Source organism: Pseudoalteromonas sp. S2721 (genome assembly GCF_005887425.1).
In the GTDB taxonomy this organism is placed as follows: Bacteria; Pseudomonadota; Gammaproteobacteria; order Enterobacterales; family Alteromonadaceae; genus Pseudoalteromonas; species Pseudoalteromonas simplex.
The window spans coordinates 57,672-115,342 of sequence record NZ_PNCZ01000004.1 but is presented as its reverse complement, the minus strand read 5'-3'; the positions used below and the strand labels follow the sequence as shown (position 1 = coordinate 115,342).

Genomic DNA, 57,671 nt, shown 5'->3' with positions numbered 1-57,671 from the left:
TAAGTCAGTAGCAGATCAAGATGAACTATTGAGCTTTGGCGAGCGTTTGTCATCGTATTTATTTACTCAAGTATTACGCGGTCAAGGTCTTGATGCGGTGCGTTTTGATGTACGTAAAGTGCTAAAAACAGATAGCCAATTTGCTAAAGCTACCCCAAATGTTGCAGCAACCGCTGCGGCTGCTAAAGAGCATTTAGTGCCGCTACTTGATGACCATGTTGTGGTAACCCAAGGTTTTATTGGTAGCAATGAACATAATCAAACGACCACTTTAGGCCGTGGTGGTTCAGATTACAGTGCTGCATTACTCGCTGAAGCAATTAACGCAAAAAGCGTGCATATTTGGACCGATGTTGTGGGTATTTTCAGTACTGATCCGCGTTTATGCGCTAAAGCAAGCCCAATTGCACGCTTAAGCTTTGATGAAGCGGCAGAAATGGCAACGTTTGGTGCGAAAGTACTGCACCCTGCAACCATTTTACCTGCAAGCCGTAGCCATATTAGTGTGTTTGTTGGTTCAAGCCGTGAACCACAGTTAGGTGGTACATGGATTGAAAAAGAAAAATCTCAGCAACCAGGTATTCGTGCCGTAACACAGCGTAAAAATCAAATTCTGTTAACGGTTAAAAGCCCAGAAATGCTCCTTGCGAGTGGTTTCTTAGCTCGTGTATTCACCATTTTAAGTGAGTTTAATATTTCGGTTGATTTGGTTACTACCTCAGAGATCAGTGTTGCAATCACTTTAGATAACGCACCAAATGCATCACGCCCTGAGCTTGATCAAGCTTGTTTAGATAAGCTTTCTGAGTTTTGTCATGTGTCGGTTGAGAATAACTTAACGCTGGTGGCTTTAATTGGTTCTGAAATTCAATTACGTCAGCAAGAAATGAACTTAATGCAGGTATTGAGTGATTTTAATATTCGTTTAATTTGCCACGGTGCAAGTAAACATAATCTGTGTTTCTTAGTTGAGCAAAGTGAGTCAGATGAAGTCGTGCAGGCTATTCACAGCCGACTATTAGAAAGCCAAGTCGCGGCGTAAGTCGTTAAAATTAATAAAAGAGCACTGCCAGTCAGTGCTTTTTTGTGCCACAACACTTATATCAAACCCTTCAATAGAGTTACTGCTCGCGCTGAAATTATGTTTGCTCAATTCTTCGAATACATTAGGAGCAAGTAGTTTCGCAATCGGCTGAGCACTTGCTTTTGCAAGCGCTTCTTTTAATGTCCAAATTCTAAAAAAGCACTGTGCCTGTTCATCGGGAGCGTCAAAACGGCTAATTAAGTCAACTTCATCTTGATGATAAAAATGCTTTGCGAGTTTGATAAAAGGGCGAGGTTTACTGCTTTGTTCAATATCAAAACCAAATAGCTGCTGTTCGGGGTTAAGGGCTGCGCCAATCAAGCCATTTGAATGTGATAAACAGGTCCACACAGGTTCTCTAACCGGGGTATGTAATTTTAGCTTGCTGTCTTTGTCATCAAACTGGCTCGATATTTCACTGAGCGCTAAATCATCATGAGGGTAAGCATGTTGATACAAATACTTTAACGTTAGGCGAGTCGCTAAGTACTCTTGCTTTGCACTAGGCACTTTGCGTTTTTCAAGCACACTTAACTCAAACTCACTAAGTAATTTATCAAGGGGTAAACTTGCAACATCAATACGTGCTGCATGCATTAGCATAATTTTTTTGGCCGTTGTTTGGCTTTGCTGCTCGATGATAAGAGTATTCGAAAAGTAGTGACTGCTCATGGTTTAACGTTTACACGAAGGCTCGTATTTAGTTTTGTTTATTTTTACAGCAGATGCACATTTATAGGCACGAACAAACGCAAATAGTTTACGCAGTTGACTGTAATTATGGTTTAATGAGGAAAAATAATAACAGATTTGTAGATGTATGGCACAAGTTCGTGACGGCTTTCAAAGCCGATTAGGTTTCGTTTTAGCAGCTTCTGGTGCGGCGGTAGGTTTAGGTAATATTTGGGGCTTTCCAACACAAGCGGCAAACCATGGCGGCGGTGCATTTTTACTAGTTTACTTCATTGTTATCTTCTTATTAGCGCTTCCAGCTCTTTATACTGAGCTGTATTTAGGCCACCAAGCGCAAGCGAATCCAGTAAAAGCATTATCTAATGCATGGCAAGACACAGCGCCTAAAGTGGGCGCTGCAGCAGGCTATATTGGCCTCTTTGGTGCGGTTGTGATGCTTAGCTTTTATTCGATAGTTGCAGGGTGGATGCTCGCTTATGCGCTTGAGCCAGTCGCAAGCTTCTTTGGTTTTACTGAGTTAAGTAACTTTTTACACAGTGACTCTATGGCACGTAATTTTGTGTTTACGCCACTGATGCTTATTCTTACAGCGAGTATTATTTTAAAAGGCGTTAAATCAGGTATCGAGACTTGGTCACGTCGCTTAATGCCATTATTGCTAGTGTTATTAGTGGCATTAATTGCTTATATCGCGACCCTAGATGGTGCGATGGATGGTTTTGCAGCCTATTTAGTGCCAGATTTTACTCAAATTCTTGATGCAAACTTAATTATTGCGGCAATGGGACAAGCGTTCTTTTCATTGTCTTTAGGTGTTGGTTGTATGATGGTTTACGGCTCTTATTTAAAACCAGATGCCAACCTACCTAAATTAACTGGCACTGTGGCATTGCTTGATACTGGTGTAGCCTTTTTAGCGGGTTTATTGATTATTCCGGCTATTTTTGTTGCTCAACATAACGGTGTAGAGGTATTTAGCGGTGGTAAATTGGTGGGTGAAGGGCAGTTAATTTTTGCGATTTTACCTGAACTGTTTAGCACAATGGGCCAAGTGGGTTTACTCGTTGGTTTATTATTTTTTGTATTAATGTCGATTGCCTCAGTGACGTCAACTATTTCATCGACCGAAATTCCAGTTGCATTTTTAGTTGAGAATCACAGTATTGAGCGCAAAAAAGCGACCTTATTTGTAACCCTAATCGTGTTTATTGCCTCATCACTGATTATCTTAAACTTTGACTGGTTATTTGGCTTAGTTATTATGGTGCTTACACAGTACCAATTACCTTTAATGGGGCTGTTCTATTTCATTACTGTTGGTTGGTTATGGCAGCGTGGTAATAAATTGCATCAAGTATCGAGCGGCCCTCATTATTGGTTTGCCCAGTACATTCGCTTTATCTGCCCGTTATTAATGACGGCGGTATTCGTGAACGTGGCGTTGTTGAAATAGAGGTTTGAGTTGCGAGTTACAAGTTTCTAGTTTCAAGGTGAAAGAAAAAAGTAAAAGGCGTGAGGTTTAAACTCACGCCTTTTTTAATTTAAGGTGCATTTGCCTTATATAACTTCGTTAGTTAATGGTAAGCCTTGGCTTATTTCATTGGCACTTTGTAATGTGGTACAGGCTATTTCGCTAAGTGCTTCTTGGGTGAAGAAGCCTTGGTGGCCTGTCACTAACACATTCGGAAAACTAATAAGGCGTGAAAAAATATCGTCTTGCATGATTTCTTCACGGTGATCTTTAAAGAATAACTCTGACTCTTGTTCGTACACATCTAGGCCTAGGTGTCCAAGCTTTTTAGACTTAAGCGCCTGAATACATGCTTGGCTATCAAGAAGTGCACCACGAGAGGTGTTAATCAGCATGACACCGTCTTTCATTTTCTCAAATGCGCTAGCATCAATTAAATGATGGGTGTGCTCGTTGAGCGGGCAGTGCAATGAGATGACATCACTTTGGGTGAGCAATGTGTCTAAATCGCACAGGGTATAAGGGCCTTCACCAGCCATTGGGTCGCAAACGAGTACCTTAGCTCCAAAGCCATTTAAAATATTAACCAGTGCTAAACCGATTTTGCCACAGCCAATGATCCCAATCGTTTTTTTAAACAGATTAAAACCAAGTAAACCGTTTAAATCAAAGTTACCTTCACGTACACGGTTAAAGGCTTTGTGGGTTTTTCGGTTGAGCGTTAGCATAAGGGCAATACAATGCTCTGCTACTGCTTCTGGGCTATATGCAGGGACGCGGCAAACCTTGATGTTATGCTCTTTGGCAGCATCAAGGTCTACATTATTGAAGCCTGCACAGCGTAATAAGATTGCTTTAATGCCAACAGCCGCCATATCTGCAATGACGTGTTTGTCGACCGTATCGTTAACAAACACGCACACTGCATCGAAACCTTGGCAGAGGGGGGTGGTATTTCTGTTTAAGGATTGCTCAAAATAACTGAGCGAAACAGACTCAGCGTATTCAGTTAGATTCCTTTCAAAAAACGGTTGCTCATACTTTTGCGCACTGAATAAGGCCAGTTTCATCATTTAAATTACTCTCTATCACCATTTTGAGGGTTTCGGGTTTGGTGCGCGGGGCATATCGCGCAACGAGTTGACCTTCTGAGTTTATAAGAAATTTGGTGAAATTCCATTTAATTGCGCGGTTTTGTGCAATTCCACGGGTATGGCACTTTAAATAATTAAATAAAGGGTGAGCGTCAGGCCCGTTGACTAACACCTTGTTAAAAATAGGAAAGCTGACATCAAAGTGTTGCTGATAAAAGGCTTTAAGTTCATTGCCTTCAAGTGGCTCATTATGGCCAAATTGATTACAGGCAAAACCGAGTACGGTAAATCCTTGCTGTTTATATTCTTGATAGAGTTTTTCAAGGCTTGCCATTTGCACTGAAAAATTACATTTGCTGGCAATATTGACAATAAGTGCTGTTTTTCCTTGTAGCGATTCAAGGCTGAAGTTTTCACCAGATGCAAGCTGGGCATTGAAACGATATATACTATCCATGTTTTACCTGTGTGTTTTTTAACGGTTTAAATGAACTTTTTTTCATTCGCTTTTTAGTTATTCGGTTGAGATAATGAAATTGTTACTAATTTATCACTCAAATAGGTCAGTTTTATGTCAATGAAAGTCGCCTTCATCGGATTAGGTGTAATGGGTTACCCAATGGCGGGTCACCTTGCCAACGCAGGTCACAACGTGACAGTTTACAACCGCACAACGGCTAAAGCGCAAAAGTGGGTTTCTGAGTATCAAGGTGAATACGCTGAAACACCAAGTGAAGCAGCAAAAGGGGCTGATATCGTTTTCATGTGCGTAGGTAATGATGATGATTTACGTTCAGTTGTTTACGGCGAACAGGGTGTGCTGGCAAGCATGCATGAGGGCAGCTATTTAGTTGACCACACTACAACGTCAGCTGAAGTGGCACGTGAAGTGGCTGCTCAAGCGAAACTACAAGGCATCGCATTTTTAGATGCGCCGGTTTCTGGCGGTCAAGCAGGGGCAGAAAATGGTGTATTAACCGTGATGGTTGGTGGCGACGAAGCTGATTTTAATGTTGTTCAACCTGTTATGGCTGCTTTTAGCCGTTTTAGCAAATTACTAGGTGAAGTAGGCTCTGGTCAACTTTGTAAAATGGTAAATCAAATTTGTATTGCGGGTGTGGTACAAGGCTTGGCTGAGGGGTTACACTTTGCAAAACAAGCTGGCCTTGATGGTGAAAAAGTAATTGAAACCATCTCTAAAGGCGCTGCAGGTTCATGGCAGATGGAAAACCGCTACAAAACAATGTGGGCTGGCGAATACGAATTTGGTTTTGCTGTTGATTGGATGCGTAAAGATTTAGGCATCGCTTTGGATGAGGCAAAGGCAAACGGTGCAACTTTGCCGATGACGGCAATGGTTGATCAATATTACGCCGATGTACAAGCGTTAGGTGGCGGTCGCTATGACACTTCTAGTTTATTAGCGCGCATCGAAGCGTTACATAAAAAGTAATATCCCCAAAAAACGCGACAATGATTGTCGCGTTTTTATTACATGCTTTGTGCGTAATTGTACAACGCTTTTAATATATGCAGATTTTTCTCGTTATCATCATTTTCATGAGCCAGATTTTCAAGAGTGATCATGAAATCTTGGCCACTGATCGACGGGCTATCTTCACCGTGCATTAGTTTGTTTTGACAATACTGGCGCCATTTTGCCAGTTCATCTTGGCTTAGTGTGTGTGGCCAATTTCGAGCGCGATATCTAAATAACAAGGTAGCAAACTTTTTATCATCAAAATCTAGCTGCATTGTGGCTAATTGCTCAGGGCTTGCATCTCGAATAATGGCAAATTTAGCTTTATCTGCATGGCTGGTAAAACCATCATAAAGTTGATAGTCAGGGTTGGTGGTTTCGCCGTAATCACGCTGCTCGTTAAACACTTCGGTCACTTTGTCGCGAAGTTCTGTGTTGGCTTTTAAAATAGCGAGATTTTGTAGGCACTTTTCGCGGTCAATACCTAAACGGGCTGCGTTCTCTGGTAACAAGGTTTTTGCTGGAGCAAGAATAGGGCACTTGTTTAAATGCACGAGTTTTAAGCCTACCGGTGCTTCGTCTTCGCCAAGGTCGCTGTGTTTTGTGTAAAGACGCGTGCGTAGCTCTTCAACAGGTAAATCTAATAGCACTTGCGGATCTTCAGTTAAATTAAAGCAAATAATGGCGTTTTTATTGACTGGGTGAAAGCTCATTGGTGCAATCCAGCTGGTGCAGCCTTGGCTTGCTGGAATTCGTGATGAGGTGTGCACCAATGGTGTCATGTTAAACACATCAACTAAATCAGCCAGTGCTTTTTTAGAACGTAAGCTAAAGAAAAACTGATACAACTTAGGTTGTTTTTCTTTTATTAGTTTTGCCAACGCTATGGTTGCCGTTACATCACTTAATGCATCGTGAGCGGCTGCATGTTCAATGTCATTGGCAACGGTTAAATGCTCTAGTTTAAAGCTCGGCGTACCGTCTTCTTTGAGCGGCCATTCAATACCTTCTGGACGCAGTGCATAACAGGCACGCACTAAATCAATAATATCCCAGCGGCTATTATTGTTTTTATATTCACGCTCGTAAGGGTCATAAAAATTACGGTATAAGCTGTAACGTGTGACTTCATCATCAAAACGGATACTGTTATAGCCCGCAACACAGGTGTTAGGTTGGCTAAATTCAGCATGGATCTTTGCCATAAACTCAGCTTCAACTAAGCCTTTTTGCATTGCAACTTGCGGGGTAATACCCGTTATTAAACACGCTTCAGGGTGGGGCAAGTAATCGGCTGCAGGCTTGCAATACTCAATTAACGGCTCACCAATAATATTTAAATCGAGATCGGTACGAATACCTGCAAATTGACTCGGGCGGTCCTTTTGCGGGCTTGCGCCAAATGTTTCGTAGTCGTGCCAATAAATTGTTGGTTGCTGTTGTTCTGGATATGCCATGCATTAAACCTTGCTAAGCGTTGGGCCGCTTTGACTTATTTTTGAATTGACAGAATTATGGCATAGAGGCTTGTTAGTTTATAGAGTTAAAGGTGCTGATGCTGTTTAGTGGTCGTTTTATATACCTGCGTGGTATAAAAAATAGCCTAACGGCTAGGTTTTATGCTTATATAGGGTCTAGTCGTTAGTTTTTACCTAAATTTTTATTGTAGTGGCTCGGTATTTGCTAACGAAAGCTATCTTTAACAATGAAGGAACAAAAAAATGACTTTATCAGCTTTATTACTATCTACTTTAGCATTCGACGCAGCACCAGCTTCAACTAACTCTGTTGAGCAACTTAAAAATTCTGGTGGTATCATTATTCTTAACCCTAAGAAAAAACAAGAAAATTTAAACAACTCAGGTGGAATAATCATTTTAAACCCTAAAAAGAAAGAAAATTAATACATAAAACCAGCCAAGTGCTGGTTTTTTTACGTCTAACATTCTAATATAAAAGAAAAAAGAGTTTCCGCCTGTGGAGTTTCTGCAAGAGCTTTATGACAAGTGGCTCGTTATTAAGCCTTATACTGATACATTTTCCTTCCAAGCTGTAATAGCAACTAGTTATTTGATCGCTTTAATTAATTCGTTGCGAAAAGCTTTAAAAGAAAAAGAGTTTTTTAGCAACTTCATTACTATTGCCAATGTTTGCACTAACTATTTGTTTACAGCTTTAATGATGGAATATGCTTTGGAGTATGTGAAGAGTCACAATTCAGCAGCAAGTGCACAAAATGTCTATTTGGGATTTGTAATTGCAAATTCAGTCATGCTTTTTATGATGTATAAACTTCATACAACGTTTAGTTATAAATTTAATAATTTATTTTTCAAAGTTTCAAAACTTTTCATTATTCTTACTCTTTCTCACTTTATTATTTGGGTAAAGTTTGTTGTACTGGATTTACAGCAAGAATTTGCTCAGATACATTATGTTTACAGCTTTATTGTGTTGTATATCAGCCTTGTACTATCATTTATAATGCTTTTTCCTGATGTATTACGGACCAAGTTTGGGTGTATAGTAACATTTAGTTTACCGAGGGATCGTAATGCTTGAACTAATTTACATAGCCATTGTCGTTTTAGCCATCTTGCTTGTTGCAAGTACATGGTTGATTGCGCGCAAAAATATCTTTGAAGATCAAATCAGATCTAAATCAGTTGAGGTAGTTTGGTGCACGTTACAAGCTGAGCATGAAACAGATATCAGCAAAGCAATTAAACTATTTAATAAAGCTGAACAGTTAAAGAGTGAAATTGCCACCTTAATGGGTAATTCACCGCAAGCTGCAGACTTTAAGTTAGCAGAGCCTGTTGGGCTTGATAGTAATGAAATAAAAGAGTTATCGCTTGGGGAGCTGCAGCGCTACTACGATAAACAAAATAATATATCCGATATCTACGATAAAATGTACAAAGGTAAGAATTAGTAAAAAGCCAGGTTATTTAACCTGGCTTTGTATTTTGAGCTCATTTTTTATTTGTTTTAGCTGAATATCTGCAAGCTGACTAAGGGCTTCATGAGTGTGGTTATCACCTTTAATTAGCCCTGCCATAGAAAGCTTTTTTATACTCTTAATAATACCGTTACTTACTGCTTGTAGTAACGCCCCATCAAGTGTCACTATGGTTTGTTCGCTACCATTAAGTAGTGAATCAAAGCTAACTTCAGAAGCTTTAGCCACGTTATCAATTAGTTCATAAGGCACTGCAGCAACTTCAATACTTTGCTCGCAAAAACCTGATGTTAACGATAAGTGCCTTTCTAATTCAGCATAGTTTTGCACCTTACAAAGCGTACATATGCGCTTAAAAATATCACTCACATGCTGTTGCTCGGTGCTGAGCGTTTGATTAAACATAGCATGTCCTTGCGCTGCTTTTTTGTTTATATTAAACGACTTTTCAGAAGATCTCATTAATAAAGTTAAGGTGTGACCGTTTTTTAGCCCATAAATAAGGCTATTTGATGATATAAGCCAATTCCTACTAATACATTGAAAGGAAAGGTAATGCCCAAAGAACATAACATGGCTAAACCAATGTCTGCATCGGGTATGGCTGCTTTAATCGCGGCAGGGGCTGCTATGTAAGAGGCACTTGCAACTAGGCTTGCTAGTATTACCACAGAGCCTAACTCTAGTTGTAATGCAGTACCAACGCAGACCCCGATTGCACCTAATAAATTTGGTGTTATAAGAGCAAATAATGCTAATCGCCATTGATGCCATGGAATAGGGCGCAGAGTTTGTGCAGCCATTAAACCCATTTCAAGAAGGAATAGTGCCAGCACAACTTTAAAGCTGTTCGTTAATAGACTCGTTACTTGGCTCCCTTGTTGTGTGCCGTACATCATGCCAATAATTACACCACCAACTAGCAGAATGACACTTTTGTTAGTGAGTGTTTCATGCCAAAGTGCTTTTAGAGAAAGGTTTTGTCCAGAACCATTACCAAGGCGGCGATACAGTAACAATCCAACAATAATCGCAGGTAACTCAAGCATTACTAAATAAAGTGTGACTTCAGCACCTACATTAAGTGAATTCGATTCAGCATAGGCTAAAGCAACTGCAAATGTACCTGCGCTTACTGAGCCGTAATGGGCAGCAATACTTGCGCTATTTGCGACAGAGAGGTTTAGTAGTTTGTTTAAAATAGGAAACAGCATCAATGGTATTAAGCCACCAAGTAGTAATACAGCGCCCATTTCTGGTAGAAGTTGCCAATGCAAATTGCCATGCAGCACCATACCTCCTTTTAAGCCAATGGTGAGCATTAACAATAGGCTAAGAGTTTCATAGGTCGCTTGCGGAATTTTTAGGTCAGAGCGAAATAATCCGGCTGTGAGTCCTAAAACAAAAAACATTACAACAATATCAGGCACTTTGTTCTCCTCTTGATTAAAAAGCGCCGCTATTCTAGATAAAAAATCACATAGTAAATAATAAAATAAATGATAATATCCTATAGGTTTTTATCTATGGGTTTGATTTTATGGATTTAAGGCATATTTCTTTTCGTTTACTCGAGGTATTCATGTGCGTTGTAAAAACACGCTCAATTAGTGAAACAGCAAGGCAATTACATTTAACGCAACCAACGGTATCGCAGCAAATTAAGCGCCTGCAAGAAACAGTCAATGAGCCATTAGTGATGGTTAATCAGCAGCGAATTCATGTTACTGAAGCGGGTTTTGCCTTATTTCAAACTTGTCAGCAGGTGTTTGGTCACTTTGATGACTATCAAGATTATCTTGCTGAGCTTAGAGGTGGTGAGAGAGGGCGCTGTAAAATAGCCATGGTTAACACCGCGCAATATATCTTGCCTAAGTTACTTGGTCCGTATAGTAATTTACACCCTCATGTTGAGTTGCCCCTTGAAATAGGTAATCGGGCTGAAGTGCTAGCCCGTTTTGAAAGAGGCGAAGACGATATTTATGTCTTTAGTCATCCACCTTCATTAGAACATGCAAAAGCAGGACGGTTTTTACAAAACCCATTAGTGTTTATTGCACCAACCAACCATGCGCTCGCGAGTCAGACTCAGGTCACATTACAAGACTTAGTATCAGAACGTTTTTTGCTTCGAGAGCCTGGTTCTGCCACACGAATGCTGTTTGAAAGTGAACTGCAAAGCAGAGGCTTTGTATTAAGCAACACAGTACAAATGGCAAGTAACGAAGCTATTCGGGTTGCGGTTGGTTCAGGAATGGGGCTAGGTGTTGTTTCTCGCCATGTATTGCCACCCCATGATACAAGTTTTTGTATGCTAGATGTAAAAGATGTCAATTTAGCTAGTCATTGGTATTTTGTGGTACGCACCGATCGCCATTTATCGCATGCGGCGCGTAGCTTTTTAAAATTTGCTCAGTTGAATTTAGAACAATGTTTAAATAAACAGTGGGTCACTAATGAGCTAAACCTACTCAATGAAAGCTTAAATTAAAGATTCTAACTACCGCATTTAAAATGCCATAGTTACAACTTGATTTCGGCCATTTGACTTGGCTTTGTACAAACCTTTATCGGCTTCTGCGAGCAATTCATTGACATTATTGGTGCCCGATTTATGTGTAATAATACCGACACTGATCGTAAGCTTTAGAGCTTGGTTTTGATAAAAGAAACGATCGTTGTGTATCGCTAAACGAATTCGTTCAGATAGGCTTTCGCCTTGAGTTTGAGTGGTGCTAGGTAGTATGACTGCAAATTCTTCACCACCGATTCTGGCCACCAAATCGTGTTCACGTAGTTGGCTTTTAATCTTTTTTGCAACCCATTTGAGTGCTTCATCTCCTGTTTCGTGTCCATATTGGTCATTTACTTTTTTAAAGAAATCGATATCAATCATCAAAGCGCAGAGTTCAGTCAGGTTATGATTAGCTTTTTCTAAGTAGCTGTTACTAATCGTTATAAATGATCTACGGTTTAATAATCCAGTGAGTGGATCTCGATTTGCTAGATCGTTTAGTACTTGCTCTGATTCTAAAAACATCATTAATGGCCAGATCATGGCGGTTAGAGTGGTAATTATAATATGGCTTATCAGAATGACCGCGAGAATGTGAGTTAAATCAGTATCAATAATGTCTTGATAATCTGAAACTAAAAGCGAAAACTGTAAAAGCATAATTAAAGCATGAATTACAAAGCATAGTTTTAGTAAAGCAAGATGCATGATGCGCTCAACCTGTAGTTTTCTGAGGGCAAAAGCAGCGTAGCTAAAGCATATGGCGATAATGGCCGTGGTGATTATTTGGTTTAACGGGGAGTCATGCACTGGCAGCAATATCAGCATGGATAGAATCACTACAAATGCACAGGCTTTATGATATTTTTTATCTGACTGACTGAAAGCATGGATCCCTAAAATTGCAGCTAAAGGCGCTGAAATAATGAGTAAATCAGCCAAGTAATGGGTAATTAAGGGGAAGTCGATAAAAGCACGCAGAGGTGCGGTGATCTGCGCAAATACGAAAAGTAAACACGAACTACCCCAATATAAATAGCTTGCTTGTTGTCTCAAGAAATATAAAGACAGTAGAAACGCCCCAATAATCACATTCAATAAAATTGAAATGCTGATTATGGTGGGTAAATGCATCATGATTTTCCCTGGATAATCACTCGACTAAAATCAAGTTAATTATTATGTATTAGTTGAATCTTATCAACCAGTACATTGTAACTATAATTTCAGACTTTCTAATGCGGGCTTCAATGTTGGGTAATGGAAGCGGAAATTGTGATTAAGTAATTTATTGGGAAGCACAAATTGACCATGAAGTAGAAGATCTGACATCTCTCCCATCATCAATTTGAGAACCCAACTAGGCATACGCAACATGGCAGGACGCGAAATTACATTCGCAAGTGTTTGACTAAATTCATTATTATCAACGGGGTTTGGCGCGGTGGCATTAATTGGTCCTTGAATCTCTTGATGTGAAAGCACAAAAAGAATGAGTTGGATCATGTCGTCAATATGGATCCACGACATCCCTTGACGACCATGACCTAAAGGGCCACCAAAACCAAACTTGAAAGCTGGCAACATTTTACCTAAAGCTCCCCCTTGTTTTGCTAAAACGATGCCTGTACGCAGCAAGCAAACGCGAGTTTGATCACCGTGCGCTTTCGTTGCGGCATGCTCCCAATCACGACAAAGGACATGGCTAAATTCAGGGTAAATATCATTAAAGCTTTCATCGATTGGCTGGTTTTCTTGACGGCCATAAAAACCAATGGCACTGCCAGAAATGAATGTGTGAGGAGGGGACTCACTGCGGCTAATCGCTTTTGAGATTTGTTGGGTAAGATTAATCCGGCTATTAAGTAAAGTGCGCTTTTGCGATTCACTCCAACGTTTATTGACGATTGGCTCTCCTGCAAGATTAATGACAGCATCAATCTCTTCAAAATTGACTTCATCTAACGACTTAACTGTGTGTACCTGATGAGTTAGTATCACAGCAGCTTGTATCGGATTGCGTGTTAGCACAGTAACCTTGTGGTGATTAAGTAAGAAAGGGCACAAATGTCTACCAATGAGGCCTGTTCCACCTGTTAATAAAATATGCATAGTGCTACCTTAATTAAAATCTGTGTGTATTTTTTATACATAGTGATGGGGCTTTTTGCAAATTTATACGTATAAAGCAGTAATTTAGATTAGTCTTCTAGCCGCGATTGTTGTGTATGTGATAACTATTCTTTGACTCATGCTTAGCGTGATACATTGCTTGGTCAGCGAGTTTAAGTAGATGTTGATGATTTAGGCTGTGATCAGGAGCGAGGGCTACTCCAATACTTAATGAAATATTTAATGTCAGCTGTTCGAGTACAAAAGGATTGTCAAAACGTGCTAATAAATGAGTGATCATCGCATTAACGTATCTGTATTTGGCAATATTATGTGTAATTATGACAAACTCATCTCCTCCATAACGATATACATCATCATCAGCTCTAACAGATGACGTAATTCGTTTTGCGGTTTCAATGAGAATTTGGTCACCAATTAAATGACCATACTCATCATTCAGTTTTTTGAATTTATTGATATCTATAAATATAACGGCCAGCTTACTGTCTTTAGAGCAAGTAGAAATGGCTTGCTTTAATGCAGGCTTTAGTTCTGTTCTATTCAAAACACCTGTAAGGTGATCATGACTAGCTTGAAAATTTAACTTGCTCGTTCGTTTATAAACAATGTCACTCATGCGTGCAAAACGTTTTAACACAAAGCCAATTTCATCGTTGTAATTAATCGTCAACATTTTAGGTCTTTCGCCTTTTTCTAGTTGTTCAGTGTTTTGAATTAACAACTTAAGAGGTTTAAAAAGCCTTGAATTAATGTAAAAAGCACAAAAAACTAACAAGGTCACTATTAGTGGTATTTGCAAAGTAACAAACCGAGTTATAAATAGTCTGTTTCTTTGGTAGTCAGCATTTTGCTGTTCTAGCTTGGCACGTTCAATATTTTGAAACAGTAAAATATGCTTGCGGATTTGGTCCATATACTGTTTCCCCTCATTCGTCAAAACAATCGCTTTTGCTTCTTCGATTGCATATGGCGTGTTTTGCATTACAAGTGTGACAGTTAACGCTAACTCCGCTAACTTTTTGTCGACTAGCTCATCTATTACTGCAAGTGTATTTTGTTGTTCGGGGTTACTTAGCGTTAGTCTATTGATGGCTAAAAAATGTTGTTTAACTTGTTCAAGTGCCGCGTAGTAGGGTTCTAAATAGTTCAGATCTTGCGTTAATAAATAACCACGTTGCCCGGTTTCTGCGTTCGTTATTTGATTGTAGAGCTTTTCTGATTCATCGAGCACATCATGAGTATGGATCACTGCCTCAAGCTTAGCCTGACCTTGTTTATCTAATACATAGATAATGAAGGTATTGGCTACCACCACTAAAAAAATGGTAGACAGCAAAAAGATGATTTTAATTCTCAGTGACATTGATATAGCGACAGCCTAAAATTACTAACCTGTAATGATAAAGTATTGACTGAGGTTGAGTATTTTACCAGTTTAAGTTTTGATATATGGATTCGAAATTTTAGCTAATTCATTAATGTGAGCTTAACAAGTTGGTGCAAATTGTGTTTATTTTTGGTATTTTGGTCCCGATAATAAGTAAAAAATGTATTTAAGGAACTATTATGCATAAGGGATTAATTGCAGGTGCTGCAGTTTTTAGTATGTTCAGTGCATACTCTCTTCAAGCTGCAACAGTCGAAAGGGTAAGTCCATCTAACAAGCCTCAACTTCAAAACCTGTTGTTAATGAATCAGACTCTTCAAAAAAACCAAATAAAAGGCTCTTATTTTGAAGAAATTACTTCTACTCACCAACACTCTAATAGTGTGTTAAGAAAAAGCTCATCAAATAAAATTCTGCAGCAGTATTACTCTGGTATTCCTATTTGGGGTCAGCAAATTCGTGTTCAAGAGAAGTCACAGCACATGAGTGGCTTTTTTGCGACCGGCATCAATGATGCGCAATTACAATTAAGAGCGAACAATCAATTTGATTTAGATACTGCTGTTAACGCAGTACTTGAAGCTGCTAAATTGTCATTAGACTTGCCATATAAGCTTATAAAATCAGAACGTTATATTTATGTTAAGGATGATAAAGCTCATTACGCATATTTAATTGAACTTGAAATTTTAAATGCCGAACATGAGTCAAAGCCTTCAGCTATCATCAATGAAAATACTTATGAAGTGTATAAAGCGTGGAATAATATTAAGCACACACAGGCGATGGGTCCTGGGGGGAATGAGAAAGTTGGCCGTTATGAATATGGTGAAGATTATCCTGCCTTTGCAGTTTCTAAAGTAGGAGAAACATGCTTTTTAGAGAATGATAAAGTGAAAACTGTTTCGATGGAGTCAGGCAGTGAGCCATCATCTGCGTTTTCATTCCCGTGTGATCGAAATACTCACAAAGAGGTCAATGGTGCCTATTCGCCTTTAAACGATGCGCATGCATTTGGTACCTCAGTGTTTGATATGTATGAGCAATGGTACAACATGGCGCCCCTGACCTTTAAATTATTACTGCGTGTTCACCAAGGAGATGGATGGGAAAACGCCACCTGGAATGGCTCTGCGATGAGTTTTGGTGATGGTGCTGATAGCTTTTACCCACTAGTATCTTTGGATATTGTATCTCACGAGGTAAGTCATGGTGTAACAGAACAAAATTCTAATTTATTTTATTTTGACCAATCAGGCGGGATAAATGAATCTTTTTCAGACATGGCTGGTGAAACTGCTGAATACTTTGTCAGAGGCACTACAGATTGGTTGTCGGGTGCCGACATCACAAAAAATAGAACTGCATTGCGTTATTTTGAAACACCGTCAAATGATGGTATTTCAATAGACCATGCATCAGAGTTTTATTCTGGTATTGATGTCCATTACAGTAGTGGTGTATTTAACAGAGCATTTTATTTACTTGCAAATAAGCCTGAGTGGGATCCGCGAAAAGCTTTTCAAATTATGCTTTACGCAAACCAAAATTATTGGGTTAATTCAACTGACTTTATCGATGGAGCATGTGGTGCAATAAACAGCGCCATAGATTTAGGTTATGCAGCAAATGATGTTGTTGATGCATTCAATACGGTAGGCGTTGTATGTAATAACATCCAATTCATTGATAATGATAACGATGAAATGGATGACAACTGGGAGCTGTTATATTCACTCGACTCATCAGACCCTACAGATGCAGCAGGTGATCTTGATGAAGATGGATTGAGCAACCTAGAAGAATACAGATTAAATTCGTTGCCAAATAATTCTGATACAGATGACGATGGCCTAACAGACTATCAAGAACATCATGAATATCAAACGAGCTTAACTAATCCAGATTCTGATAACGACAAAATGACAGATGGTTGGGAAGTCAATTTTTCGTTAGATCCACTAGACAGTGCAGATGCACAAAGTGACTTAGATCAAGATAGCTTCACTAACCTAATTGAATTTTTATTAGGTTCAGACCCAACTGATGCTGATTCTACGCCTTCAATTCCTGCAACAATCTCTTTTAACTTTAACGATAATCTTGTTCCTGAAAGTTTTAATTTTACAGATCCTTCTACGCCATGGGTAACGTCACAAATAGATGAAAGCTATAGCTTCTCTTTGGCTAATAATGATATTGACGATAGTCAAGCGACTAGTTTTGAATACAGCTTTGTAACAGACCAGACTAAGTATTTAAGTTTCATTTATAAACTTTCTACAGAAGCAGGTTTTGACCATTTGTATGTATACCTAAACGAGCAATTAATTGTTATTGATTCTGGTATTACCGATTGGCGCTCTTTCGAGCAGGTCATTCCTGTAGGCTTAAATACACTTAAATTCGCATATATTAAAGATGGTTCTGTATCATCAGGTTTAGATACTGTCTTCATTGATAACATTTATATCAGTAATGAGTTTGCCGATAATGATGGTGACTCAATACCTGACTCTTGGGAAGTTGTGCACGGCTTAGATCCTTCAAATCCAGATGATGCATTACTAGATAATGATAATGACGGTTTGAGTAATCTAAATGAGTTTTTACATCAGGGAGACCCCAATAACCTTGATACAGATGGAGACCAAATTCCAGACGGCTGGGAATATGAACATGGTCTAAATTTAACAGACTCTACTGATGCAATGCTTGATAGTGATAATGATGGATTTAGCAACTTTACCGAGTTTCAGTTACAAACTGATCCGCAGGATGCAGAGTCATTTCCAGAGCAATTGAATCTAACTAGTTCATTTGAAGATTCTAGACTACCTCAATGGTTTAACCATTCATCAGAGAACAATGCAGATTGGTACATTGATAATAGTTTTGCTACCGATGGTTCGCAAAGCATTCGCTCCGGTAAAATCTCAGATGGTCAAATGAGCTCATTCAGTGCTACAGGCGTCTTCGCTGAAGCATACCTTGTATTTGACTATAAAATAGAGTCTGAAGAATGTTGCGACTCTTTTATAATGAAAATAAATGGTTCAAACAGTGATATTGAGTGGATCGCTGGGACTAAAGAAGGGTCGGTAATAGTTAAAATCCCCGAAGGTGTTAACGTTATTGAGTTTTCATATTCAAAAGATGGATCAATATCTACTGGAGAGGATGCTGTTTGGCTAGATAATTTTAAGTTTATTGCTAAAACGAGCGATGCTGATACAGATAGTGATGGGTTGCCAGATTTTTGGGAAGTTGAAAATGGGCTTAATTTAACTGATGCTAATGATGCATCTTCTGACTACGATAATGACGCATTAACAGCTCTGCAAGAGTATGGTATTGGAACAGATCCTAGGCATTCGGATAGTGATGGAGATGAACTTCCTGACGGTTACGAAGTAAATGTACTTATGACCTCACCGATTAATGCAAATGTTACTGGTGCTGATTTGGATGAAGATGGTTATACAGACGTACAAGAGTATTATGCACAAAGCTCGCCTTCAGAATACGCTTCAACGCCTTCAGCAATTAATAACCTTTTCGAAAGCTTTGAAAGTGCAGGATTACCTAACCGCTTTACGGTGTTAGCAGCAAATAATGTTGACTGGATTTCAAGTGATACTTGGTCTTCTAACGGAGTGAATAGCCTTTCTTTCAATCCTAAGTTTGATGGCGAAAATTATACAGAAGTAAATGCAGGTTTTGCTATTGCTGGCTTGTTTGAGCAGGGTTTTATCACAATTGACTATAGAGTTAACAAATATGACCGCTTTAATGTTCAACTAAACAACGAAAACATTCACGTTCAATACAATGAGTCTCGTTTACTAATACCTGTCACTGATGGCTTCAACGTCATTAAATTTAATCTAGTTGATGCTGATTTTTACCGCTATGACCCATTCTTTATTGATAGAGTTATGTGGGTTTCAGAGGTTGACACTCGTTTAGATAGCGACAATGACGGCATTCCAGATTTCTGGGAGTATCAATTTGGCTTAAATGTCCTTGACTCATTCGATGCAAGTCAAGATTTAGACAGAGATGGTTTGGCTAACATAACTGAATTTGAAATAGGGTCAAACCCAACAGCTGAAGATACTGATTCAGATGGTGTGGTTGATAGTGAGGATAGTCATCCAGATGATCCAAATTTAGGAGAAAATTTACCACCTGTTTTCTCTGATTTGACAGCTGTGACAATTGAAGGTGTCTATGAAAACACATCTATTCCTAGAAGTCTTTATCCTGAGGTTACTGATAACAATAGAGCAGCAGTTGAGGTATACCCTTTATCTAGAACGCTAGTTTATGGCGAGAATCAAGTGACTTGGGTCGCTGAAGATATTGCAGGGAATAGCGCAAGAGCTGTGCAAACATTCTATATTACTGATATGACTGCTCCAACCATCCGAAACGATGTCGTCGTTATAAACGGCGAATTTACTGAAGAACAATTGTTTGAAACCTTGCTAGAGCAGTTTATTGTTTTTGATAGGGTGTCAGGCATCAAAGAAATAACTGTCGAATCAGGGCTAGATATAGAATTTGAGTCAGGGCGTTACTCTGTAGATATTATCGCAAGCGATAATGCTGGTAATGCAGCCTCAGGCACAATAAACCTACATATAAATCCTCGTATTGATATTCAGCCTTTTACCTATGTTTATCGAAATGTTCTGCCTGTCGTTGCGCTTAATGTAAGAGGTAAGCCGTTAAATGGTTACTTGGGCTTGAATTTAACTGCTGGCAATTATAGCCACTATTTTAGTGACTACAGTATCGAAGGGATCAAGAATGTAGTATTAGGAAATACGCTTGACTCGTCAGTTGATTCAATTGAGCTTGAAGTATACGACGGCGGTTATACAGGGGAGTTTAGTAAATCTGAAATAATTCATTTAGATGAAGATGCTCCACGTACTATCAGTGCCACTTATAAACAAAATGGTAAGAAAATGGCAAGTTTGGTCAAAGGGAATAGCGCCGAACTTTATATACAAGTATATGGCTTTTCAAATTATGAAAGTTTAGAGCTAAAAGTAACATTATTATCTGGTGAACAAGTCATCAATGAAGTTGACGTGTATATGAATGAAACATCAATTTGGAGTGGCTATTATGGTATTGAAGATGCTTGGCAAGGAAACATTACCTTACAGTATGACATTCTACAAAATGGTGAGTCGGTTCTGACGAAAACTGAGACTGTGCCATTGATTAATCATGTTACCTTTGATGATGAAAGTGCGGACACCGATGGTGATAATATCCCTGATATTGTAGAGTGGATAGGCGACAGTGATGGTGATGGGATTGTTGATTTCTTAGATAATTCAGCAAACACCTCGAAAGGGGTACTCGCATCTGACTCTTATGTATATACGAACAATGTTTTCCATATCATCAGAGCAGGTGACGTTATTCGCACTCACAGTGAGCACTTCATAGAAAATATGAATGTCGCTGAAGAGATGTTGCTTGATGCCTTCACCGAGATGAGGGTTGAAGATCCTCATTTCCAATTGAAGAGTGACATGATAAACATCAATGTTGAGCTCGCTCAGCGCACAGAATCAGTAGACCTTGCTTTACCAATGCTTGAAAACGCTTTATTGAGCGATGAGCTACAAGCACGCGTACTAACGTTGAGTGGTTGGAAATCGGTAGAGATAATTGCAAGCAGCGAGTTTAGTGCTGAGTGCAGTAATTGTTCAGTGATTAGGATTGAAGATGGTAGTGAATTTGACTTAGACGGCGAGAAAAATGGTTTTGTTGAAGTTGTCGCAAAACTTGCCCAAGAAAGTCTTAATAACGCACCGACATTGTCTCTTATTATTCCTGAAACGATAGAAGAGCTGCATACTTTCGTTTTAGATGCTTCAGGCACGTCAGATAGCGACGCAGATGAGCTAACGTATCACTGGTCTATTTCAATACCAGAAGTTACTATCGAAAACCAAAATGAAAGTATAGCAATCTTAAAAGTGTCAGAGCTAATAGAGTCAAAGCAAGGGACAATTTCTTTAACCATTAACGATGGTTATGAGGAATTTGTTCATGAACAATCTGTTCTATTCGTGCATGTAAACCAATTGCCAACTATTGAACTTGCTAGTAGTTATACAGTTAATGAGAATGCAGACGGTGTAATTACCGTTTCTGCGACAGATAAGGAATCACAGTCGTTAACTTACAATTGGACGCAAACGCAAGGTCTTCAAGCTGATATTCTTCAATCGAATTCGGCAACGTTAAAATTTAAATCTCCAGCTGTTTCAGAGGATTCATTGCTCAAATTCAAAGTAGCAGTTTCGGATGGGGAAGGAACTACAGAACAATCGATAGATGTTACTGTTAAAAATGTACCTACTACTAGCAATAGTGATAAAGCTGAATCTAGTAGCGGTGGCGTTTTTGTATTTCTCATTGCTTTGTTACCTTTTGTTTATAGAAGGCGACTATACAGAGATTAAAATAGCGAAAAAAGCCCCTTTTAAGGGGCTTTTTTAATAGGAGCAAGTCATTATAAATAATTTAAATACAGTCATAAATTATGATTACTACTGTTGTTATTTGAAATTCTTGGTATGCTTATTAAAGCAAAATAAAATTCGTGTAACTAGGGAGCTAGGTTGAACTTTCTGCGCCAATTTCACAACATCGTATCTGATCAAAATACTGACTTCTCAGAGAAAATAACAGAGTTACTAAAATTTGGTCTAGATGTATTTAATCTTGATTTTGCGATAATTAGTCGTGTAGAAAATAATGTTTACACGGTCATACACGTAATTGCTCCAGATGATGCAATTGCTGTTGGTACTCAGTTTGAACTATCGGGTACGTATTGCACCCATACGCTCACAGCGAATAAAGCGATATCTTTTCATCAAGCCTCTCAAAGTACTATTGCAGAGCATCCGTGTTATCTGAATTTCAAACTTGAATCTTATATTGGCGCACCTATTTTTGTAGGTAATAAAGTCTTTGGTACTCTTAACTTTTCTGCACCGCAACCTTCACCACCTTTTAATGATGATGCCCATGATTATGTTGAGCTTTTTGCGCAATGGCTTGGAAATGAGTTTGCACGAAATTCAGCATCAAAAAAATTAATAAAAAAGAACTCTATGCTTGCTCAAGTTGAGAAAGTTGCGAAGATTGGTTCATGGGAGTTAGATCTTGCATCAAATCGCCTTTATTGGAGTAAACAAACAAAAGCGATCCATGAGGTACCAGAAGATTTTACTCCCTTACTTGATAATGCCATAGAATATTACAAAAAAGGGCCAAGTAGGGATGCCATTGAGCTTGCTGTGAAAGAAGCTATTGAAGATGGAAAACAGTGGAATATCGAAATTGAATTGATCACAGCGAAAGGTAAACCTATATGGGTATCCACTTTTGGTGAACCTGAATTCAAAAACGGAAAGTGCGTAAGATTAATAGGTACATTTCAAGATATTACTAAATCGGTATTATTGCGAGAAGAACTTAAAAAGCAAAAGGCAGACGCAGAACGCACCTTAGAAGATCGTAGTATTTTACTTGCAAAAATAAGTCATGAATTACGTACTCCGTTGAATGGTATAACTGGCATGTTGACGACTTTGCTTTATGAGAAATCTGAGCAAAAGCGTGAAGAGAAGTTGAAAGTTGCGCTTCGTAGCGCCGATATATTGCTTAATATTATTAATGAAGTTCTCGATTTTTCGAAAATTAACCATGGAGAGCTGAAACTAGAGCCATGTCATTTCTTGTTAAAGACAATTTTTGTTGACCTTGCTTCGTTATATTTACCGCTATACCAAGAAAAGAACTTAAATTTTGAAGTTGATATTGATATCAGTGATAAGTGCTGGACTTACTGTGATAACACGCGGATCACCCAAATAGTGTCTAACTTATTAAGCAACGCATTAAAATTTACTGAGCAAGGTGATATTAAATTGCGCGCTGTCGCACAGCAACAAGGTGATGATGTGCTTCTAAATCTGCGGGTAAGTGATAGTGGTGTCGGCATGTCAGAATCTTTTATGAAGTCACTATTCTCTCCCTTTACACAAGAAGTAAACAAAGAGCGTAAAAAAGGTGGTACAGGGCTTGGCCTTGCAATAGTTAAGGAACTTATTGACTACATGGGCGGCTCTATTAAAGTTACTAGCGAATACGGCAAAGGAAGTTGTTTTGATATTCAATTAACTTTAAAAAGGGGAGTAGCTCAGACGTCTGACCTTATTACTGCCGCAAATATTGACTTTTCAACCTTGCCATTGTCGATACTTGTTGTTGATGATAATCAAATTAATCGTTTTGTTCTAAAAGCCCATTTAGAAAAGTTAGGTTTAACTGCCGATTATGCATGCGATGGTATTGATGCGATAAATAAGTGCAAACAAAATAACTACAATCTAATCTTTATGGATTGTGTAATGCCTGAAATGGATGGTATTGAAGCAACTAGTATTTTAAGAGAAGAACTAATTTGCCCGGTACATAAAACTTACATAGTTGCTTTGACAGCTAATACTTCAGCCGATGATAAGGCTGCATGTAAGCGAGCTGGTATGGACTTGTTTGTTTCTAAACCTGTTAAAAATACAGCCATAGAACAAGCTATTATTTCAGCAAAAGAGCACTTATTTATGTAATGTTTTTTCTAATTAACCTCACTAAATGGCTCTCGATCAGAGTCCAATAAAAAAGGGTTATCAAATTGATAACCCTTTTTCGTAAGCTTAGTTTGAGATTAAACTAACTTTGCTAATATATCATTAAATGTAGAGCTTGGGCGCATCGCTTTGAATGCTAACTCATCATTTGGTTGGAAGTAACCACCAACACTCATAGCAGGACCTTGTGCATCGTTTAACTCAGCAACGATTTGGTCTTTTTGAGACTCAAGATCAGCAGCAATTTGCGTGAACTGTGCTTTTAATTCCGCGTCATCATTTTGTGCAGCAAGTTCTTGTGCCCAGAATAATGAAAGGAAGAAGTGCGAACCACGGTTATCAATCTCTTTCACTTTACGTGAAGGTGATTTGTTTTCCGCTAGGAAAGTACCTGTCGCTTTATCAAGCGTATCAGCAAGTACTTGCGCTTTCTTATTACCAGCATTAACTGCTAAGTGCTCTAAAGAAGCCGCTAGTGCTAAGAATTCACCTAATGAATCCCAACGTAAGTGGTTTTCTTTTTCGAATTGTTGAACGTGCTTAGGCGCAGAACCACCGGCACCTGTTTCGAATAAACCACCACCATTCATAAGTGGTACGATTGAAAGCATTTTAGCACTTGTACCAAGCTCAAGGATTGGGAATAAATCAGTTAGGTAGTCACGTAGTACGTTACCAGTTACTGAAATAGTGTCTTTACCTTCTTTGATGCGCTCTAAAGAAAATTTAGTTGCTTCAACAGGTGCTAAAATGTGGATTTCAAGACCATCAGTATCGTGGTTTGGCAGATACGCGTTTACTTTTTTGATTAACTCAGCATCGTGAGCACGGTTTTCGTCTAACCAGAAAACTGCTGGCGTGCTCGTTGCGCGAGCACGGTTAACAGCAAGTTTAACCCAATCTTGAATTGGTGCATCTTTAACCTGACACATACGCCAGATATCGCCTTGCTCAACAGCATGCTCAAGTAAAGTTGTACCAGCTGTGTCTACAACACGGATTGTACCAGCTGCTGCTACTTCGAACGTTTTGTCATGTGAACCGTACTCTTCAGCTTTTTGAGCCATAAGACCAACGTTAGGTACGCTACCCATAGTAGTTGGATCGAATGCACCGTTTTCTTTACAGAAATCGATAGTTGCTTGGTAAACACCTGAGTAACAACGATCTGGAATGACAAAGCTCGTGTCTTGTAATTTACCTTCGCTATTCCACATTTGGCCGCTAGAACGGATTGCAGCAGGCATTGATGCATCGATGATCACATCACTTGGTACGTGAAGGTTCGTGATACCACGGTCAGAATCAACCATTGCAATAGCAGGGTTGTTGTCGTATACCGCTTGGATATCCGCTTCGATTTCAGCTTTTTTAGCTGCATCTAGGCTTTCAATTTTTGAGAATACATCACCAAAGCCGTTGTTTACGTCAACATCTAGCTCTTTGAAAAGATCAGCGTGTTTTGTGAAAACGTCTTTGAAGAAAACTTTTACAGCGTGACCGAAGATGATTGGGTCAGACACTTTCATCATCGTTGCTTTCATATGTAATGAGAACAACACGCCTTTGTCTTTTGCTGCTTGAATTTCTTTTGCAAGGAAAGCTTGAAGCTTAGCAGCACTCATTCGCGAAGCGTCAATTACTTCACCTGCTAGTAATGGTGTGCTTGCTTTAAGAACTGTGATATCACCATTTTCAGCAACATGCTCGATACGTACGTCAGTTGCTTGTGCAACAGTGACTGATTGCTCTGAACCGAAGAAGTCACCGTCTTCCATGCTAGCAACGTAAGACTTTGAATCTTTGCTCCATGCGCCCATTGAGTGTGGATTGTTACGCGCATATTCTTTTACTGAACCAGGAGCACGACGGTCAGAGTTACCTTCACGAAGTACAGGGTTTACAGCAGAACCTTTGATTTTGTCGTAAGTTGCTTTAACTTTCTTTTCTTCATCAGTTTTTGGCTCTGAAGGGTAGTCAGGTAGTGCGTAACCTTTTTCTTGTAACTCTTTGATTACTGCACGTAGCTGAGGGATAGAAGCACTGATATTAGGTAGTTTGATAATGTTAGCTTCAGGTGTTTTAGCCATTTCACCTAATTCTGCAAGTGCATCATCAATACGTTGATCTTCAGTTAAGTACTCAGGGAAGTTTGCAATTACACGACCCGCTAATGAAATATCGCGAGTTTCAACTTCAACACCAGCAGCGTTTGTATACGCTTGGATGATTGGTAACAATGAATACGTCGCAAGAGCTGGCGCTTCATCTGTTTTAGTATAGATAATTTTTGATGTCATCATCATTCCTAGATAGTTGGCGTAATGTTTGGTAATGACTGCTAACAGTAACCCTTAATTAGCCATATTCAACAATGCAAAAGATAGCTTTGAATTACCAAGCTTTAGGTACCTTGATAAAACAACAGCAAGCAGTCTGTTAGCTGTTGCCACTCAATACAAAGTATTAAAATAACCACAGCTGACAGACTGTAAAATTCTTATAGCTCAAATAAGCAAATCATGAAATTAGCCAAAAGCCTTACGTCAAAATGACGAAAAAGCTAAATTTAAGCAACAAGAGTGTAACAAGCTTGGCTCTAAAGGGCTAATAACAATTAATCAATTGGGGTAAACAAATGGAATTTCAAGGTAAGTGTAAGGATAAATTTTAGTGGAAGAGTAAGCGAGGAACTTAACAAGGTCGCTCGCTTGATACTCGAATAGGTTTTACCTAAGAGATTTCATCGTTAGGCGCAATATTCGTTGCGTGTAACCCTTTTGGACCTTGTTGCAATTCGAATGTTACATCTTGACCAGCTTTAAGTGTTTTATAACCGTCCATTACAATCGTTGAGTAATGAGCGAAGATATCAGTCTCGCTGCCGTCTTCTACGATGAAGCCAAAACCTTTGGCATTGTTGAACCATTTGACTTTTCCACAAGCCATACTTCTACATCCTTCTATAAGTTGACTAATTTAGTTATTCTAAACCGTGTAATTTGCTAGACTGACTAATGATTAATCAATCTATATTTGACTGTAGTTTATTTAGCCAGTCAGTCAAGTGTTTTAGACTATTTTTTAACAATTTATTTATTTTTTTATTCAAGTTTGCTTGAGTTCTAAAGACAAGACTATATTTAATTATGAGTGGCATGAAAGATTCTGGTGTTATTGAAACGGTTCGCGATAGTGAAAAGCAAAAATTGCAACCACCGCGAAAATATAAGGTCATTTTAAATAACGATGATTACACGCCTATGGACTTTGTGATAGAAGTACTAATGACGTTTTTTAATATGGATAGCGATAGAGCAACAGATGTGATGCTTCAAGTTCATCATAATGGTAAAGCGATATGCGGTGTTTACAGCGCTGATGTAGCTCATACCAAAGCTGAACAAGTTAATCGTTACGCACGAGACAACGAGCATCCACTGCTATGTAGTTGTGAGCAGGAATAAATACCAAGGTAGGGTGAACTAATTAGCCCGTCACAACGGTATATAAATATTATCTCAGTAAGGGGTTGCCAATGCTAAACAAAGACTTAGAACTAACCTTAAATGCGGCGTTTCGCGAAGCGAGAACACGTCGTCATGAATTTATGACCGTCGAGCATCTTTTACTTGCACTGCTCGATAACCCTTCTGCTGGGGAAGCGCTTAACGCCTGCGGCGTAGATATGGGCGCATTAAAAGTCGAATTATCAGATTTTATTGACGAAACAACACCGGTTATTCCTGATCTTGAGGAAGATAGAGAAACACAACCGACGTTAGGTTTTCAGCGTGTATTACAGCGCGCTGTATTTCACGTGCAGTCATCAGGCAAAAACGAAGTTACTGGCGTGAATGTGCTAGTGGCAATTTTTTCTGAACAAGAGAGCCAAGCAGTTTATTTACTTAAAAAATCAGATGTTAATCGTTTGGATATTGTTAACTTTATTTCGCATGGTATTTCTAAAACAGATGACGACATTGGCGGTGAAGATCACGATGACATTCATGAAGAAGTGCAAGAAGTGCAAGGTGAAGAGCCAACTAAGCTTGAAAACTTTACGACCAACCTGAATCAACAGGCCATTGATGGCAATATTGACCCATTAGTGGGCCGCGACAACGAAGTTGAACGCACAGTACAAGTGTTATGTCGTCGTAAGAAAAATAACCCGCTATTGGTTGGTGAAGCAGGGGTGGGTAAAACAGCCATAGCTGAAGGCCTAGCTTATCGTATTGTAAACAAAGAAGTACCTGAAGTGATTGCCGATGCAGTTGTTTACTCACTCGACATGGGCGCGTTATTAGCGGGTACTAAATACCGTGGCGACTTCGAAAAACGTTTCAAATCGCTACTTAAAGAGTTACAGGCTAAACCAGGTTCAATTTTATTTATTGATGAAATTCATACCATCATTGGCGCCGGTGCAGCATCGGGCGGGGTAATGGATGCATCGAACCTAATCAAACCGCTACTTTCAAGTGGTAAACTGCGCTGCATGGGCTCGACTACTTATAATGAGTTCAAGAATATCTTTGAAAAAGACCGTGCGCTAGTACGTCGTTTCCAAAAAATTGATGTGCTTGAACCAAGTGTGGCTGATACCACGAAGATTCTTAACGGCTTAAAAGAGCGTTACGAAGAGCACCATGGTATTCGTTACACACAAAAAGCATTGAAAGCAGCTGCAGAACTTAGTGCTAAATACATAAATGAACGTCACTTACCAGACAAGGCTATTGATGTTATTGATGAGGCTGGTGCTAATCAACGTTTACAGCCAGTTTCTAAACGTAAGAAAACAATTGGCGTGGCTGATATCGAGCTAATTGTATCTAAGATGGCGCGTATCCCTCAGCAAAGCGTTTCGTCAAGCGATAAAGAAACACTTAAAAACCTTGATCGTAACCTGAAGATGCTAGTGTTTGGTCAAGACCAATCAATCGATGCGTTGACTTCAGCAATTCGCTTATCACGCTCAGGTCTTGCTAACGAAGATAAACCAGTGGGTTCGTTCTTATTTGCAGGCCCAACAGGAGTTGGTAAAACAGAAGTTACTAAGCAGCTTGCTAAGTGTATGGGTGTTGAGTTTATTCGTTTTGATATGTCTGAATATGTTGAACGTCATGCGGTCAGTCGTCTAATTGGTGCACCTCCTGGCTATGTAGGTTTTGAGCAAGGTGGTTTATTAACTGAAGCGGTAATTAAAAATCCGCATGCAGTTGTACTACTAGACGAAATTGAAAAAGCACATTCAGATATTTACAACATTCTACTGCAAGTAATGGATCACGGTACACTTACTGATAATAACGGTCGTAAAGCCGATTTCAGAAATGTAGTATTGGTGATGACGACGAATGCGGGTGTTCAAGAGACTGTACGTAAGTCAATTGGCTTTACTGAGCAAGACCATTCTCATGATGCGATGAGTGAAATCAACAAAGTGTTTTCACCTGAGTTTAGAAACCGTTTAGATAACATCATTTGGTTTAATCACCTTGAGAAAGAGATTATCTTGCAAGTGGTTGATAAGTTCATTGTTGAGTTACAAGCGCAACTTGATAAGAAGTCGGTTAATCTTGAGCTTACATCCAAAGCAAGAGAGTGGTTGGCAGATAAAGGCTACGATAAAGCAATGGGGGCACGTCCGATGGCACGTGTTATCCAAGATGAGCTTAAAAAGCCACTGGCAAATGCAATCTTGTTTGGTGAGCTAGCCGATGGTGGTTCGGTTAAAGTATCTGTGAAAGATAAGAAAATCCACTTTGACTTTGAAACTAGCCTAGAAACAGCTTAAGTTGTTTTTAGCTGAAAACAAAAAGCCCAGCAATTGCTGGGCTTTTTGTTTATTAAATGGAATTAAAACTAAGTTAGTTTTAACACCATTTAACAAACGCTTTTAGCTCTTTGTAATAAACACACCTGCTCATTCAAAGCAGCAAAAAGCTAAATCTCTCGTTAACGCACTAACTTAGCGAGCACGGAATACGATGCGACCTTTCGATAAATCGTAAGGAGTCATTTCTACGGTTACTTTGTCGCCAGTTAAGATGCGGATGTAGTTTTTGCGCATTTTACCAGAGATATGAGCCACAACAACGTGACCATTTTCTAGCTCAACTCGGAACATTGTATTTGGTAAAGTATCAAGGACCGTACCTTGCATTTCGATTACGTCTTCTTTCGCCATGTTTAGCGTAACACCTCTTTAATAGTTAAACGCTGCAGATTTTGCCGAAAATACAGCAATAAGTAAAGCTACAGGGCTCAATTTTGTAAATTAAATCGCCAACCACTCGTCGCCAATGTGCTTTTGTGCAGGCAAAAATTGGGTTTTATATTTCATTTTAGTGCATTCGTCGATTTGGTAACCTAAATAGACAAATTGTTTTGCTTGTTGTTTTGCAAATTTAATTTGTTCCATGATCATGATGCTACCAATACTGTATTGCTCATAATCGGGATCAAAAAAGGTATAAATCGCTGATAGGGCATTAGTCATGCAATCGGTTACCGCAACGGCAACTAACTTATCGCCATCTTTTAACTCTATAAATGTAACGGGTAGCCACTGGCAAAACAAAAAGCTTTCGTACTGACTTTGGTCAGGCGGAAACATTGAACCATCTTGATGTCTTTGCGTGATGTATTTGCAATATAACGGGTAGTATTCTGCGCGTTCGTACTCACTATAACTGACCGTGAAAACCTTATTTGCTTTATTTAATTTGCGCTTTTGCGATTTTGAAGGAGTAAATTGTTGGGCTAAAACGCGCACTGAATTACAGGCATTACAAATAGGGCAATGTGGACGATAGATTTGGTCGCCACTGCGTCTAAAGCCTAATGCTAATAATTGTTCAAATTTATCAGGGCAATAACAACTCGGATCAAGTATAACAAGTAGTTGTTCCTGACGGTCGGGTAAATAACTGCAATCGAATTGCTGGCTTAAACCAAGCCTAGCGGGTAAGTGCTCAGTCATAAATATTAATCAACTCTTGTGGTTGCCACATATCTTTTTTAGGCACATAACTGTGTGCTAATTTAAGTCTAGTTAAAAATTCTCTACGTGGGATAACTTTTGCACCTAAAGTGATTAAATAAGGGTTTTCTAGTTGGCAATCAATAAAATGGGCTTGGTGTTTGATAAGCCAATTAACTAATGCCCACATCGCCAGTTTCGAACCATTACTGACTTGATGGAACATTGATTCACCACAAAAAATACCGTTTTGCATAATGCCATAGAGGCCAGCTACCAGTTCATCTTCATGCCAAATCTCAAGACTGTGTGCTAACCCCTGATGGTGCGCTTCAATATAGGCATGCATCATTTGCTCTGTGATCCAGGTACCTTCCGCATCGATACGTTGCTCACGGCAAGCATTAATAACATGGGCAAATGCGTGATTAATAGTGACACGCACAGGAAAACGCTTTAAATGCTTTTTTAAGCTGCGACTGACATGAAATTCATTTAGCTCAATAACACCACGCATGCTCGGTGACCACCACATGATGGGCTCATAGTCACTAAACCAAGGAAAAATACCGGTGTTGTAGGCATTTTTAATGCGCTCAACTGATAAATCACCGCCAATTGCCAACAGGCCATCGGGCTCATCAAGGGCGAGTTCTGGGTCTGGAAAATCAACAGTCTCGGTCGAGAGTTGGTACAGTTGCTTGATCATATCAGCTTGTCGTTATTCTTTGTTCTAATTTTAACAAAATTTTAGCTATAAAAAAGGGGCTGTTTTACAACAGCCCCCAGTATTTAGTGCTTTAGATCAACTAATTTATAGGTTATCTAAAAAGCGTTCAGCATCAAGTGCAGCCATACAGCCAGTACCTGCTGATGTGATTGCTTGGCGATAAATGTGGTCAGACACGTCACCTGCAGCAAATACACCTGGTACACTTGTTTGTGTTGCGTTACCGTTTAAACCAGATTGAACAACTAAATAGCCGTCTTTCATTTCTAGCTGGCCTTCAAACATGTCAGTGTTTGGCTTGTGGCCAATTGCAATGAATACACCGGCAAGATCTAAGTTTTCTGTTTCTTCAGAATCAGTTGCTTTAATACGGATGCCAGTAACGCCCATTTCATCACCAAGCACTTCATCTAATGTGCGGTTGTAATGTAAAACAACGTTACCGTTTTCAGCTTTTTCTTTTAAACGATCAGCTAAGATCTTCTCACTGCGGAAGCTGTCACGACGGTGGATAACGTGAACTTCATCAGCGATATTTGATAAGTAAAGTGCTTCTTCAACAGCAGTGTTACCACCGCCCACAACCGCTACTTTTTGACCACGGTAGAAGAAACCATCACAGGTTGCACAAGCAGAAACACCACGACCTTGGAAGTTAGTCTCTGATTCTAAACCTAAGTATTTAGCTGACGCGCCAGTTGCGATAATTAATGCATCACATGTATATGTGCCAGAGTCACCAGTTAAAGTGAAAGGGCGCTTCGAAACATCAACTTTATTAATGTGATCAAAAACGATTTCAGTTTCGAAACGTTCAGCATGCTCTTTCATACGGTCCATTAATGCTGGACCTGTTAAACCGTGTGCATCGCCAGGCCAGTTTTCAACTTCAGTAGTTGTCGTTAATTGACCACCTTGCTGAATACCAGTGATAAGAACAGGGTTAAGGTTAGCACGGGCTGCGTATACCGCTGCCGTGTAGCCCGCAGGGCCAGAACCTAAGATTAATAGTTTACAGTGTTTTGCGTCACTCATGGTTTTTCCTAAAAACGTTTCAATACGATGTCTATGCGCCCGATTCTAAGAAAAACAAGGCGGAAGTAAACAAAAGCCCCGATTATTTTTTTAGTCAAATTGCGAAGCTGTCAAATAATCCTTACTTAATGCAATTTAAACCCCTCTTTTTGTTCATAAAATGGGCTAATTACAAATTGTTCTGTGATCAAAGTACGGTAATTCATGACCAAGCAATTTTTTTTTGGTATGTTTTAGCTAATTTTGATATTAGCTCATGGTATGAGCTAACTAAACTAACAGGCAATTATGGTATTTTGGCAGGAAAAGCCCGCTTTTGGGCTGACTACAGAAGACGTACAGGTCTTAACCAATGCAAAAGAGTATCGCACTGAACTATTGCGTTTAATTGGTTCAGCGAAAAAAAGAATTTATATTACTGCTTTGTATTTGCAAGATGATGAAGCAGGACGAGAAATATTGACTGCCTTACATCAGGCATCACTTGCTAATCCTGAGTTAGAAGTAAAAGTACTCGTTGATTTTCACCGAGCTCAACGTGGTTTAATTGGTGCAGCTAAGTCTGATGGCAATGCCAGCATGTATTGTGATTTTCAAGAGCAGTATCAATCAAATGTGAAAGTACATGGTGTTCCGGTAAAAGCCAAAGAGCTTTTCGGGGTACTGCATTTAAAAGGTTTTGTGATTGACGACACATTATTATACAGCGGCGCAAGCTTAAATAATGTATATCTTCAGCAAGATGACCGTTATCGTTTAGACCGTTACTTCTTAGTTCACCAAGCTGGATTATGTAATTCGGTCATCGAATTTATAGAAACACATCTGTTAAGCTCAGTTGCCGTGCCGCGAATTGATATGCGCCCACTGATACAATTTAATGATATTAAAGTGGCGCAAAAGCAATTGATGCGTGAACTTAAATCTGCAAGTTACGAAAGCGCTGCAGAAGCCAGTGCCGGTGAGTTGGGTGTGCGTTTATTTTTAGGTTTAGGGCGAAGAAGTAATAAGCTGAACCGTTTAATTAAATCGTTATTCGATACCACTGAGCAAGAGCTCGTTCTTTATACCCCTTACTTTAACTTTCCTGCACCATTAATGCGTTCATTACGCCGTTTATTAAAGCAAGGTAAGCAGGTAACTATTGTGGTAGGGGATAAAACTGCCAATGACTTTTATCTGCCGCCAAGTGAGCCGTTTAGTAAGATTGGTGCATTACCTTATTTATACGAAACCATTTTGTATAAATTTTTAAAGTCACAAAAACGCCACATCAGTAATGGTAATTTGAATGTTTACCTTTGGAAGCACGAGAGTAACTCGTTCCACTTGAAGGGGATTTGTTCGGATAAGCGATTACACTTATTAAGTGGGCACAATTTAAATCCACGGGCATGGGGCTTAGATATCGAAAATGGTATTTTAATTGACGACCCTAAGCAGCATATCCTTGAACAAATAGAAAACGAAAAACAAGCTATATTAAAGCACTGTCGACGTTTAACAGGCCCACAAGACTTAGAAACGATGAATGACTATCCTGCGCCGGTTAAAAAGCTATTGGGCCAGGCTAAACGTGTAAAAGTTGATTTTATTATCAAACGCTTTATTTAATCGAAAAATTAAAAAAGCAGCGAAAGCTGCTTTTTTTGTGTCTAGATATTTGTTTCTGGCTTATTTTTGTTGAGCATCTAAAGACTGACCATTAACTTCTTTAGAGTCGTCGCTCATCAAGTATAAATAAGTTGGCATTAAATCTTCGGGTGTTGCTAACTTATCCCTATCTTCACCAGGGTATGCAGATGCACGCATTGATGTGCGGGTAGCGCCAGGATTGATACAGTTTACGCGAATATTGGTTTTACCCACTTCACAAGCCCACGTTTGCATCATGCCCTCTACAGCAAATTTTGAGATAGCATACGCACCCCAGTGTTCGCGGCCTTGGCGACCCACCCCAGATGAAGTAAAAATAACAGATGCACTGTCAGATTTTCGAAGCAGAGGGAACATAAATTTAGTGATCATAGCTTGTGCAGTTACATTCACTTTCATGATGTTTTCAAATGTTGATACACAGAAGTGCTCAAGTGGACCTAATGAACCTAAAATACCTGCATTATTAAGTAAGCCGTCTAACTTACCGAACTTCATTTCGATGGTTGCAGCTAAGTCACGGTAGTTTTGCTTTGTGGCACCTTTTAAATCCATTGGCACAATAGCCGGTTGTGGATAGCCAGCGTTTACAATTTCATCGTAAACACATTCAAGCTTATTGGTTGTTTTTCCAAGTAAAATAACAGTGGCACCATGCTTAGCATAAGTTAGTGCGGCAACACGACCAATGCCGTCACCAGCACCTGTTATTAAAATTACTTTGTCTTTTAGCGCATTCTCTGCGGCTTTATAAGTATGCATAAACGTACCATCGATTAAGTTTTTTACTATTTTACCATAGCAAAAAGCCAAGTTATCGAATTTATTGCAAATTAAGGTGGCGAAAATTGAAACTTTACGTTAAGTTTAACTGGTCTAATGTCTCATTAATAACCTAATTACATTAAATTAACTTAGAATGAAGGTAGTAGAACCACTACTTTTAACTTTGAACACACAATAACAATAAGATTTGCGCGGAGCGAAATTATGAAAAAACTGCTACTCTCACTAGCCATTGCGTCAGCCATTACTGGCTGTGGTGGAGGAGAAACATTAGAAGATGTAAAAAATGATAATCCTCCTGTTCTCCCAACCGCGACAGTAAAATTTGACCCAGCGAATAGTGTTATCTCAGTGCCGAATGATTTACTTATGAGTGGTACGCTTGATGGTACTTTAAATATGCCGGGTGAATTAGACGACGACAATGTTAGTGTTGACCGTGCGGCCTATGCTGATCCACAACTTGCACTTGGTGCGCTTGATGGTTGGTCTACGCAAACTCCGTTTAAAATTGACTTAACTTTTCCTTCGGGTATCTCTCTTGATATGACATCTGCTGCTTCACCAGGCGCTGTGCGTATTTTTGAAGTTGTTATGGGTGCAAGCCAAACAGACGAAACCTGTTCACAAGTACCAGCTGGTATCGCTTGTAAATTAGTGTCTGAACTTACTTTCGGTGTTGACTTTATCACACAAGGTTCTGGTGATGCGGTTGCTGTGATCCCACTTAAGCCATTTAAAGCTGGCAGCACTTACATTAATGTTTTGACAACGTCATTAATGGACTCAGAAGGGCGCTCAATTGAGCCTTCTTCAACTTATGCACTCGTGAGCGAAGAAGCAACACTTATTACCGACTCACAAAAGTCACTTCAAGCGGTTATCAATAGCTATGAAAACGCAGTGACATCAGGTGGTGCAATCACAAAAGATGAAATCATTTACTCAGCAGCGATGACAATGCAATCAGCAGGTCAAGTGCTTGGAACCGTTAAGCAGCTTCTTGCTGCAAGTTTAACCCAAGATGCACTGCCGACGCCTATGGTGCAAATTCCTGATCAACCCGTTATTACCGTTGAGCAAGTATTTGCATCACAAGGTATTACTGGTGTGTCACCTGTGTTTGGTGGTGTGCAGTATCAAAAAGGTAGCGTAATGTTACCTATGTATTTAGCTACACCAACTGGCACAACGGTTGATGATTTATCTGCGACTTACTGGCAAGGTTTATGTGATAGCGGTGTTGCGGTACTAGGTTATGCAGCCGCAGCGGGTGATTCATTCCCAACAGACCCTATTAGCGAAACTGATGGCCTGTGTATGGCGTTAAGTGAAGGCAAGTTACGTGATTTAGGTTTAGACCAAACTAAACACTTAACTAAGTACAACACAATTCCAAAAACACAAAGTATTGCTAATGTGCCAGTACAAATTACTAAACCAATTTTACCTGTAATTAATGCAGTGCGAGCTCAGCTCGGCTTAGACGCATTGAGCATGCCTGAGACAGGCTGGCCAGTTGTTATCCTTCAGCACGGCATTACTTCTAAAAAAGAAGATATGTTAGCCATTACTGCACAATTAACACTGCAAGGCTTTGCAACAGCTGCAATCGATCATCCTATGCATGGTGAGCGTGGTGTAGATGTAGATGGCGACGGTACTGACGACTTTAATGCCTCTACTGGTTCTGTATTAAGCTATATGAACTTACAGTCATTATTAGTAGCCCGTGATAGCTTACGTCAATCAGTTGCTGATTTACTTGGTTTACGTTTGGGTCTTAACTTTACCGGTGCTGCTGATTTAAATGCGCAAGATGTATCATTCATAGGTCATTCATTAGGCTCGGTAGTTGCCCCAGCATTTGTTGCTGTTACTAATGCACCGCTAGCTGACCAAGTTGATCCAATGTTCAACGTTAAAAGCGTAGCACTTGCCAGTGGCGGCGGTGGTATCGCAAGTTTCTTAATTGAGTCAAATACATTTGGCCCATTTGTTCAAGGCTCTGTATTACTTGCAGCCGGTACAGCTGAATCTGCTGAGTTTGGTGCTTATGCTCAAAATGAAGCGTTATCAAATTGTGGCGTGCTATTACCAGACCAAACTAAATTTGTCACATGTGCTTATAAAGAGTACGTTGGTTCACTAACAGTGGCAGGCGAAACAGAAAAGCTAGCAAACATTCAAAGTGTGGTTACTCAATTTGCTTTTGCTGCACAAACAGCACTTGATAGTGGCGACCCGTCAAATTATGCAGCCTCTGTTGCAGCGCTTGGCACGCCAGTGTACATGAGTGTAGTGGTTGGCGATGGTGCTAACAACAATGCTGATATGGTTATTCCACCAATGGTGGCGAGCAACCCAATTGCTGGTAGCTTACCTCTTGCTAACCTAATGGGCTTATCAACTGTTGCAGAAACTCAAGGCCCGACTGCTGATGCAATGAGCTATGTGGTTAAATTCACGAAAGGCCATCACAGCTCTGTATTATCACCTGCAGCGACAGAAGATTCAGGTGCTACTGCTGAAGAAAGTGCAGCAGCAACAACAGAAATGCAATTACAAATCGCGACTTTCTTAGCAAGTCGTGGGCAGTATCTTCAGGTTACAAACACAGAAGTTGTTACTGAATAATTAAATGCTATTAATTACGTAATAACCAATTAAGTAAAAAGCCACATCATGTGGCTTTTTTTTGCTTTAAAGCGTGGTAAATTGTGCCGAAGTATTAATAAATGGAGAGTTTGATTGGAATTTTTATATGAATACGGGTTGTTTTTTGCAAAGACCCTGACATTTGTCATCGCAATTGCAGTGATTGTTGCCATTATCATGGGCGCAGCAGTGAAACCAAAAGCGAAGAAAGGGGAGATAACAATTGATGATTTAAGTGAGCAACTTGATGATCTAAAACAAAGCTTTATCGAAAATACCCTTTCTAAAAAAGAGCTCAAGGCTCATCAAAAACAGCAAAAAACTGAGGCTAAAAAACAGCAAAACGACGAGCCTAAATCGCGTTTATATGTCATTGATTTCAATGGCAGTGTTGATGCCCACGAAGTAGAAAGCCTACGAGAAGAAATTACCGCTATTTTAACCATTGCTGACAAAGAAAAAGACCGCGTACTGGTTCGCCTTGAAAGTGGTGGTGGTGTGGTGCACGGCTATGGCCTTGCTGCCTCTCAACTGCAACGCTTACGTAATGCTGGCATTCATTTAACGGTAGCTATTGATAAAGTAGCAGCAAGTGGCGGCTATATGATGGCCTGTGTGGCCAATGAGATTGTTGCAGCACCTTTTGCCATTGTTGGCTCGATAGGTGTTATTGCGCAAATTCCTAACTTTAATAAAATCTTGAAAAAGAATGATGTTGATTTTGAGCAAATCACCGCAGGTGAATACAAGCGTACGCTAACTATCTTTGGTGAAAATACCGATAAAGGTCGTGAAAAATTCAAAGAAGAAATTGAACAAACCCACGGTTTATTTAAAACCTTTGTGAGTGAGCAGCGTCCATCTCTAGATATTGATACTGTTGCAACCGGTGAACATTGGTTTGCTACTCAAGCGTTCGATAAAGGTTTAGTTGATAAGATTGATACAAGTGATGATATCTTATTGAGCCAAGCTAAAGAACGTCAAATCTTTAAAGTAAAATACCGTGTTAAGAAGAATTTAAGCGATAAGCTCGCCGTCGGATTAAGTTCAGGGGTAAGTAAAGCGGGAGTGACTTTAATGTCTCGTTTAAAAGGCTTAAACCCGTAAATTTAAAAACATGAAAGTAGTATAAAAAACCCGCTTATTATTTAGCGGGTTTTTTTATGAGTTAATTAGTGTGAAATTAATTAATAGATTTATGGTAATCTTCTAAATCTTTAGCGGCATTTGGGTCGTTAAATACGTCCTCATCAAACTCACCTTCAGATTTTGCAACCACACAGGTCACCATGCAGTCACCGGTCACGTTAACAGCGGTTCGCGTCATATCAAGTAAGCGGTCGACACCAATGATGATAGCAATACCTTCTACAGGCAATCCAACTTGATTTAATACCATAGCTAACATAATAAGGCCTACACCCGGAACACCAGCAGTACCTACAGAAGCAAGGGTTGCGGTTAAAATAACCATCAGATAATCAGAAATCGTTAAATCTACTGCAAAAACTTGCGAAATAAAAACAGTCGCAACGCCTTGCATAATCGCCGTACCATCCATGTTGATGGTTGCGCCAAGGGGCACGGTAAAAGAAGCAACAGAGTTATGAGCACCTAACTTTTTATTTGCTGTTTCAAGGGTAATAGGCATAGTTGCGCTTGAGCTTGATGTACTAAATGCAAATAAACAGGCATTTTTCATTTTCTTTAGAAATGTAATAGGGTTTAGACCTGTAAACAGCTTAAGTAACAGGCTGTAATTCACAAAACCGTGAAATAATAAAGCAAAAACAACGACACCAAAATATAAGGCCAAGCTAGTGATAAGCTTTAAGTCAATGGTTGTAAATAATTTTGCCATTAAGAAAAATACACCATACGGTGCAATATTCATAAGCAGTGTTACAAGCTTTAAAATTACGGTATTTAAATCTTCAAAAACACTGGCCACTCGTTTACCTGCTTTTCCACTGAGTGCCATCGCAACACCAAATAACAAGGCAAAAACGATAACTTGGAGCATGTTGCCACTTGCCATTGCATCAATAGGGTTTGTTGGGAACATACCAATAATGACTTGCGCAAGGGTGGGAGCTTCTTTCGCACTATAGTTAGCATCTGAAGGTAAATTGATTCCCTCACCTGGATTCACTAATAACGCCAAGGTGATAGCAACAGTAATGGCGATTGCCGTTGTCGCTAAATAAAGCAAAATAGACTTACCACCTAGTCGACCTAACTTTTTTGGGTCGCTCAAGCTACAAGTTCCACAAACAAGTGATACAAATACTAAAGGCACCACAAGCATTTTTAAGCTTGCAATGAATATTTGCCCGCCAACATGGAAAATACCATCAACAAAAAAAGCTTTAATAGGTAAAGAGAATAACCCTAATGGAATAAGGAAATCGTCTTCACCCGCTAAAATGGCTTGAAAGATAAAACCAACAACTACACCAAGTACCATACCAACCATGATACGAGATGTAAGGCTTAAAGACCGTACTTTTGACATACACCTAATCTATCTTGTTATAAATTTTGTCATAGACTACCAGCATAAGGATTTTTATACAGAAAAATTCGATAAATAATTAAATTAATTCGTTAAGAAATGAATAAAAAAATGATTATTTTCGGACTGATTTTAGGTTAATATTAGGTAAATAATAAAACAAAGTTTGAAATAGCTAACTAGGGAGAGGTCAATGCCTTTATTTCGATGGCTAAGTGTAATAGTTTTCAGCTCATTATTAGCTGCTTGTGGTGGCGGTGGCTCACTGGAAAGTGATGGTGGTTCGCTTGATGGTGGGGATGATTCAACAGCTGAAGCTAGTTATGAAATTGCAGTACAAGGTTTTTCGCTGTCATCTGGTGAACAAGATAATCAGGTAACAGCTGACTCTCCGTTAACAATATCTGCTACATTAACAAATAATGATGAAGCTGTTGCTGGGGTTGTGATTAACTTTAGCTTAAACGGCGATATTGGTCTTTTAGATCCAGTATCTGGAACTGATCTAACAGATAGCAATGGTGTTGCTTCTATTAAACTTACGGCAGGTGATACTGCTGGCGCTGGTATAGTAACTGCTACCTACGCTCTTGATGGAGATACCTACAGCGACACATTTGGTTTCACATCGGATGGTTCAGAATCAGATGATTCAAGTGTGAGCGGCAGCGTCACATTAAACCTCACTATTACAGACACTTCTGGAGCACCGTTTACTGTTGATAACCCTGTAAGCAAAGATAATAAAGGTACAGTCACAGCAACTTTGCTTGATGAAGAGACGCCCCTTGCAGGTCAACTTATTTCATTTAGCACTAATTTTACAGGTAAAATTACGCCTGTTTTAGGAACCGCTCTAACAGATTCAAATGGTGAAGCTTCTGTAACACTGAGCAGTGGTGATGCGAAAGGGGCAGGTCAAGTTGTAGCAACCTATACAGATGAAAGCGGTAATGCAGTCACTAAAATTGCTGGCTTTATTTCTAATGGTGATGAAGCCCCTGATGATGCTATACAGTATTCGGTTACAGCTTCTCTTTTAACTGGTTGTGTCCCTTCTTGGGATGATAATAGAAGTAACGTAAAACTAGACCCGACCTCAATAGCATCAGGCTGTAGCATAACTAACTCGGTATCGAGTGCTGAACTTGCTGATTTATTTATTGAAGTAACAAATCAGCAAAGTGGTGACGCTGTTGCTAATGCACTAGTCGAAGTAACAACTGATCTAGGGACTGTCCTTCCATCATCAGGTCGAGCGTTGACTGATAGCTTTGGTGTTGCACTATTGAAAATCCAACCTGGTAACACTGGCGGTGCAGGAACAATTACAGTATCTGCTTTAGATGAACAAATTAGCACTAACTTTGCAGTAGGTATCGCAGATTTAATTCTAGAAGTGGACAACGGCCTAAATGTTGACTCAAATGGTGATGTAATTCCTCTTAAAGCTGGAGGAAGTACAATTATTGAGGTCACTTTAAAGGACGAAGAAGGGAATTTATATACCACACCAACAGATGTAGAATTTAGTTCAACATGTGTTGATAACAATAATTCAAGTATTGATGCCTCTGTAAAATCATCAAGCGGTATAGCTAGTTCTACCTATAGAGCCAATGGTTGCGGAATTGATGATGTTGTTAATATTACAGTCGAAACGGGCGGAAAGAACTTTACTGCTTCAACGATCATCCCTGTTGAAGTTTCAGCAGTACAATCAATTCAGTTTATCGACGTATCAGAACCGGTAATTGCTCTTCCTCCAGGTGAAGGTGGCTTACCGACACAGTCTGTCGTTCGCTTTAGATTATTAGATGCCGACGGCATTGTATCGCCACAGCAGCGAATTGATTTTAAGTTAACAGACTCAACTGGTTTAGCTGGTTTGACTCAACGTACGGCGAATACAGACAATGATGGTGTTGTGCAAACTACGGTCACTTCAGGTATTGTGCCTGGTCCTCTTGTAGTTAAGGCTTGTTTTGTTTCAAAAACAGATGTTGCTGCATTACCAGAAGGTGATGATTTATCATGTTGGACAGATGAGGTGCAGTTGTGTGCAGATGAACCAACAAATGACATTTGTCCTGAAGGAACGCTTCACCTCGTACCACTAGCAGAGCAAATCAATGCAGTATCATCGCAACTTGCATTATATTCAGGCATTACGGATCAAAATAGTTTCGATTTAAGCCCTCAAGTTTTTAACCCTAATGCACTGAATTACAATGGAATTACTAATAGTCTTACGGTTTATTTTGGTGACCAATTTAATCAATTTAATAGTAATGGTGTCGAATCAACAGTTTTGACAGAATCAGGCGTTGTAGGTCCACAAAGTAATGAAGCGGTGTGTCGTACTACTGACGCGTCATGTGTAGTAACGTGGCGTTCACAAGGTGAGCGACCGTTCTATGATTACAAGTGGGGTAATAGAATTGGTGAAATCGATGGTAACTCTGCAACTACCGAAGGTATAAACCCTAAGACGGGTGATGTTAACTGCGATCCTTATTTTGAAACTGCAGCGCCTTGTATCGGGACATTAGTTCGCGCTAAAAACGATCCTAATGGTGTTATCCGAGGCGGAAGAACAAGTATTATTGCTGTTGCAAAAGGTCAAGAAAGCTTTGTCGATGAAGAGTCATCAGATGGAATAACTAGGCGCAATGGTTTATTCGATATTGGCGAATATTACACATTATATGACTTACCAGAAGCGTTTAATGATCATAATGAAAATAGCACTTTTGACAAGGCGAACTGCAGTGATGCAGATAGTGATAGTTACGATCCGAACACAGATCAATGTTCTGAATTAAACTCGCGTGGTGGTCATAACGAAACATGGCGTGATCTTAATAATAATGGAATTTATGACGGTGCAGATGGTTTGTATAATGGCTTATTGTGTAGTGAAGCTGCCTTTAATGCAGGCCAGTGTACCCGTGATTTAATTGAAGTTCGTAAGCAAATTGAAGTTGTCATGTCTGGTGATGATCCATATGTTCGCTTTGCTGTATTAAAATCCAATGAAGTAGTATCTGCTCCATATGAGGTTTTAGTGCCTGCTGATTGTTCGAGCACAATAGCTGGTGTATTTGAGGTATCTGATAATGCGTTGTGGTGCGATGTCGCCTCTATTGATTTATCTGAAGTATCTCGTGCTAACCCAGACTATGATGCAACAGACCCCAATGAAACAGATCCTGAGACCTTAGAAGTGGGTTTATCTAGTATCAATGTACGTATTTTTTATAGTGATGAGTTTGGTAATCCACTTCCTGCTGGAACTGAAGTTTCGCTAACGGCCGATAATGGAGATTTTTCTATAATTGAGCATGAGGAAACGATTCCGAGCACAAATCGTGACTCAACAATGTATTCTGATGTTCGAATTGCTAGGGAGTCTGATGGTAACCAAGATCAAGATGGTGTGCTAACTATAACTTTCCAATTTGAAAATCAGCTTGGCGGAACTAAAACGGTGAGCCGATCGATTTCAATAATCGATGATAAATAAAGTTAAATCTTAAAAAATGCCAACCAGAAGGTTGGCATTTTTGTTGCTGTTCTATATATTCCCCTTGAAATTACCTTAAAACACCACATTGACTAAATTAGCAACAAAAATTGTTTAATTATTCAGTCAATGAAGAAAAGTTTCTATTAAAAGCTTGTAACAATTGGTGTTTGTAGATATACCTATAAATATTCGTGCTCCAATGATAAAAATCATACTTATTTGTTTAATGTGATTGATATACATTTATAAGGGCAAAAAACTTTTAAAATACTCGGTCAGAAATAGGCAACTATGGGCAAATCACTTGTAATTGTAGAGTCTCCTGCAAAGGCAAAAACAATTAATAAATACTTAGGTAACGATTTCATCGTAAAGTCCAGTGTTGGGCATGTGCGTGATCTACCAACTTCAGGTTCAGGCAAAACAAAAACTGCAGCGACGAAAACCCCTGCTGAAGTTCGAAAAATGTCGCCAGAAGAAAAAGCTGCCTATAAAAAGCAACGCGACTATAAAAATTTAGTTGCTCGTATGGGTATTGACCCTGAAAAAGGCTGGGAGCCACATTACGAAGTCTTACCGGGCAAAGAGAAAGTTGTTCAAGAATTAAAGAAACTTGCTGAAAACGCCGATAAAATATATCTCGCAACCGATTTGGATAGAGAAGGGGAAGCGATTGCATGGCACCTCGAACAAATTATTGGTGGCGAGCCTGAAAAATATAAGCGAGTTGTTTTTAATGAAATTACTAAAAATGCGATTCAGCAGGCATTTGAAACACCCGGTGAACTAAACACTGACATGGTTTATGCGCAACAAGCGCGTCGTTTTCTTGACCGAGTCGTGGGTTTTATGGTGTCGCCATTACTGTGGGCTAAAGTAGCACGTGGCTTATCAGCCGGTCGTGTGCAATCTGTTGCAGTACGTTTACTTGTTGAACGTGAACGCGAAATCAAAGCATTTATCCCCGAAGAGTTTTGGGATATCCACGCTGACGTTAAAAATACAGAGGCAGCTTTACGCTTAGAAGTTACTAAACACGCTGACAAGCCTTTTAAACCAGTTAATGAAGAGCAGGCGATGTCTGCTGTTAGTGAACTCGAAAAAGCTGACTACAAAGTCATTAGCGTTGAAGAAAAGCCTAGCAAGAGTAAACCGAGCGCACCTTTTATTACTTCAACCATGCAACAGGCTGCCAGTACGCGCTTAGGTTATGGTGTTAAGAAAACCATGATGCTTGCTCAACGCTTATATGAAGCGGGTCACATTACCTATATGCGTACCGACTCAACTAATTTATCGAAAGATGCAGTTGAAATGTGTCGTGATTACGTGACAGAGCAATTTGGTGAAAAATATTTACCGAAAGCACCGATTAGTTATAGCTCTAAAGGCAATGCACAAGAGGCACACGAAGCGATCCGTCCTTCTAGTGTTACCGTACTATCTGGTCATTTAGACGGTGTTGAAGCAGATGCTAAAAAACTTTACGAATTAATTTGGCGCCAATTTGTTGCCTGCCAGATGGTTCCTGCTGAATACGATCTAACCACTTTAACAGTGGGTGCTGGCGAATATCAGTTAAAAGCTAAAGGTCGCGTTCTTCGCTTTGATGGTTGGACAAAAGTCCAACCGGCTGTTCGTAAAAAGAATGAAGAAGATCAATCACTGCCAGCAGTTAAAGAAGGTGATGTTTTAACGCTTGTTGAGCTAGATCCTAAACAACATTTTACAAAGCCACCTGCACGCTTTAGTGAAGCGAGCCTAGTTAAAGAATTAGAAAAGCGTGGCATTGGTCGTCCATCTACTTATGCATCTATCATCTCTACGATTCAAGATCGTGGTTATGTGCGTGTTGAAAATCGCCGCTTCTTCGCTGAAAAAATGGGCGAGATAGTTACAGACCGCTTAGTTGAGAACTTCGAAGATCTGATGAACTTTGACTTTACCGCTAAGATGGAAGGCCGTCTCGATGACATCGCAGAGGGTGAGCGTGTTTGGACACAAGTACTTGATAGATTTTACGCAGACTTTTCAACACAGCTTGAAATTGCCTCAGGTGACGAAGAGCAGGGTGGCATGCGTCAAAACCAAATGGTCGAAACTGATATTGATTGCCCTACGTGTGGTCGTAAGATGGGGATTCGTACCGCATCAACGGGTGTATTTTTAGGTTGTACTGGTTACAACTTGCCACCTAAAGAGCGCTGTACTACAACCATGAATTTGGTATCAGGCGATGAAGCTATTGCTGCGGATGTCGAAGACGTAGAAACTGAATCTCTAATGCAAATGAAGCGTTGCCCAATTTGTGAAACGGCAATGGATTCATACTTAATTGACGAAACACGTAAGTTACATGTGTGTGGTAACAACCCGGCATGTAAGGGTTATATCGTTGAGCAAGGCACCTTTAAAATTAAAGGCTACGACGGCCCTATTATCGAATGTGATAAATGTGGCTCAGACATGCAGTTAAAATCTGGTCGTTTTGGTAAGTACTTCGGTTGTAGTAATGAAGAGTGTAAAAATACACGTAAGTTACTCAAAAATGGTGAAGCTGCGCCACCAAAAGAAGATCCAGTTCACTTACCTGAACTTGAATGTGAAAAGTCAGAAGCTTATTTTGTACTGCGTGATGGTGCGTCAGGTATTTTCTTAGCGGCTAATACTTTCCCTAAATCACGTGAAACGCGTGCGCCTAAAGTGGAAGAATTAAAGCGTTTTAGAGATCGTATTTCTGAAAAGTTTTATTACCTTGCTGACGCACCTACACAAGATCCTGATGGAAATCCTTCAGTCGTTCGCTACAGCCGCAAAAATAAAGAGCAGTATGTAATGAGTGAAGTAGATGGCAAAGCCACAGGTTGGACCGCCCACTACCAAAATGGTAAATGGGTAGAAGAAAGTAAAAAGAAAGCGCCTGCTAAGAAAAAAACAGCAGCCAAAAAATAAATCGCCAGATTATATAATCGAAGTCGCGGCGTAATGTCGCGCAAACTTATTGTTAATTTGAGATGCAAATAAAAAACCGGAACGCACATCATTGTGTCATTCCGGTTTTTTCATATTCTAAGTAGACGTAAAATTAGATTTGTACGTCTTTTACTTTTTTATAGCCTTCAGCTTCAAGCTCATCGTTTACACATTTTAATACGTATGGCTTTAATTCTTCGTTGCTGATGTCATCATCTTTTGCCCAGTTTAAACACATTTCAGTGTATTCTTTGATCATTTCAGCTGATGCTTCAGGTGCTTCGTTAGCGATTGCATTCGTTGCTGACACGCTTAAAACAGGTGCCAAAATTAGTGCTAGCAATGCTTTTTTCATTTAATTATTCCTAATCAAAAAATTAATTATCACTGGCTAAATGCACAGTAATGGTGCGCAATGTGTATGTCACTTTGCTTGAGTGAATTTATAAACTAAATTTCAAAAAAAGATAACGAAATTTTTTTATCGTAAAGATAAGCAAAAAATAACCACTATTTTGCCTCTAATGCTGGTAATCGTAAGGTCAAAACACGTATTATCGCGCTAATTTTAAAAGAAAAGTGAACTAACTTATGTCTGAACAAGGGACTCATTCAAAAACAAAGAAAGTACCAACCAAACTAGAACAAGTTGTAGAGAGTTTTATTTTTCGCTCGCGTTGGTTACTAGCGCCATTCTTTATTGGCTTATTAGTCGCTGTGGTATTACTGCTGCTAAAGTTCTTTAAATATTTATACAGCATGGCTTTAAATACGTTCACTGCGTCAAACCAAGAGCTTTTGGTAGGTATTTTGACTTTAGTTGACACTGCGCTACTAGCTGGGCTTTTGCTTATTATTATTTTTAGTGGTTATGAAAACTTTGTTTCAAAATTAAATATAGAAAACCATGAAGATAGACCAGTTTGGATGGGCAAGGTTGGTTTCTCTGGCCTTAAGATGAAGTTGATTAGTGCAATTGTTGCAATCTCGGCTGTGGAGCTTTTAAAGGTATTTATTAGCTCAAACAACCATTCAACAGATGAGTTACTCTGGAAGGTGTTAATTCATGTCACGTTTGTGGTGTCGGGGGTGTTGTTTGCTCTTACAGATTACATTAATAGTAAAACCATGAACCACTAATACCACGAAATAAAAAAGCCCTGCAATTGCAGGGCTTGGTGTTTAACAACTGATTATTAATTCAGGGTTGCGTAAAAGCAACCAAACCCGGGCAGAGTGACTGTATTATTGTTTAATTCAGCTGTGTGATGAGAGATCTCTGTATGCTGTGAAGACACAGAATCAGAGAGTGTCAGTTCGCTACTTTTTGCACTTAAGTTGAATGCACAAAGCATTTTAGTGTCGTTAAGCGTTCTATAAAAAGCAAGCACAGGCTCTTGTGTTTCGATAAATTCAATGCCGCCTTCAAGCAGTACGTTCTTATCTTTACGCCATGCCATAAATTCACGATACGCATTCAAAATTGAATCTTTATCTTGATCTTGCGTGTTTACCGCAACTGATTTGTGTGCATTGCCTACAGGTAACCAAGGTTTTACTGTAGAGAAACCAGCTTGCTCAGCATCTGCTGCATCCCATGGCATTGGTGTACGACAACCATCACGGCCTTTAAAGTTTGGCCAGAATGTAATGCCGTATGGGTCTTGTAAGTCTTCAAATGCGACTTCAGCTTCACCTAAACCAAGCTCTTCACCTTGGTACATACACACGCTGCCACGTAAAGACGCTAACAGGGCAGTAAGCATTTTACATTGCTGCGGATTGATAATGTTATCTTTACTCCAGCGGCTAGCAACGCGTTCTACATCATGGTTACTAAATGCCCAACATGGCCAGCCTTCGGTCATACGCTGCTCAAGAGTACTAACTGTTGTACGAATATATTCAGCGCTATAGTCGTTAGTCAGTAGCTCAAAGCTATAACCCATATGAAGTTTGTCACCACCTGATGTGTATTCAGCCATGGTTGCGAGTGAATCTTCAGATGAGATTTCGCCTAATGCAACGGTACCAGGGTACTTGTTTAGTAGGGCACGAATGTCCTGCATAAAAGTCAGGTTTTCAGGTTGTGTATTATTGAAGTAGTGATATTGGAAAGCGTACGGGTTGTCTTCGCTAAAACCACGACCTTGACGTTTTTCTGGTGGCTTAGCCGGGTTGTCACGTAATTGCGCATCGTGATAGCAAAAGTTAATTGCATCTAAACGGAAACCATCAACGCCTTTCTTCAGCCAAAACTCAACATTGTCTAATACTGCTTTGCGTACTTCAGGGTTATGGAAGTTTAAATCAGGTTGTTCAGTCAAAAAGTTATGTAAATAATATTGACCACGACGCGGTTCCCACTGCCATGCAGGACCACCAAAAATAGATAACCAGTTATTTGGTTGTGTACCGTCAGGTTTGGCATCTGCCCACACGTACCAATCTGCTTTATCGTTGATCTTATCTTCACGGCTATCAAGGAACCATTGATGTTGATCTGAGGTATGGCTCAATACCTGATCAATAATGATCTTAATATCACGTTGGTGAGCTTGTGCAATGAGTTCATCAAAATCATCAAGGTTACCAAACAATGGATCGATATCACGATAGTCACTGATGTCATAACCAAAGTCTTTCATTGGTGATTTAAAGAAAGGTGAAACCCAAATAGCATCAACACCTAGGCTTTTAATATAATCAATGCGATCAATGATACCTTTGATATCACCAATGCCATCGCCATTGGTGTCTTGGAAACTGCGCGGATACACTTGATAAATAACCGCACCTTTATACCACTGCTTTTGAGCCATGTTTTTCTCCATCGTGACACTCAGAGTGTGTAAACTGTAAGGCAACCATTAGTCGTATATGTTGCCGGAATGTCAAAAGCATACGTGAAGGGTGTGATACTGTAAAAACTCTGCATACGTATGCACGCCAAATTCACCTCTGTCCTCAGTAAAACTTATTAACTTGATTTAAAATTGAGCAGCATAAATTTAGCGCCGTAAAATTTACCAATTAGTAAAGTAATTGTCTTATTCCAACTCAAAACGCCAGCGTGGTGCATAATATAGCTGGCTTACACCAGAATGGTGCAATGTGATTATTGGTAAGACCAATTATCATTGTTCCATGTGCGTTCCTATTATTATTGCGTTAAGTCACCATTTAAGCGGGATAAATGGCCTAGCACCTATTTCTGTAACCAAATTGGGGGCGAAAATATAGCGAAAATGTTTCATTACTATTAATTTACACAGTAAAATTGATAAATCATTTATATTCAATCGGTTATGGGGTGGGTTTGTAAAGATGGTGTTAATATTTGTAATGATGAGCTACGCTGAATACGTATGCATAAATTTGTTAAGAAAATAACCAGGGCGTTAATATTCAATTCGACAACAAAATCAGTCAGCGAATAACAGCTATTATGTTCATGAATAACTGCAACACGTTGACATTACAATTTGGGTAATGGGAAAACATCATGTCTATGTTCAAACCAAGTATATTAACTCTGGCTTTAACAGCCGCAGGTTTAAATAGCTTTGTAGTGTATGCTGCAGAAGAAGACCAAAAAACAAAAAACGACAACGTTGAAGTTATCGAAGTAAAAGGTTTTCGTGGCAGTGTTGTAGAATCTATTAATACTAAACGCTTCACTCCTGAAGTTGTTGAGTCAATCTCAGCTGAAGATATCGGTAAATTACCTGATTCATCAATTGCAGAATCAATTGCACGCCTTCCTGGTTTAACAGCACAACGTCTAGACGGTCGAGCTAGTCGTGTAAGTGTTCGTGGTTTCAGTGAAAACGAAAGTGCAACAACATTCAACGGTCGTGAGCAAGTTTCAATCGGCGACAACCGTGGCGTTGAATTTGACCTTTACCCATCAGAAATTATGAGTGGCGTAACGGTATACAAAACCCCAAGCGCAGGCATTGAAGCAGAAGGTATCGCTGGTGTTATCGACATGCAAACTGTTAAACCTTTAAGCAAAGGTGAGCAAGTTATCATGTTCAATGGCCAGTACGAACAAACGGGTTTTGATAAATTAAACCCAGACGGTGACGATAAAGGTTTCCGTGGTACGGTTTCTTATATTGACCAATTTGCTGATGATACAATCGGTGTTGCATTTGCATACAACACGATGAGCTCTCCAAACCAGGAAAAACGTTGGAACTCTTGGGGTTACCCTGAACAAGATGTTGGTGATGAAACTTATTCAATCTTAGGTGGTGCTAAACCATTTGTACGTTCATCGACGCTTGAACGTGATACAGCCATGCTTGTTATTGAAGCTGCGCCGACTGAACGCCTGAACATGACCTTTGATGCTTTATATGTAGATTTCTCGGATGAGAAAATCTTACGCGGTATCGAAGTGCCATTTGCATGGGGTCAAGGAACTCGAGATGAATCTTCATTTGTAATTGATCAAGAAAGTGGTTTCATCACAAGTGCAGTAACAGAAGGCCAACGTGTTGTTGTTCGTAATGACTTTGAAGAACGTAAAGCAGAGCTAACTCAGTTTGGTTTTAATGCAAAATATGACATCAACGATGATTGGTCTGTCGAATTTGATATAAGCCGCTCTGAAGTTGAGCGTCAAATCTGGAGTATCGAAAGCTACTCAGGTACAGGCCGTGGTGATGCAAATGGTGTTGCTGACACAATCGGTTATGAATTTGACGGTGGTAACACAGGCGCACAATTCACCCACAACCTTGATTACAGCGATTATGATTTAATTCAACTTGGTGGCCCATTATCTTGGGGTGCAAGTGCCGCACTTAACAATAAGTACGGTCTAAATGGTACTGATTATCAGAATACCGCTCAAGATGGCTTTATTAATGCACCAGAGATCAATGATGAGTTAAGCACATTAAAACTTGCTGCAAGTAAGGTGCTTGATAACGCTTATATCAGCCGCGTGTCATTTGGTGTGTCTTACCGTGATCGCGAGAAGAGCAAAGTGTCTGAAGGTTACTTCATGACATTAAAAGACTTCTCTTTATCAAACCCAGGTATGTTATCAATCCCTGAGCAATACCGCTTAGGGTCAGCGAGCCTTGATTTTATTGGCATGGGCAACATGGTTGCTTACGATACTAACGGTTTAGTGAACGATGGTTATTATAGCTTGCTTCAAGAAAGCTTGACGGATCAAAAGCATTTAACGCGTTCATGGACAGTTCAAGAAGAAGTAACTGCGTTATTCGCACAAGCGGATATCAATGCTGAAATTGGTTCAATTCCTGTTACGGGTAATGTTGGTGTACGTTATGTGAAAACTGAGCAGTCATCTCAAGGTTTTGAAGCATCAAATGTTGACGGGTTGGTACAAGCAATCCCTACGGATATATCTCATGATTACAGCCACTTCTTGCCAAGTATCAATTTATCATTTGCCATTGACGAAGAACAAACGGTTCGTTTTGGTGCAGCGAAAACGATTTCACGTGCTCGCTTAGATGAAATGAATGCATCAATTGAGACGTCATATAACTCGGCTCAACCTGATGAAAATGGAAATAATTGGAGTGTTACTGGTGGTAATGCTGAACTTGAGCCAAAAGAAGCTACGGGTTTTGATTTAAGCTACGAAAATTACTTCCATGAAGAAGGTTACTTTGCAGCAGCTTTATTCTATAAAGATATTAATCAATGGATCTTTGATGATACTTATTTCGTTGACTTAACTGGTAAAGTTAACCCTGCAACTGGTGAAGTGCCTGATAATCCAACTGCAACTCGTAGAGGTAAAGTAAATGGTGGTGGTGGTGACCTTTGGGGTTACGAGCTTTCATTAACATTACCATTCACTATGTTCAGCGAATCTTTAGACGGTTTTGGTTTAATAGCAAGTCATACAGGTGTTGAGCAAGATATTAAAGACCAAAATGGTAATGAGTTTGAATTACCGGGCCTATCTGACCAAATCGATAGCTTGACAGTGTACTTTGAACGTAACGGTTTCCAAGCGCGTACAAGTATGCGTAAGCGCAGTGACTTCAAGGGTGATGTTTATGGCCCTGGCTTTGCAACACAGCAAGTAGACATTAAAGGCGAAACAATTTGGGATGCACAAATTGGTTATGACTTTAGCGAAGGCGGTGTAGAGAGCCTTGACGGTTTATCTGTCACTTTCCAAGTACAGAACATCACTGAAGAGCCGTTTACATCATTGCAGGGTGATAACGCACTTCAAGTACGTGATTATCAAGACTACGGTCGTACATTCCTGTTAGGCTTCAGCTACAAGCTGTAATTAGCTAAAACAGCTATAGAAAATTGCCCTTGTGATTTGTTTTACAAGGGCTTTTTTATATCAGTGAGCTACACTCAATGAATTGAAATTGGCGTTAGGTGTACTATGGAAACAAAAAAAATAACCAAGGTCGTGATTGCCGGTGGTGGTACTGCTGGTTGGATAACCGCTGCATTACTTAATAAAGTGTTAGGCAAAGTTCTTGATATCACGCTGGTAGAATCAGCAGAAATTGGCACTGTGGGTGTCGGTGAAGCAAGCATTCCACCTATTTTGCATCTAAATGGTGCGCTTGGCATTTCTGAAAAAGAATTTATTAAAGCCACTGGTGCAACGATTAAGCTCGGTATTGAGTTTGAAAATTGGCGCAGCCAAGGCCACTGCTACATGCATGCCTTTGGTGAGATAGGTAAAGATTTTCCGTTTTGTGAATTTTACCATTTTTGGTTAAAAGCACATCAAGCTAACAATGCACCTGACTTTTGGGATTTTTCACTTAACTATCAAGCTGCCAAAGCACATAAGTTTGCCCACCTTAAACACATTCCTAACACCCAGTTAGCGGGCTTACATTATGCTTACCATTTTGATGCTACTCGATACGGCGAATTCTTAAAAGAATTCGCGCAATCACGGGGCGTAAAACGCATTGAAGGAAAAATTGAATCGGTTAATCAATGTCATCAGAGCGGGCATATTCGCTCTTTGCTGCTTACAAATGGCGAGCAAATTGATGGCGACTTATTTATTGATTGCACCGGTTTACGTGCTTTATTAATAGAGCAAACACTTAATACCGGCTTTGAAGATTGGTCGCATTGGTTACCGTGTGATAGTGCGATTGCGGTGCAAAGTGAATCAGCTTCTGATGCAATTCCCTATACGCGTTCAATTGCAAGAAACTCAGGCTGGCAGTGGCAAATACCATTACAGCATCGAGTAGGCAATGGCCTAGTTTATTCTTCACGCTTCTTATCAGACGAAGCGGCAAAACAACAGCTCTTGGATAATTTACCTGCCAAACCACTGATAGAGCCGCGTGTAATTAAGTTTAAAACAGGCCGCCGTTTAAAGCAGTGGCATAAAAATGTGGTATCGGTTGGCTTATCAAGCGGTTTTTTAGAGCCATTAGAATCGACCAGTATTCATTTAATTCAAAGTGCAGCCATTCGTTTAATTAAGTTTTTTCCTCATCAAGGTATTAAACAAAGCCTTGTAGATGAATTTAATCAACAAAGTAAAACAGAATTTGAGCGAATTCGTGATTTTATTATTCTTCATTACAAGCTTACTGATCGTGATGACAGTGCGTTTTGGCGTTTTTGTAAAGGCATGGATATTCCATGTAGTCTCAGAAAGAAAATTGAGCTATTTAAAACCAGCGGCAAGCTAATTAGAGAAGACGATGAGCTCTTTGCCGAAATCGCATGGCAGCAAGTAATGATAGGGCAAGGGCTTATTGCAGAGGATCACCATCCTTTAACAGATGCGTTATCTGATGAGCAATTAAATGAGTTATTTAGCAATTTAAAAACCTTGATTAATAGCACTGTCGAGCAGTTGCCGACCCACAATCAATTCTTAGAAAAAGTACAAAATTAATTATGAAAAAAACACAAACATTTTTAGCGCTTACAACCGCATTTACACTTTTTAACTCAACAGCAAGTTTTGCAATTACTGCGTCACCAGAAAACTGGTGGGTAGGGATGCAAAACGACTCATTACAAGTCATGCTTTACGATAACAATATTGCTAACAAAACGTGGCAAATGGTGCCTTTCATAGGCGTTGAGTTTAAAGGGGTGACAACAACAAATAACCCTAACTACGCGTTTTTAGATTTAACCATCAGCGATAATGCAAAGGCGGGAACACTGACTTTTAAAGCTGAAGACGGCACCACCTTTACTTACCCGTTAAATGACCGTGATAAGCAAAGTGCCAATCGTCATGGCTTTACAAATAGAGACACGCTTTATTTAATAAACCCTGATCGCTTTGTAAATGGTGACCCAAGTAACGATAGTGTTGCAGGTATGCAGGAGGCTGCAAACCCAAGCTTTAAAGGTGGCAGACATGGCGGTGATATTCAAGGTGTTATCAATAGCCTAGATTACCTTGAGGACCTCGGTGTAACGCAACTTTGGTTAACACCGGTGCTTGAAAATGACATGCCAAGTTATTCTTATCATGGTTATGCTATTACTGATTTTTACAAAGTTGATCCGCGTATGGGCAGTAATGCGCTTTATAAAACCTTATCGGCAGAAGCGAAAGAGCATGGTATCGGCTTAGTGATGGACATGGTACTTAACCACTTTGGTTCATCGCATCAGTGGATGAGTGACATGCCAACGGCAGATTGGGTTAACTTTGATGGCAAGTTTGAAAACGGTAAAAATGCCACTAGTCACGCCAGACAAACAATTCAAGACCCTCATGCGAGCCAATACGACAAACGTCAATTTAATGATGGTTGGTTTGTTGAGACGATGCCTGATTTAAATCAGCGCCAGCCGTTACTATCAACGTATTTAATTCAAAATGCCATTTGGTGGATTGAATACGCCAACTTAAGCGGCATTCGTGTTGATACCTATTCATACTCAGATAAAGCATTTTTAACCGATTGGACTAAAGCGATAATGACCGAATACCCAAACTTTAATATTGTTGGTGAAGAGTGGACAACCAACCCAGCAATTGCATCTTATTGGCAGCGTGGCAAAGTCAATCAAGATGGTTATACCTCTGAGTTACCAAGTGTAATGGACTTTTCATTACAAGAGGCGTTGATCCAAGCACTTAACGAAGAAGAAAGCTGGAATACAGGTTGGGTTAAAGTGTATCAATCGCTGGCGAATGACTTTTTGTATGCTGATACAGATAACATTTTAGTGTTTGCAGATAACCATGACATGAGCCGTGTTTACACTGAGCTGGGTCAAGACCTTGCAAAAACTAAATTAGCCATGACGCTGTTGTTAACAACTCGTGGTATTCCACAAATTTATTACGGCACTGAGCTGCTGCTCGATAACACGCCAAGCAATGACCACGGTGATATTCGCATTGATTTCCCGGGTGGGTTTAAAGGTCAAAAAGCGAATGCCTTCACAGGTAAGGGGCTTTCAGCTGATCAGCAAGAGATGTTAGCTAGCATGAAAAAACTGCTTAAGCTTCGTCAAGAAAAACCAGCGTTAAGCGAAGGTCGTTTAATGCATTTTTCACCCAAGCAAGGCATTTACAGCTATGTGAGAGAGCACAATGGCCAAACTGTATTGGTTGTTCTTAACAAAAACCAACAAGCTATTGATTGGGATTTAAGCTACATGCAAGAAGTGCTGAAAGGCAATAATAAAGGACGCGATTTAATCAGCGAAGAGCGTGTTGATCTTGCTGCGCCAATCCGCTTAAAAGCTATGCAAGCACGCTTAATAGAGCTTGAATAATTGCAACTAATAGGCTGAATACGTATGCATTTACTGTCCGTATGCAGCCCTTAACATTAGTATGAACTGATATTTACAGAAAAATGAAGTAATGATGACAACATACAAACTAACTGCGTTAGTAGTGGCTTCGGTTTTAGGTTTAACTGCCTGTGGTAACGATGCGCCAGTACAGCAGAACACGCAAAAGCAGCAATCAGAATCTAGCCAAGCAGCTATCTCTAAGCCTGTGGTCTACCAAGTATTCACTCGATTATTTGGTAACACTAACACCACCAATAAACCGTGGGGCACATTAGAAGAAAATGGGGTAGGTAAATTCGCTGATTTTAATGATGCTGCATTACAAGGTATTAAAGAACTAGGTACAACACATGTTTGGTACACCGGTGTACCGCGTCATGCTTTAGTAACTGACTATACCGAATACGGTTTGTCACAAGATGATCCTGATGTTGTAAAAGGCCGTGCAGGCTCGCCTTATGCAGTGAAAGACTATTACGATGTTAATCCTGATTTAGCAATTAACCCTGAGCGCCGCTTAGAAGAGTTTGTCGAGCTAATCAATCGCACTCATAAGCACGGTATGAAAGTGGTTATTGATATTGTGCCAAACCACGTAGCGCGTAACTATGAGTCGGTCGCAAAGCCTGAAGGCGTTAAGGATTTTGGTGCTGAAGATGACACGACGAAAACCTATGCTCGCGATAATAACTTTTATTATGTAACAGGGCAGTCATTTCAAGTGCCAACAAGCGATAGCTACCAAGTGTTAGGTGGTAACCCGCATCCTCTTGCTGATAATCAATTTGCCGAAACCCCAGCAAAATGGACGGGTAATGGGGCCCGTGCCGCTAAACCCGACATCAATGATTGGTACGAAACAGTTAAAATCAATTACGGTGTGAAACCAGATGGTAGCTACGACTTCCCGACGCTACCGGATGATTACGCTGATAAAGATTACCGTGCGCACTACGCATTTTGGCAAGATAAAGACCTACCAAATAGCTGGTATAAATTCCGCGATATCGCGCTTTATTGGTTAGATAAAGGTGTTGATGGTTTCCGTTATGATATGGCCGAGATGGTGCCTGTTGAGTTTTGGAGCTTTTTAAATTCATCAATCAAGATGCAAAAAAGCGATGCCTTTATTTTGGCTGAGGTATATAACCCAACGCTTTACCGCCCATATATCCAACAAGGTAAGATGGATTACCTTTACGACAAAGTCGGTTTTTACGACACGGTTAAAGCTGTGATGCAAGGCAAGCAATCAGCGGATACTATTTTCGATATCCAAAGCCAAGTGGCGGATATTGAAGAGCATATGTTGCACTTCTTAGAAAACCATGATGAGCAACGCATAGCTAGCCCAGATTTCGCTGGTAGTAGTGAAAAAGGTAAGCCAGCGATGGTGGTATCTACATTGATGTCGCGCTCGCCAACCTTACTTTATTTTGGTCAAGCTGTCGGTGAAGATGGCTCTGAGGACGGTGGCTTTGGTGACCCAACGCGTACCAGTATCTT

40 protein-coding genes (2 of these 40 cut by a window edge) are annotated in these 57,671 nt (G+C 39.7%); 21 read left to right on the top strand and 19 right to left on the bottom strand.

Annotation, left to right across the window (positions count from 1 at the left end):
- Window positions 1-1,042, top strand: the 3' portion of a protein-coding gene (gene lysC, locus CWC02_RS01045) for a lysine-sensitive aspartokinase 3 (protein ID WP_055020817.1). It extends 338 nt beyond the left edge of the window; only the last 1,042 of its 1,380 coding nucleotides appear in the window; its start codon lies beyond the left edge, outside the window; it ends in the stop codon at window positions 1,040-1,042.
- Here lysC and CWC02_RS01040 read toward each other — a convergent pair.
- Window positions 1,019-1,756 carry a 4'-phosphopantetheinyl transferase family protein gene (locus CWC02_RS01040; RefSeq protein ID WP_138615939.1) on the bottom strand — a complete coding sequence of 246 codons (738 nt, stop codon included), beginning with the start codon at window positions 1,754-1,756 and terminating at the stop codon, window positions 1,019-1,021. The genes lysC and CWC02_RS01040 overlap by 24 nt on opposite strands.
- A gap of 148 nt (window positions 1,757-1,904) precedes the next feature.
- Between CWC02_RS01040 and CWC02_RS01035 the strand changes: the two genes are divergently transcribed.
- Window positions 1,905-3,230 carry a sodium-dependent transporter gene (locus CWC02_RS01035; protein ID WP_138615937.1) on the top strand — a complete coding sequence of 442 codons (1,326 nt, stop codon included), beginning with the start codon at window positions 1,905-1,907 and terminating at the stop codon, window positions 3,228-3,230.
- A 104-nt stretch (window positions 3,231-3,334) separates the two neighbouring features.
- Here CWC02_RS01035 and CWC02_RS01030 read toward each other — a convergent pair whose 3' ends face one another.
- Together CWC02_RS01030 and CWC02_RS01025 are read right to left on the bottom strand one after the other, a co-directional pair.
- Window positions 3,335-4,318 carry a 2-hydroxyacid dehydrogenase gene (locus CWC02_RS01030; protein WP_138616026.1) on the bottom strand — a complete coding sequence of 328 codons (984 nt, stop codon included), beginning with the start codon at window positions 4,316-4,318 and terminating at the stop codon, window positions 3,335-3,337.
- Entirely contained in the window at window positions 4,284-4,799 is a 516-nt protein-coding gene (locus CWC02_RS01025; protein ID WP_063705772.1) for a glutathione peroxidase, read from the bottom strand. Before CWC02_RS01025 ends, CWC02_RS01030 begins: the two co-directional genes overlap by 35 nt.
- Before the next feature lie 114 nt (window positions 4,800-4,913).
- On the opposite strand from CWC02_RS01025, the gene CWC02_RS01020 reads away from it, so the two are divergent.
- The gene (locus CWC02_RS01020; protein ID WP_138615935.1) at window positions 4,914-5,795 is read left to right on the top strand and encodes an NAD(P)-dependent oxidoreductase; all 882 of its coding nucleotides are present in this window, start codon (window positions 4,914-4,916) and stop codon (window positions 5,793-5,795) included.
- 38 nt (window positions 5,796-5,833) lie between these two features.
- Here the strand turns inward: CWC02_RS01020 and sbcB are convergent, their stop codons facing one another.
- Complete coding sequence (gene sbcB / locus CWC02_RS01015) at window positions 5,834-7,279, bottom strand: exodeoxyribonuclease I (RefSeq protein WP_138615933.1); 1,446 nt, start codon at window positions 7,277-7,279, stop codon at window positions 5,834-5,836.
- Window positions 7,280-7,543: 264 nt separating this feature from the next.
- Between sbcB and CWC02_RS01010 the strand changes: the two genes are divergently transcribed.
- The 3 genes from CWC02_RS01010 to CWC02_RS01000 all read left to right on the top strand — a co-directional run bounded on the left by CWC02_RS01010 (window position 7,544) and on the right by CWC02_RS01000 (window position 8,757).
- Window positions 7,544-7,726 carry a hypothetical protein gene (locus tag CWC02_RS01010; protein ID WP_138615931.1) on the top strand — a complete coding sequence of 61 codons (183 nt, stop codon included), beginning with the start codon at window positions 7,544-7,546 and terminating at the stop codon, window positions 7,724-7,726.
- A 73-nt stretch (window positions 7,727-7,799) separates the two neighbouring features.
- On the top strand, window positions 7,800-8,384 hold the full coding sequence (locus CWC02_RS01005; RefSeq protein ID WP_138615929.1) for a hypothetical protein: 585 nt from the start codon (window positions 7,800-7,802) through the stop codon (window positions 8,382-8,384).
- Window positions 8,377-8,757, top strand: coding sequence for a hypothetical protein (locus CWC02_RS01000; RefSeq protein ID WP_138600519.1), 381 nt, complete (start codon window positions 8,377-8,379; stop codon window positions 8,755-8,757). The genes CWC02_RS01005 and CWC02_RS01000 overlap by 8 nt, the downstream gene beginning before the upstream one ends.
- A 12-nt stretch (window positions 8,758-8,769) precedes the next feature.
- Here CWC02_RS01000 and CWC02_RS00995 read toward each other — a convergent pair whose 3' ends face one another.
- A complete protein-coding gene (locus CWC02_RS00995) occupies window positions 8,770-9,189 on the bottom strand; it encodes a hypothetical protein (protein WP_138615927.1) in 420 nt (139 codons plus the stop codon).
- 83 nt (window positions 9,190-9,272) lie between these two features.
- On the bottom strand, window positions 9,273-10,214 hold the full coding sequence (locus CWC02_RS00990; RefSeq protein WP_138615925.1) for a sodium-dependent bicarbonate transport family permease: 942 nt from the start codon (window positions 10,212-10,214) through the stop codon (window positions 9,273-9,275).
- A gap of 110 nt (window positions 10,215-10,324) precedes the next feature.
- Between CWC02_RS00990 and CWC02_RS00985 the strand changes: the two genes are divergently transcribed.
- Entirely contained in the window at window positions 10,325-11,275 is a 951-nt protein-coding gene (locus CWC02_RS00985; protein ID WP_054551477.1) for a LysR family transcriptional regulator, read from the top strand.
- 18 nt (window positions 11,276-11,293) lie between these two features.
- Here the strand turns inward: CWC02_RS00985 and CWC02_RS00980 are convergent, their stop codons facing one another.
- From CWC02_RS00980 to CWC02_RS00970, 3 genes are all read right to left on the bottom strand, one after another.
- Entirely contained in the window at window positions 11,294-12,436 is a 1,143-nt protein-coding gene (locus CWC02_RS00980) for a GGDEF domain-containing protein (protein WP_138615923.1), read from the bottom strand.
- An 81-nt stretch (window positions 12,437-12,517) separates the two neighbouring features.
- The gene (locus CWC02_RS00975; RefSeq protein WP_138600525.1) at window positions 12,518-13,411 is read right to left on the bottom strand and encodes a TIGR01777 family oxidoreductase; all 894 of its coding nucleotides are present in this window, start codon (window positions 13,409-13,411) and stop codon (window positions 12,518-12,520) included.
- A gap of 97 nt (window positions 13,412-13,508) precedes the next feature.
- Window positions 13,509-14,798 carry a diguanylate cyclase domain-containing protein gene (locus CWC02_RS00970; protein WP_138615921.1) on the bottom strand — a complete coding sequence of 430 codons (1,290 nt, stop codon included), beginning with the start codon at window positions 14,796-14,798 and terminating at the stop codon, window positions 13,509-13,511.
- Between the two features lie 203 nt (window positions 14,799-15,001).
- Between CWC02_RS00970 and CWC02_RS00965 the strand changes: the two genes are divergently transcribed.
- Window positions 15,002-21,316, top strand: coding sequence for a M4 family metallopeptidase (locus CWC02_RS00965; RefSeq protein ID WP_212751469.1), 6,315 nt, complete (start codon window positions 15,002-15,004; stop codon window positions 21,314-21,316).
- A gap of 159 nt (window positions 21,317-21,475) precedes the next feature.
- Window positions 21,476-23,494: an ATP-binding protein gene (locus CWC02_RS00960; protein WP_138615919.1), complete on the top strand. Its 2,019-nt coding sequence runs from the start codon at window positions 21,476-21,478 to the stop codon at window positions 23,492-23,494.
- A gap of 98 nt (window positions 23,495-23,592) precedes the next feature.
- Here CWC02_RS00960 and CWC02_RS00955 read toward each other — a convergent pair whose 3' ends face one another.
- A complete protein-coding gene (locus CWC02_RS00955) occupies window positions 23,593-25,815 on the bottom strand; it encodes an NADP-dependent isocitrate dehydrogenase (RefSeq protein WP_138615917.1) in 2,223 nt (740 codons plus the stop codon).
- 433 nt (window positions 25,816-26,248) lie between these two features.
- Entirely contained in the window at window positions 26,249-26,464 is a 216-nt protein-coding gene (gene cspD, locus CWC02_RS00950) for a cold shock domain-containing protein CspD (RefSeq protein ID WP_036968098.1), read from the bottom strand.
- 209 nt (window positions 26,465-26,673) lie between these two features.
- On the opposite strand from cspD, the gene clpS reads away from it, so the two are divergent.
- The gene (clpS, locus tag CWC02_RS00945; RefSeq protein WP_161804337.1) at window positions 26,674-26,982 is read left to right on the top strand and encodes an ATP-dependent Clp protease adapter ClpS; all 309 of its coding nucleotides are present in this window, start codon (window positions 26,674-26,676) and stop codon (window positions 26,980-26,982) included.
- A gap of 71 nt (window positions 26,983-27,053) precedes the next feature.
- Window positions 27,054-29,318 (top strand): ATP-dependent Clp protease ATP-binding subunit ClpA, encoded by a 2,265-nt coding sequence (gene clpA, locus CWC02_RS00940; protein WP_054561665.1) that lies wholly within the window; start codon window positions 27,054-27,056, stop codon window positions 29,316-29,318.
- A 174-nt stretch (window positions 29,319-29,492) separates the two neighbouring features.
- Here the strand turns inward: clpA and infA are convergent, their stop codons facing one another.
- The 4 genes from infA to trxB all read right to left on the bottom strand — a co-directional run bounded on the left by infA (window position 29,493) and on the right by trxB (window position 32,271).
- Window positions 29,493-29,711 carry a translation initiation factor IF-1 gene (gene infA, locus CWC02_RS00935; protein WP_002962494.1) on the bottom strand — a complete coding sequence of 73 codons (219 nt, stop codon included), beginning with the start codon at window positions 29,709-29,711 and terminating at the stop codon, window positions 29,493-29,495.
- A gap of 90 nt (window positions 29,712-29,801) precedes the next feature.
- A complete protein-coding gene (locus tag CWC02_RS00930) occupies window positions 29,802-30,506 on the bottom strand; it encodes an arginyltransferase (protein WP_138615915.1) in 705 nt (234 codons plus the stop codon).
- A complete protein-coding gene (aat, locus tag CWC02_RS00925) occupies window positions 30,499-31,215 on the bottom strand; it encodes a leucyl/phenylalanyl-tRNA--protein transferase (protein ID WP_138615913.1) in 717 nt (238 codons plus the stop codon). Before aat ends, CWC02_RS00930 begins: the two co-directional genes overlap by 8 nt.
- A 105-nt stretch (window positions 31,216-31,320) precedes the next feature.
- On the bottom strand, window positions 31,321-32,271 hold the full coding sequence (trxB, locus tag CWC02_RS00920) for a thioredoxin-disulfide reductase (protein WP_054551466.1): 951 nt from the start codon (window positions 32,269-32,271) through the stop codon (window positions 31,321-31,323).
- Between the two features lie 288 nt (window positions 32,272-32,559).
- Here trxB and pssA point away from each other — a divergent pair, with 288 nt between their 5' ends.
- Window positions 32,560-33,885, top strand: coding sequence for a CDP-diacylglycerol--serine O-phosphatidyltransferase (pssA, locus tag CWC02_RS00915; RefSeq protein WP_054551465.1), 1,326 nt, complete (start codon window positions 32,560-32,562; stop codon window positions 33,883-33,885).
- A gap of 60 nt (window positions 33,886-33,945) precedes the next feature.
- Here pssA and CWC02_RS00910 read toward each other — a convergent pair whose 3' ends face one another.
- Window positions 33,946-34,689, bottom strand: coding sequence for a YciK family oxidoreductase (locus tag CWC02_RS00910; RefSeq protein ID WP_138615911.1), 744 nt, complete (start codon window positions 34,687-34,689; stop codon window positions 33,946-33,948).
- A 228-nt stretch (window positions 34,690-34,917) separates the two neighbouring features.
- Between CWC02_RS00910 and CWC02_RS00905 the strand changes: the two genes are divergently transcribed.
- Together CWC02_RS00905 and sohB are read left to right on the top strand one after the other, a co-directional pair.
- On the top strand, window positions 34,918-37,350 hold the full coding sequence (locus tag CWC02_RS00905; protein WP_138615910.1) for a VolA/Pla-1 family phospholipase: 2,433 nt from the start codon (window positions 34,918-34,920) through the stop codon (window positions 37,348-37,350).
- Between the two features lie 114 nt (window positions 37,351-37,464).
- Entirely contained in the window at window positions 37,465-38,481 is a 1,017-nt protein-coding gene (sohB, locus tag CWC02_RS00900) for a protease SohB (RefSeq protein ID WP_138600541.1), read from the top strand.
- 76 nt (window positions 38,482-38,557) lie between these two features.
- Here sohB and CWC02_RS00895 read toward each other — a convergent pair whose 3' ends face one another.
- The gene (locus tag CWC02_RS00895) at window positions 38,558-39,889 is read right to left on the bottom strand and encodes a dicarboxylate/amino acid:cation symporter (RefSeq protein WP_054551461.1); all 1,332 of its coding nucleotides are present in this window, start codon (window positions 39,887-39,889) and stop codon (window positions 38,558-38,560) included.
- Window positions 39,890-40,082: 193 nt separating this feature from the next.
- Between CWC02_RS00895 and CWC02_RS00890 the strand changes: the two genes are divergently transcribed.
- Both CWC02_RS00890 and topA read left to right on the top strand, forming a co-directional pair.
- Window positions 40,083-43,415: an Ig-like domain-containing protein gene (locus CWC02_RS00890; RefSeq protein WP_138600543.1), complete on the top strand. Its 3,333-nt coding sequence runs from the start codon at window positions 40,083-40,085 to the stop codon at window positions 43,413-43,415.
- 294 nt (window positions 43,416-43,709) lie between these two features.
- On the top strand, window positions 43,710-46,370 hold the full coding sequence (topA, locus tag CWC02_RS00885; protein WP_138615908.1) for a type I DNA topoisomerase: 2,661 nt from the start codon (window positions 43,710-43,712) through the stop codon (window positions 46,368-46,370).
- Window positions 46,371-46,503: 133 nt separating this feature from the next.
- On the opposite strand, the gene CWC02_RS00880 is transcribed toward topA, so the two are convergent.
- A complete protein-coding gene (locus tag CWC02_RS00880) occupies window positions 46,504-46,746 on the bottom strand; it encodes a hypothetical protein (RefSeq protein ID WP_054551458.1) in 243 nt (80 codons plus the stop codon).
- 236 nt (window positions 46,747-46,982) lie between these two features.
- On the opposite strand from CWC02_RS00880, the gene CWC02_RS00875 reads away from it, so the two are divergent.
- Window positions 46,983-47,531 (top strand): TIGR00645 family protein, encoded by a 549-nt coding sequence (locus CWC02_RS00875; RefSeq protein ID WP_054551457.1) that lies wholly within the window; start codon window positions 46,983-46,985, stop codon window positions 47,529-47,531.
- A gap of 56 nt (window positions 47,532-47,587) precedes the next feature.
- On the opposite strand, the gene CWC02_RS00870 is transcribed toward CWC02_RS00875, so the two are convergent.
- Window positions 47,588-49,213: an alpha-glucosidase family protein gene (locus tag CWC02_RS00870; protein WP_138615906.1), complete on the bottom strand. Its 1,626-nt coding sequence runs from the start codon at window positions 49,211-49,213 to the stop codon at window positions 47,588-47,590.
- 683 nt (window positions 49,214-49,896) lie between these two features.
- On the opposite strand from CWC02_RS00870, the gene CWC02_RS00865 reads away from it, so the two are divergent.
- The 4 genes from CWC02_RS00865 to CWC02_RS00850 form a co-directional block, all read left to right on the top strand.
- Complete coding sequence (locus tag CWC02_RS00865) at window positions 49,897-52,686, top strand: TonB-dependent receptor (RefSeq protein ID WP_138615904.1); 2,790 nt, start codon at window positions 49,897-49,899, stop codon at window positions 52,684-52,686.
- 105 nt (window positions 52,687-52,791) lie between these two features.
- Complete coding sequence (locus tag CWC02_RS00860; protein WP_138615902.1) at window positions 52,792-54,288, top strand: tryptophan halogenase family protein; 1,497 nt, start codon at window positions 52,792-52,794, stop codon at window positions 54,286-54,288.
- 2 nt (window positions 54,289-54,290) lie between these two features.
- Entirely contained in the window at window positions 54,291-56,141 is a 1,851-nt protein-coding gene (locus tag CWC02_RS00855; RefSeq protein WP_138615900.1) for a glycoside hydrolase family 13 protein, read from the top strand.
- A gap of 94 nt (window positions 56,142-56,235) precedes the next feature.
- Window positions 56,236-57,671: the 5' portion of an alpha-amylase family glycosyl hydrolase gene (locus tag CWC02_RS00850; protein ID WP_502705389.1), read on the top strand. Its footprint extends 439 nt past the window's final position; the window shows 1,436 of its 1,875 coding nt (coding positions 1-1,436); it begins with the start codon at window positions 56,236-56,238; its stop codon lies beyond the right edge, outside the window.

Bases quoted from the DNA above. Each gene is read 5' to 3' on its own strand.
- CWC02_RS00930 (WP_138615915.1), bottom strand. From the start codon at position 30,506: ATGACTGAGCACTTACCCGCTAGGCTTGGTTTAAGCCAGCAATTCGAT.
- CWC02_RS00905 (WP_138615910.1), top strand. From the start codon at position 34,918: ATGAAAAAACTGCTACTCTCACTAGCCATTGCGTCAGCCATTACTGGC.
- CWC02_RS00975 (WP_138600525.1), bottom strand. From the start codon at position 13,411: ATGCATATTTTATTAACAGGTGGAACAGGCCTCATTGGTAGACATTTG.
- CWC02_RS00985 (WP_054551477.1), top strand. From the start codon at position 10,325: ATGGATTTAAGGCATATTTCTTTTCGTTTACTCGAGGTATTCATGTGC.
- CWC02_RS00865 (WP_138615904.1), top strand. From the start codon at position 49,897: ATGTCTATGTTCAAACCAAGTATATTAACTCTGGCTTTAACAGCCGCA.
- aat (WP_138615913.1), bottom strand. From the start codon at position 31,215: ATGATCAAGCAACTGTACCAACTCTCGACCGAGACTGTTGATTTTCCA.
- CWC02_RS01000 (WP_138600519.1), top strand. From the start codon at position 8,377: ATGCTTGAACTAATTTACATAGCCATTGTCGTTTTAGCCATCTTGCTT.
- CWC02_RS01040 (WP_138615939.1), bottom strand. From the start codon at position 1,756: ATGAGCAGTCACTACTTTTCGAATACTCTTATCATCGAGCAGCAAAGC.
- sbcB (WP_138615933.1), bottom strand. From the start codon at position 7,279: ATGGCATATCCAGAACAACAGCAACCAACAATTTATTGGCACGACTAC.
- CWC02_RS00970 (WP_138615921.1), bottom strand. From the start codon at position 14,798: ATGTCACTGAGAATTAAAATCATCTTTTTGCTGTCTACCATTTTTTTA.
- CWC02_RS00875 (WP_054551457.1), top strand. From the start codon at position 46,983: ATGTCTGAACAAGGGACTCATTCAAAAACAAAGAAAGTACCAACCAAA.
- clpA (WP_054561665.1), top strand. From the start codon at position 27,054: ATGCTAAACAAAGACTTAGAACTAACCTTAAATGCGGCGTTTCGCGAA.
- CWC02_RS00890 (WP_138600543.1), top strand. From the start codon at position 40,083: ATGCCTTTATTTCGATGGCTAAGTGTAATAGTTTTCAGCTCATTATTA.
- topA (WP_138615908.1), top strand. From the start codon at position 43,710: ATGGGCAAATCACTTGTAATTGTAGAGTCTCCTGCAAAGGCAAAAACA.
- pssA (WP_054551465.1), top strand. From the start codon at position 32,560: ATGGTATTTTGGCAGGAAAAGCCCGCTTTTGGGCTGACTACAGAAGAC.
- clpS (WP_161804337.1), top strand. From the start codon at position 26,674: ATGAAAGATTCTGGTGTTATTGAAACGGTTCGCGATAGTGAAAAGCAA.
- CWC02_RS01025 (WP_063705772.1), bottom strand. From the start codon at position 4,799: ATGGATAGTATATATCGTTTCAATGCCCAGCTTGCATCTGGTGAAAAC.
- CWC02_RS00955 (WP_138615917.1), bottom strand. From the start codon at position 25,815: ATGACATCAAAAATTATCTATACTAAAACAGATGAAGCGCCAGCTCTT.
- trxB (WP_054551466.1), bottom strand. From the start codon at position 32,271: ATGAGTGACGCAAAACACTGTAAACTATTAATCTTAGGTTCTGGCCCT.
- CWC02_RS00855 (WP_138615900.1), top strand. From the start codon at position 54,291: ATGAAAAAAACACAAACATTTTTAGCGCTTACAACCGCATTTACACTT.
- CWC02_RS00895 (WP_054551461.1), bottom strand. From the start codon at position 39,889: ATGTCAAAAGTACGGTCTTTAAGCCTTACATCTCGTATCATGGTTGGT.
- CWC02_RS01030 (WP_138616026.1), bottom strand. From the start codon at position 4,318: ATGAAACTGGCCTTATTCAGTGCGCAAAAGTATGAGCAACCGTTTTTT.
- CWC02_RS01035 (WP_138615937.1), top strand. From the start codon at position 1,905: ATGGCACAAGTTCGTGACGGCTTTCAAAGCCGATTAGGTTTCGTTTTA.
- CWC02_RS00860 (WP_138615902.1), top strand. From the start codon at position 52,792: ATGGAAACAAAAAAAATAACCAAGGTCGTGATTGCCGGTGGTGGTACT.
- CWC02_RS00980 (WP_138615923.1), bottom strand. From the start codon at position 12,436: ATGATGCATTTACCCACCATAATCAGCATTTCAATTTTATTGAATGTG.
- CWC02_RS00910 (WP_138615911.1), bottom strand. From the start codon at position 34,689: ATGCATACTTATAAAGCCGCAGAGAATGCGCTAAAAGACAAAGTAATT.
- CWC02_RS00880 (WP_054551458.1), bottom strand. From the start codon at position 46,746: ATGAAAAAAGCATTGCTAGCACTAATTTTGGCACCTGTTTTAAGCGTG.
- CWC02_RS01020 (WP_138615935.1), top strand. From the start codon at position 4,914: ATGTCAATGAAAGTCGCCTTCATCGGATTAGGTGTAATGGGTTACCCA.
- CWC02_RS01010 (WP_138615931.1), top strand. From the start codon at position 7,544: ATGACTTTATCAGCTTTATTACTATCTACTTTAGCATTCGACGCAGCA.
- CWC02_RS00995 (WP_138615927.1), bottom strand. From the start codon at position 9,189: ATGTTTAATCAAACGCTCAGCACCGAGCAACAGCATGTGAGTGATATT.
- CWC02_RS00870 (WP_138615906.1), bottom strand. From the start codon at position 49,213: ATGGCTCAAAAGCAGTGGTATAAAGGTGCGGTTATTTATCAAGTGTAT.
- infA (WP_002962494.1), bottom strand. From the start codon at position 29,711: ATGGCGAAAGAAGACGTAATCGAAATGCAAGGTACGGTCCTTGATACT.
- CWC02_RS00965 (WP_212751469.1), top strand. From the start codon at position 15,002: ATGCATAAGGGATTAATTGCAGGTGCTGCAGTTTTTAGTATGTTCAGT.
- cspD (WP_036968098.1), bottom strand. From the start codon at position 26,464: ATGGCTTGTGGAAAAGTCAAATGGTTCAACAATGCCAAAGGTTTTGGC.